This is a genomic window from Nonlabens tegetincola (assembly GCF_002954355.1).
Classification (GTDB): Bacteria; Bacteroidota; Bacteroidia; order Flavobacteriales; family Flavobacteriaceae; genus Nonlabens; species Nonlabens tegetincola.
The window spans coordinates 57,672-115,342 of sequence record NZ_MQVV01000016.1 but is presented as its reverse complement, the minus strand read 5'-3'; the positions used below and the strand labels follow the sequence as shown (position 1 = coordinate 115,342).

The following is a 57,671-nucleotide window of genomic DNA, read 5'->3' as shown; positions in this document are numbered from 1 at the left end:
TCACCTTTTGGCGTAAATACAAATATCTCCTTACTGTATAAGTTGAGTTTAAATTGTTCAACAAAATCAACTGCGTTCACCTCTGGGTTTTCAAGAGCGTCTTGTAAACGATTCAGCCATTCCTCGAGTCCGTCTTCTTGGTTACCTTGCTTGTATTTATAATGCGCTGCGTAACCTTTTTCAGCTACTTCATGCATGCGCTCTGATCTTATTTGAACTTCTACCCATTTGCCATCTGGGCCCATCACCGTGATGTGCAACGCTTCATAACCTGTAGATTTAGGAGAGCTTATCCAGTCTCTTAGCCTTACAGGATTGGGTCTAAAATGATCTGTTACTACTGAGTATACTTTCCAAGCCAGAAACTTTTCATTTGCACGATCACTTCTAAAAACAATTCGTATTGCAAATTTATCGTAGACCTCGTCAAAGGAAACACCTTGTTTAAGCATTTTTCTACGTATACTAAAGACTGATTTATGCCTACCGTATATGGTATATTCAAGGCCTTCTTTATTAAGACTGTCGTCAATAATATCACTAAATTCCTTTATATAACGATCTTGTTCTTCTTTACTTTCCTTAATTGAGTTTTGTATATCGCTATACACCTCAGGTTCAGTGTATTTAAGACCTAGGTCTTCAAGTTCCGTTTTAATGTTGTAAAGACCTAAACGATGAGCAATAGGAGCATAGATATACAGCGTTTCAGACGCTATTTTAACCTGTTTATAATCAGGCATGCTGTCCATTGTTTGCATGTTGTGCAAACGGTCTGCAATCTTAATAATGATTACACGTACATCCTCGTTAAGGGTAAGCAGCATTTTTCTAAAATTCTCTGCTTGTGTAGAAATATCACCATCCTTTTTAAGATGCGCGATTTTAGTAAGACCATCAACAATACGAGCGATCGTAGGATTAAAAAGACGCTCTATGTCATTGAGAGAGTATTCTGTATCTTCAACAACATCATGTAATAAGGCTGCTGCTATTGCTGTGGCGTCCAGACCTATTTCTTTGGCTACAATTTTTGCGACGGCAATAGGATGGAAGATGTAGGCTTCACCAGATTTACGACGTTGTGGTGCATGAGCTTCTACAGCAATATCAAAAGCCTTACGAATAAGTTTTTTGTCCTCATCGGTAAGAGTTTGATAACTGATCTTGAGCAAGTCTTTATATCCTTGCGCAATAAGTTTGTTTTCTTCGGCTATTTCCACTTCGGTCATAAAGTAAAAGTAGTGCAACATATCGACACATACAATAGCAGTAACTAGATATAGCTTATATTATAATAGGTAAATACCAATAAAGAAGAGATATAAATAAAGTGACCCATTAAATAGAAAATGAGGCACAAAAAAAACAGGTCAATTTGTTATTTGACCTGTTTTTCCAATTATTAGTTATTGTTTTAATTAATAAAGACCTGTATTCCCATTATTGAAGTAATTAAAATCGTGATTGTTATTTATTTTTAACAGTGATTCATAAATCATTTTTATCACGTTTTCAACATCATCACGGTGTACCATTTCTACAGTGGTGTGCATGTATCTCAATGGCAACGATATTAAAGCACTAGGAACTCCACCATTAGAATAAGCAAATGCATCAGTATCGGTTCCTGTACTGCGCGAGGTAGCTCTTTTTTGATAGGGAATATCTGCAGCATCTGCAGCATCCATAATCAAATTACGCAGGTTATTTTGTATCGCAGGAGCATAGGCTAATACCGGTCCTTTACCTATAGCAGCATCTCCATTTTTCTTCATGTCGATCATTGGAGTAGTGGTATCGTGAGTAACATCAGTGACGATGGCAACATTAGGTTTAATGGTTTGTGTAATCATTTCGGCACCGCGCAAACCTATTTCTTCTTGAACAGAATTTGTTACATACAATCCAAAGTCCAGTTCCTGATTATTCTCTTTAAGTAAACGAGCTACTTCGGCAATCATAAAACCACCCATACGATTATCAAGGGCACGACAAACAAATTTGTTACCGTTTAAGACAAAGAACTCATCTGGGTAAGTGATTACTGATCCCACGTCAACACCTAGTTCTAATACTTCGTCCTTTGTAGTACAACCGCAATCAATAAATATATTATCTGGTTTAGGGGCTTTTTCATTGGCTCTACTACGAGTATGAATAGCTGGCCATCCAAAAACGCCTTTTACGATACCCTTTTTGGTATGAATATTTACCACTTTAGAAGGAGCAATCTGGTGATCAGAACCACCATTGCGTATTACGTAAATAAGTCCATCATCGGTGATGTAATTAACGTACCAGCTTATCTCATCTGCATGACCTTCAATGACTACTTTATATTTTGCATCGGGATTTATAACTCCTACAGCCGTACCGTAATTGTCAGTTATAAATTCATCTACATAAGGTTTTAAATAATCCATCCAAACACGTTGACCATTCCACTCATAACCAGTAGGCGAGGCTGTGTTCAGATAATTTTCTAGAAATTCAAGGGATTTTTTATTAAGAAGACTTTTTTCTGCCATGGATTAAAATTTAAAAACGTGAATATACTGCGCACTTAGCACTTTTTATAGTGGCAGCTTTATTATTTTTGGAATGCCTTTTGAACAGAGGTAACTGCTATGAAAAAATTACTTTTTATTCTATTGGTTTGTTTTGTGTACGCTTTCGCGAAAGCGCAATTACCAGATACACTTAAGGTAAAAGTAGACAGTGTAAAAACCAGCTCGCCAGAATATTATTTTATAGACGGTGATTCAGTGAGTGCTGTGGAACTGGACCAAATTATGCTTATTCAAAAGTTGAAATTTGACCACAAATACGAGCGTATAAGGTATTTAATCTTAAAACGTAAAACTTTGAAAGTGTGGCCCTATGCAAAACTAGCAGCAGAAAGGTTACAGGAATTGGATAAAAGGCTAGCGACATTAGAAAATACTAGGGATAAAAAACGATATGCAAAAATGGTCGAAAAGTATATCGAGGAAGAATTCACTGCCGAATTAAAGAAATTGACACGGACTGAAGGGCAAATCCTTATTAAATTAATTCACAGACAGACAGGCGACACTGCATTTGAACTGATTAAGCGATTACGTAGTGGCTGGAGTGCATTCTGGTTCAATAACACGGCAAAGATTTTTGATATTTCATTAAAGGAAGAGTACAAACCCCATATGGTTGTAGATGATTTTTATATAGAAGACATTTTAATAAATGCCTTTAGACAGGAAACTCTTGAGGAACAAGAAAGTGCTATTCCTATCGATTACTTTGAAGGCAAGTCCACCTGGAAAGCTTATACCGAGGCTTTACCAGCTAATTACGACAGCATTCAACTCGCCGAAAGAGCTAAAAGGATAAAAAAATATCGCGAGAAAAAGGCAAGACAAAGAAAGCGTAAACGATCTTAGAATGAGTGTGTTTACCTATTAACAGGTTTATTATATTCTCCTTTTCTACTAGGTGTTCTTAAATTTCTCATAATTTTATAGTATCATTGAGCGATTAATTAATAAACAAATGAGAAAATTTACCTTTTTACTATGTTTCCTTATGACTGGTGTAGCTTTTTCACAGACTACGCTAGATGTTGTGCGGTTAAATCTCGCTAGAACTTCAATGCAAGATGTTGAAGGAGATTTTGAAGAAACAGATATTTCTAACGTTAATTTAGAAATTTTATATCCTACACCATTAAGTTCCAAAACGACCTTAGTTACTGGTCTAACTGTTGAGAATACTCAAATAGACAACTTATTTAGTCTACAAGGAGCAAATTTCCCTAACATTTTTAATTCATTAGAGGACGATCGACTATTGATGACTAGATTAAATTTAGGGGTGAAAATGAAACATAGTAGAAAGTGGACGGGTAATTATGTGTTGCTACCAAAATTTGCTTCAAATTTTGATGGTGATTTAGATAATGCTTTTCAATTTGGCGCTATAGCCTTTATGGAGATGAAGAAAAACTCCAGAAGAGTTTACCGTTTTGGAATGTATTCTAGTACCGAAGAATTTGGACAAATAATTACGCCATTGGTTGGTGTGTATTATAGAACTAAAAATAGAAAGTTTACTTTAGACGCTTTATTACCTATTAAAATGGAGGCTAACTATTATTTCAGTAAGAAATTTGCTCTAGGTGCTGATTTAAGGACAAGTGTTAAATCTTATTTCCTTAATGGTTATTCTCAAGATTTATATGCTCAAGAAGAATCAATTAGATTCGGTTTGTATGCTTCCTACGGATTGTTTAAAAACCAAGTTTTAGCTCGTATTAAAGCAGGTTTTGATACTACTGACTATGGTGTGTATAACACAGGAGATAAAGTAGGAGCACAGGTGCTAACTTTCCAGGTGAGTGGTGATGATCGTAATAGATTAAATGCCGAATTTGACAGTAGCTTTTTTGTAGGCTTGGATCTTATTTACAGAGTTGGTCTATAAGTATAATTAAAGATAGAAAATCAAAAACCCTTCTAACAGAAGGGTTTTTTTTGTCCTTTACATGAAATAATAAATTGCTAACATTGTTTTGTTTAATTATTAACATAAATTGTTAGACATTCGTATACCTTTAAAAATAAAAGTTTTAGAAATGGAGTACGTGATTATCGCCCTTAAAATAATTGTAGCAGTAAGTTTATTGAATGTTTGGTTAGTTCAAAGAAACAAGAAAACAAAATGGAGAGGTGGCGACGCCGATACGCTAGTTGAGGAATTCAAAGTTTATGGATTACCTGTGCAAGTATGTTATATTGTTGGTATCCTCAAGGTGTCATTATCTTTATTATTGATAGCTTCTATATGGGTAAGTGGAATTGAAAGCTATGCGGCTTTAGGGTTGGCTGCCTTATTGACTGGATCAGTAGTTATGCATTTAAAAATTGGTGATCCGCTTTATAAATCTTTTCCAGCAGCCTTCTTTCTGACCTTGTGTCTATTTATTTACTTGTATTAGATATAGGTGTAAAATTTAAAGGCTAAGAACGCATTTAACAAGGAGAAGAGTAGAGCAGGAGCTGATAATGGTAGGCTGTCCTTAATTCTAAGTCGGGTAAAGAAACCTAACGCCATTAAAACGGCTAGTCCTAACGCTCCTATAAAGGATAACCACCAAACTGACATCAAGTAACCGATAACCAGACTGGATCCACCTAATATTTGAAGTAATCCAGTAATTTTGCGATATTGAGGTATACGGAATCTAATGAACTCTGCTTTCATTTTTTTCGAATACAAACAGCTGAATCCATAAAATATAAAACTAAGCCCAGAGAATAATGTAACAACTAGTAAAGCCTTCATTTGTAGTATATATGAAGTACAAGCTAATTACTGAATTTTCAAATTATCCCAAAAAAGATATAAAAGATAAAAGCCACTTGCGAGAGCAAATGGCCTTTATACACTAGTCAAAACAACTTCTTTATAATTTACAAAACTTAACTTGGATAATTAATCCAGTACAAATGTAGTGCATAAAGCTTAACGAACTAATTACGAAAAGGTTAGAGATCTTTCATTGTTAACATATGTTAAAATATTTATTAAGGCTTATTTGTTAACATTTCCCACGTTATCAATATGTTATGCGCGCATAATACCGATATTAAGTTTTAAAGGGATCAATTAATATTTTAGACAAACTGTAAGATAATTCTGTTGTAAGAATCGACGAAATCATAGTTTGCTATGCATAATTATCATTTATTCAAGTAAAAATTAAAAAAGCGTACGCTCAAATTACGTATAAATAAGAATCATTCAATATATAATAGGTTTGTTGAGATTTTCATAATGCAGTATGATTATTTGTACTTTAATTATGTGATTCCTTAATTATGAATATATTCTTATCAATATAATCATATAACTCAGTAATTAATGATGCTTTTGGTATTAATAACTGCATTTAATGAATTTATCGTAATTCTATATTTATACATAATCATATTGAACTATAATAAATATTATGTCAAATAGAAATACAGCATTCTGAGAAGAATACTTTACTTGTTACTTCCATCTGCAAATAACCTTATTACTGCTATATGGTATTCTTATTACCATCATTGGTTGTGTTATAGCCATAGTTACTAGATCCTCTTTACCTGGTCCTTCTACTTCAAAATAATACATCATAGTATTTTTTTCTTTAGAAATAACCGGAGACTTAATTTGATAACCACCCGTATTTCTTGTACCAGCACATACTACGGCAATAAATTCTTTGTCAAAATCAATATTAGAAACGGATTCTAATTTGCCATTTCTAAAACTATCTACATATTGTGTCCATTGGTCTTCATCATCAAGTATTCGAATTTTTTGATCTGTACAGTCACTTATTTGTGATTGATACAGTATTTCATATCCGGTTTCTCGTCTTTCTTTTAACTCATTGCTAACACCGCAAGAGTTCAAATTAATCATTATTATGCTTGCTATAAATAGCCTTGTGATACAATTCTTCATATAGTGGAACTATTTTATGTATATCAAATTCTTGTGCCTTATTATACGCTGATGTTTTAAAATTACTCAAAGTGTCATCATCTTTCAATATTTTAATAGCATTTAATGCCATTTCTTCTACATTACCTACATCACTTGTATATCCTGTAATACCATTTTCATTAACCTCTGGCAATCCACCGGTATTTGAAGAAATTACCGGTGTTTTATTGGCCATTGCCTCTAGCGCCGCCAGTCCAAAACTTTCTTTTTCAGATGGTAGTAAGAATAAATCTGTAAAACAAAGAATACGGTCTATTTCGGTACTATTTCCTACCCATTTTATTTTTAATTGTAAACCTAGTTTTTTAGCATATTCCTCAGCTGCAGCTCTTTCTGGCCCATCACCGACCATTATTAAAATACTAGGTATTTCCTTACTTATTTTTTCAAAAATACTTACGACATCTTGTATGCGTTTTACAGGTCGCATGTTACTCAAATGAGTTATAATACGTTCTTGAGGAAAGGCCATCATGCTGCGGTCACAATCTTTAAATTCCTCAGAATACCTACTCATATCAATAAAATTAGGCACGACTTCGATTGAAGTTCTTATGTCAAATAATTCTAGCGTGTCTTGTTTTAAGCTATCTGATACTGATGTTACTATATTACTATTATTGATACTAAACGTAACAGAAGGCTTATAGACAGGATGATTTCCTACTAAGGTTATATCAGTACCATGTAACGTGGTGACCATTGGTAGTTCTATTCCTTGTTCCTTAAGCATTTGCTGAGCCATATAACCTGCATAGGCATGTGGTATGGCATAATGAACATGTAGTAATTCTATGCCATATTCTTGCACCACATTTACCAATTTACTACTTAATGCTAGATCATAGGGTTGATAATGAAATAAGGGATATTCTTCAACACTTACTTCATGAAAATAGATATTACGAGCCAGTAAATCTAAGCGAACAGGTTGATGGTACGTAATAAAGTGTACTTCGTGATCACGTTTTGCAAGTGCTGTTCCTAACATGGTCGCTACTACTCCACTTCCTCCAAAGGTTGGATAACAAACTATGGCTATTTTCATATTTATATTTTATTCAATAATGTGATCATAAATCACCTGCTGAATGTTAGTTCTAATATTTTCCTCAATTAAAAACTTATTATTCGCATCAGGATGAATACGATTTGCTAAAAAGACATACACAATTTCGTTTTCTGGATCGGCCCAAGTGTAAGCTCCAGTAAAGCCACTATGACCAAAACTTTGCATGCTCACACATCCACAAGTTGGGCCTACTTCATCTAATTGAGGCTTGTCAAAACCGACTCCTCTCCTAACCTCTTGATCACAGTAATAACAGAAATTAAATGTATTTATAGTCTCTTCTTTGAAATAGCTCTTACCGCCATAGTAGCCTCCTTGTAAATACATTTGCATCATTTTGGCAATGTCGTTTGAGGTAGAGAATACACCTGCATGTCCGCCAATACCACCTTGCATAGCAGCACCTTGATCGTGCACAAAACCATGAACCAGTTGATCTCTAAATACGGTGTCATTCTCAGTAGGTACAATTTCTGATTTATCAAATTTATTCCTTGGTAAATACGTTGTATTCTCCATACCCAAAGAGGCATAAAAATGGTTCTGAGTAAGTTCATTTAAATCTTGGTTATAATAGCCTTCGATGAAATCCTTTAGGATGTAGTAAGGAAAATCACTGTACTTATATTCCAACTTTTCGCGTAAGCTAGATAATCTGATGCTATTTGAAATGCTGTCTTTTAAAACAGATTTTCCATATAAATTATCTGCAACAATTAAAGAATAGCCACCTTTTTTAGTATTGCTATATAATTGTTTTAAAGGTTTTTGTGTAATACTATCTAAAGTGTTACTATAAAATGGAATCCATGGTTTTAATCTTGCATAATGACTCAGCATTTGCTTGATTGTAATATTCTCTTTATCGGTGTTTCTATATGCTGGTAGTAATTCACCTAAAGTATCATCTAAGCTTATAATGCCTTGTTCTTGAAGTTCCATCACCAAAGGTAAAGTCGCCACAATTTTGGTAACTGAAGCTATATCATATTTATCACTACTACTTACACGTCTTCTTTTATCGTAAGTATGGAATCCATAACTGGTATCAAACACAACCCTACCCTTGCGAGCTACCAAGACCTGCATTCCAGGTGCACCTTGTTGATTAATTGTATGATTAGCAATGCTATCAATTTTGGCGATCATAGCACTGCTTAAACCTGCACTTTCTGGCATAGTTGAATAGGATAACCTTCCAATACTAGGAAGATAAATTCCAGTACCTACTTTGAATTCTCCACTCGTAACCGGTAGCTTACCCTTAAAATCTCTTGCGCCAAAGATCATTTGAGCACTTACCTGTTGACTTACTTCACTATTTTGATAAGAAGCTATTATGGATTCAAAATTGGTTGTAGATTTTAATTTTCTAAACGTGTACGGATTTACAAAAGCGTCCAAGATTACATCGTGTTTTCTTGCAATCTCATACATCCAAGTTAACTCTTTATCAGAAATATTATATGATTTCCACGGTGAATCATTGGATTTATGAAATCCAATTATAACCGTGTTATAGCCAGAAAGCTTATTCATGAGTTCATCAAGACGAGCAGCTCTTACAAGATCTACTTTACTATACTTATTAAGTTGCTCTATAAAAGCGTCTCCATGATCATCTCCCATTTGAACATAAGCTATTTTCTTAGTCTCTAAGTTTTTTAAGGGTAGTAAATTACTTGTGTTTTTTAATAAGGTAACCGAGTTTGAAATGGTTTTCTCATACAATAAAACATCCTGATTCGTAATCAGGTCCTCTTGCAATCCAGACAACTCTATAGGTTTGTATTGATGCAAACCAACTAAATATTTAGCTTGCAATATTTTAACAACAGATTGTTTTAAACGATCTTCAGTAATCTCACCATTTTTTAAAGCTTCTTCGATTTTATCAATAGCTTTTGGAACATTTTCTGAAATTAACAGCACATCGTTGCCAGCTTTGAAAGCAGCTAGGTCTATGTCACCTGGAGAACTGAAATTGCTTGCTCCTTTCATATTTAGTGCATCCGTAAAAATGAGTCCTTGAAATCCTAAATCCCTTTGCAGTAAACCAGATACTACTTTTTCACTTAAACTAGTTGGATATCCTGCTCTAGTTTCCAAGCTAGGAACATTTAAATGAGCAACCATTACGCTAGCTAAATTGTTATCAATTAGCCTCTTATAAGGATACAGTTCTATTTCATTAATACGCTTTGCATCAAAACTTACGGTAGGCAAGGTTTTATGACTATCTTGATCAGTATCACCGTGACCTGGAAAATGTTTAGCACTTGCAAGTACACCTACACTCTGCATTCCATTCATAAACGCAAGTGCTTTTCTGGTAACATTATCCCTATCCTCACCAAAACTTCTGTTGCCGATGATAGGATTATCTGGATTGGTATTAATATCCACATCTGGAGCAAAATTGATATGAACACCCAAACGCTTGCAGTGTTCACCTATTCGTTTACCCACTTCGTAGGTTAATTCATCACCTGGATTGGCACCCAACGTCATGTTCCATGGATAAGCAAATGTATTCTCAAGCCTCATAGCAAGTCCCCATTCGGCATCCATACCTATCATAAGAGGTACTTTGGATAAGGCTTGTAACTCATTGGTTAACGGAGCTTGCAGTTGTGGCGTTCCTTTTGAAAAGATTATTCCGCCTATTTCATGATTCTTAATCAAATTACGCACTTTATCGATATGCGCTTTTTCTTTATTAGAAAACAAATCAACCATAAACAACTGACCTATTTTTTGCCTAGTTGTCATCTGATTGTAAATACTGTCAACCCATATTTGTTGAGCAATTACATCATCTGCATGCAATGGATTTACTGATTGTGATATTTCGGATTTTAATGATTTTGATTCCAGTGTTGGTGACTGCGCTTTCGCGAAAGCGATACCTAAAAATACAAGGCTAACTAGATAGTAGTTATAATGTTTTAAATTCATAGAAGTCTAAAGAATTACAGTAAATCAATAACTGTTCCTAATAAGGAAAGATAAGGAAAACTGTATCCTTGTGTGTGATGAATTTGCTAAAAGTTCTGTGGTTTTTAAACCGTTTTTTAACGATTACGGATTCATCAAATCAATATGTCTATCGTGAAATCCTAGAAAGTATAAAACTCCATCCAGGCCTATACTGTTTATAGCGCTTTGAGCATCTTCTTGAACTTTGGGTTTTGCATGAAAGGCAATTCCTAGACCAGCAAGATTAAGCATGGGTAAATCATTAGCACCATCGCCTACTGCAATGGTTTGTGCAATGTCAATTTCTTCTTTTTGAGCTATTTCTTTTAGATATTCAGCTTTTTTAGAACCGTCTACTATCTCACCTATGTAATTACCGGTGAGTTCACCATTTTTAATTTCTAATTGATTGGCATAGACATAATCCATGCCTAGCTCTTCTTTCAAATAGTTTCCAAAATAGGTAAAACCGCCTGAAAGGATGGCCGTTTTGTAACCATAACTACGCAAGGTCTCAATGAGTCTTCTGGCACCTTTTGTTATAGGTAATTGCTGCGCCACTTCATTTAGAGTACTCTCTTTTAAACCTTTTAAAAGCTTCATTCGTTTTTTAAAACTCTCTGAAAAATCAAGTTCTCCACGCATGGCACTTTCTGTTATAGCTCTTACTTCATCTCCTACTCCTGCGAGATCGGCAAGTTCATCAATAACCTCAGTCTGTATGAGTGTAGAATCCATATCAAAACAAACCAATCTTCGGTTGCGCCTGAACATGTTGTCCTCTTGAAAAGCTATATCAAGATCCATTTGTTCTGAGATTTTCATAAAACTCTCAGTCAGTTGTTCCTTATTCTCAATTTTACCTCTTATTGAAAGTTGTATCGATGCACGCTTGTACTCATCTTGATGAATTAATGAGGTACGACCGGTCAATCTTTTTATAGAATCGATATTCAATCCATTTATAGATATGACATCTGTCACAGCGCTTATTTGTTGTGCAGTAAGCTGTTCTCCTAACAGCGTAATGATATAACGATCTTTTCCTTGAAGATTTACCCAGTTTTCATAATCTTCATTGGATATTGGTGAAAACTTTACCTGAATATCTAATTCATAAGATTTAAAAAGTAGGTCTTTTAAAACGCCTGCAGATTTTTCTCCTGCGGGAATTTGAAAAAGAATACCCAATGAAAGGGTTTCATGAATATTGGCCTGACCAATGTCTAGAATTTTTGCACCATAATCCGACAAAGCACCGGTGAGAGCTGCTGTAAGTCCTGGTTTATCTTGTCCAGAAATATTAAGTAAAAAAATATCATGTGACATGGCAGTAGTTGGTAAATGGATTTTTGTTACTTGAAAAATCTGGCGTGCCAGCTCTCGCTAGCTGGAACTTCCCAGTGTTCACGGTATTCTCCTACATTTTGCACCAAATTATTAAATACGATAGTCTTAGCAGATACACTGCGATCCTTGGCCATTTTTTTAAAAGCAGCAAGATCTTTGTGAGCAAGATATTGTCCCGTTTTAAATGTAACGTTCATTTTATCCATAAGGTCAATACCGAACTCTTTTTCTATGGATTGAATAAAATGAACCGATGCGTCTATGGAACAACCGGTAGCACCTGCCTTTGACTCGTCTAATCCTAGTACAATAAAACGGTTGTAGGGATAATCTACACCAGCATTCAAATCTTTCCCGTGAGCGGTCCATTGATTAAGAAAAGCATTCATTTGTGGTTTAAGAGTTTCAAGCTCTTCATCAGTAAATGGTCTATCTGCCTGGTAAATCCAAACTCTGGCATCATCAGGTAATTGATTGAATTCTACTAGCATTTTATTTTCTTTTTCGGTAATTATAATAAGTAACGGCAAACATAATTGCCATCCCTAAAATTAAATCAATGATGAATTTAATAAAACTAAATGGGCGTTCTTCCATATAAATATAGAAGGCGCTCATTATCAGTGCATACACGCTTCCACCTATAAAAGCACTTATAAGTACTTTTCCATAAGGTAATTTGTTAGACATACTTATTTTTTAAATGCCTTGCACCATTTCAAGTACGTTCATATCGCGATATTCTTGAATACGACCGTCGTAGATAGTTGCCTCGTAAATAGTGAATTGGTATTTTTTACCATCGGTTGCTGCGTCGTATAACAGGTGATAGTTTTCTACAGTAGATAGCCATAGGATTTTAACAATATTCCCATTACTTTCTCTCACAGTAATTACAGGAATCATATCGCTTGAGATGCCTACAACAGTTCCTACAACAACACCTGATTCACTTGAGTCTTCCTCTTCATCCATAGACTCTATTGCCATGGTTGTAAAAAGCTCTGCAGCTTTAGGGCAATTTGCCATAAGTACTATGGCCATTTCCTCACCTATTGCTTCACCATTTTGTTCATTAATATCTAGTCCTTTAGATTTAAAAAGCCTGTAGTTTTTCATCACCACATTAACTACGGTTTTTTCAAAATAGGCTTCTGCTTCACCTGGACCTTGTTCACTAGCGTTAATGTCATCTTTAGTCAGTTGCTCACAAACCTTGTCGGCTAAGGTATTGATACCTTCTTCATTAAACTGCTGTGCTTGACTAGTAATTACTAGTAATAAAAACAAGATGGTAGATAATAGGTGTTTCATGTTATAGATCTTCTGCGTTTGCGATTAATTCTGCGACATCAAGCACTTCTACCTTACCTTCCTTTTCTGCTGCCTTAATACCATCAGTCATCATCGTGTTACAAAATGGACATCCTGCAGCGATAATTTCGGCACCGGTTTCTAGAGCTTCCTCAGTACGTTCAATGTTTATGTCTTTGTTACCAGGTTCCGGCTCCTTAAACATTTGAGCACCACCAGCACCACAACACAATCCATTACGTTTACTGCGCTTCATTTCTAGTAATGCTGCATCTAGTTTTTCTAATAATTCTCTAGGAGCTTCATATTCATCATTTGCTCTACCTAGATAACACGGATCATGATAGGTAATTTTTTTTCCTTTAAACTTACCACCTTCAATTTTTAAACGACTTTCTGCTATTAATGATTTTAAAAATTGGGTGTGATGTACTACTTCATAATTTCCACCTAGTTCTGGATATTCGTTTTTTAGCGTATTAAAACAGTGTGGACAAGCCGTTACTATTTTTTTGATTTCATAACCATTAAGAACTTCAATGTTCATCATGGCTTGCATTTGAAATAAAAACTCGTTTCCTGCTCGTTTAGCTGGATCACCGGTACAGCTTTCTTCGGCACCTAGAACGGCAAATTCTACGCCTGCTTTATTTAATAGTTTTACAAACGCTTTGGTTATTTTTTTTGCTCTATCGTCAAAACTACCACTACAACCTACCCAAAACAACACTTCTGGTTGCTTTCCTTGTGCTAAAAACTCTGCTGCTGTAGGGACTTTTAATGCTTCGCTCATTGTATATTTTGTTTGATGATTACGCTTTCGCGAAAGCGTAATTTAAATCACTTAATCTATTTCTTTTATTCGTTTGCCCAGTTTAATCGATCCATTTGATTGTAAGGCCATGGTGCACCGTTATTCTCAATATTACCCATCGTAATATTAAGCTCATTAGGCGCTGCACTATTTTCAAGAACTAAATACCTGCGCATTTCCATAATGATGCTAAGTGGATCAATTCCTATAGGACAAGCTTCTACACAGGCATTACAGGTAGTACAAGCCCAAAGTTCTTCGGTTGTGATGTGGTCATTCAGTAAGGTTTTACCGTCGTCCTTCCACTCACCTTCTTTATTAATCACCGCTCCTACTTCCTCTAAACGATCACGAGTTTTCATCATGATGGCTCTAGGGCTTAATTTTTTACCAGTAATATTTGCAGGACATTCACTCGTACAACGACCACACTCCGTACATGTGTAGGCATTTAATAATTGAACTTGATTGAGGTCAAAGATATCTTGTGCTCCTAAACTTTCTGGTTCTCCTTCCTCTGCTGATGGGTCTGGAGCAGCAAACGGATCTGCGTTAGGATCCATCATTAGTTTTACTTCCTTGGTTACGGCATCCATATTAGTAAACTTACCTTGTGGAGTAAGTTTTGCCAAGTAGACATTAGGAAATGCTAGTAATATATGTAGGTGCTTAGACCAGTATAAATAATTAAGGAATATCAGTATACCAACTATATGCAGCCACCATGCAGCTCTTTCAACGATAATAAGAGTACTATTGGCCATGCCTTCAAATAAAGGAACTATAAAACCACTTATTGGGAATGATCCGTATATTTCTCCTGCGTGTGCATATCCTTCAACTCCTCTTGTTTGTAGAATAAAGTCTGTCGCATTCATGGTAAGGAACAAACTCATAAGAACAACCTCAAAATATAAGATGTAATTTGCATCATTTTTAGGCCATCCTTTTAATTCTCCCATCATGAAGCGCTTAATGTTCATTACATTACGGCGTAACCAAAAAATGACAACCGATACTAGAACTAAAAAGGCAAGTATTTCAAACGTGAAAATTAAAAAGTCATAGAAGCCACCAAGGAATGGAGCAAAAATTCTATGTGATCCTGTCAAACCATCAACTATAATTTCAAGTACTTCAATGTTGATGATAACAAAACCTATATAGACAACCACATGTAGAAAACCAGATACCGGTCTACGTACCATTTTTGATTGTCCAAACGCTATACGCAGCATTTGCGCCATGCGTTCCTTTTTATTATCAGATCGATCAACTTCTCGACCTAATTTAATGTTGCGTATCATACGCTTGATGTTTCTAGCGAATAAACCTACTGCGGCCACTAGAATAAGGGCAAAAACAATGATGGAAAGTATCTTCATAGTGCTTTATCTGTCTCGATTTTCTGGTTCTTCATATTCTCCTGGTTTCTTTCCAAACACAGAAAAATGAACATAACGTTTAGGGTTTAATTTAATATCTTGTAATAATTCTTCGGCTTGTCTAGTTGCCTTTTCTAAATTCACATAAAGTTTGTCGTCGGTCATAAGTTTTCCTAAACTTCCTTCACCGTTTGAAACCTGATCAAGCAAATTATTGAATTTACCTACCGATGTTTCTAAACTTTTAATGGTACCAGCTAGTTCAATTTGTGCCAATGAATCTGACATAATTGCAAAATTACTACTTGTTTTGTCGAGATTTTTAATGGTCCTATCTATCGCCTCTTTATTATCTCCTAGAATTTGATTTGTATTACGACTTATCCCTTTAAACTCTCTAAGTACATCTTCAATTTCGGCAAGGCTGTTTGTGATTGATGTTCTTGTATCTTTATTTAAGGTCTTGTGTAAATCACTCATCACCGAATCTGACGTGGTAATCAAATGTTCAATCTTGTCCTTAAGAGGCAGGAACTCATCCATTACCTTTCCTTGTAGTCCTTCATCAATCTTAGATGATAAGGTGTCACCATCTTTGGCGATAGGTCCGTCCGACGAAAAATTGGGAACGATAGCAAGTGCTTTTCCTCCTATTAAACCAGTGCTATATACACTCGCTGTACTTTCTTTTGAAAAGTTAAATGAGCCGTCCACATGAAAACTTACTAACAATCTTCCACTTGAATCTAGGAACTGAATATCGTCAATATTTCCTACTCGTAGCCCATTTATAGTAACAGGAGCCGACTTTGTAAGGCCTTCTACATTGTCATAAACCGCATAGAAATTACGATCGTCTTGTAATAAATTACGACCTTTAAGATATTGATATCCAAATATAAACAATGCGATTGAGGCAACAGTAAGAATACCTACCTTAACTTCTTTAGAAACTTTCATCTTTACAGATTTTCACAAATGTAAAGATAATAAGCTCTATGTAGTATACAACTATATTAACAACGAGTTATCACAAGCGACTGCGCTCGCCATTTTCATACTTAACAATAAAGGCAGATTTATACCCTACCTTAACCGCTTTCTTCTGTAAATCTTGTGCTTTTTTAAGATCATTAAAACTACCTGTAAAATATCTGTAGATGGCTCCTTCTTGTTCTCTAGATATGGCTGGTAACTTTTTAAAATTGTATGACTTTGCCTCTATTTTGTTTTTACTAGCTGCTATTTGAACCTTATAAATAGTATTGTTAGATTCAACTGTTTCACTTAAATCCGTAATGTCTTCTATTACAAAATCATTGAGACTGCGATTTGCTTTGTATTTAATGACTGCATCATAAATGGCGTGCGCCACCTTTTTTTGACCTGTCGAACTACTTAAAAATTTACGTTCCTCAGCATTGGTAATAAAACCTGTTTCTATAAGAACACTAGGCATGTAGGATAATCTTAATACTGCAAATCCAGCTTGTTTTACACCGCGGTTTTTTCGTTTTAAATCTGCTTCAAAATTTGATTGAACCTTGGACGCCATCTCAATACTATTGTCCAAGTATTCTTCTTGCACAATTAGATTGCTGGCAAAACTTGCAGGATCATTAGGGTCAAAACCGGCATATTTTTCTTCATAATCTTCCTCCAGTAGAATTACTGCGTTTTCTCGTTTTACAACCTCTAGATTATCGGCGTTACGATGTAATCCCAATACCCAGGTTTCATTCCCTTTGGCACTGCGAGACGCTGCTGCGTTACAGTGAACTGATATAAAAAGATCTGCCTTGGCCTTATTAGCAATATCTGCTCGTTGGTATAATTCTAAAAACTTATCAGTTGTACGTGTATAAACGATTTCAATATCCGTATGATCCTCTAATTCTTTACCCAAATATTTTACCACCTTTAGGGCAATATCCTTTTCACGTACGCTAGAGACTAATTTACCTGGATCCTTACCACCATGACCAGCATCTAATACTACGGTAAACTTTTTTGCTGGCTTTGTGATGGTGGAATCCACAGGTTCATTACCTGCGTGCAGCTGTAAAGAACCTAGAAATAGCAATAGAGCAATATATATCTTCATAAAATCGAATTCGTTTTCCTTATTAACGTACTTGTTATTTGCTTTATACAATTGTTATACCATTTTATAACGGTAAGCTGGCTCATAGGTACGCTTTCGCGAAAGCGTAATAACCAAACTTTATTGTACTTCTACCAACTTACTGTAATTCAATAGGATCTATCCTGCGGTATACATCCCTGTAATTAATTCATCTACCTACAAAATTTATACGTAGTTTTGGCGTTTCAAAAACAAGACTATTCTGTAACGAAATTACTAATAAGAAGATTGTACCATCCATTGAGGACACTTTTATTTTTCACCGTCTTTTTAACAGCTTTAAATTACAGCTGGAGCCAGGAATTACCTAGCTCCAACACGCCTATTCCAGTAAAGGAAGAACCAAAACCTGAAGAAGAAAAGGAACTTAAGGTTAATGCAGAAGACCTTATTAAACCACAAGACAGTACTAAAAAAGATAGTACCACAACTGAAAAGAAACCATTTTTAGAATATAAATTAGTTTCAAAAGCTAGTAGAAAGCGTATCGATAGACGTAACAATATTATTACACTCTATGATAATGCCATTATTGAATATGGTGATACCAAGCTTGAAGCTGGTAAAATAGTGATTGATAATAATACAGGTGATGTGTTTGCGTATGGAATTGTAAATGACAGCACTCAAGCCTATGAACAAAAACCTGTCTTTACTCAAGGAACTAATGTCGTAGAACCAGATAGCATCATTTTTAATAAGGATTCTAAAAAAGCACTTACCTATAATTCAAGGACTACACAAGGCGAGTTTAATGTATTTGCCGAGACTACTAAAAAAGTGAACGATTCTGTTTTTTACATGAAGCGTGCTCGTTTTACTACTTCGTCAAATCCTGATAATCCAGAATACTACTTTCTTGCTCAAAAGATCAAATTTGTTCCTAAAAAGAAAATTGTAACAGGACTTGTCAATATGTGGATTGCCGATGTTCCTACTCCTATAGGTTTACCGTTTGCTTATTTCCCAATGACCGAGGAACGTAAAAGTGGAGTAATCGTTCCCAGCTTTGGTAACAATGTAAATCAGGGTTACTTTTTACAAAACGGTGGTTATTATTTTGCTATTAATGATTATGTGGATCTTACCGTATTAGGTGATTATTTTACTAATGGTAGTTATGGTTTTCGAGTAGAGAGCTCTTATGCCAAAAGATACAGCTTCAATGGTAATTTTAGATTTTCATACGAAAATCAGGTACAAAGTGAGCGCGGATTTTCAGACTTTAGAAAATCGACTATCTATAACATTAACTGGCAACACAGTCAGGATCCAAAGGCAAATCCAGACTCTAGATTTAGTGCTAGTGTAAACCTAGGTAGTTCTAGATTTTATAGCAATAGCTTTAACCAAATTAATCAAGCGGCTACCTTAAACAACAATTTTAGTAGTTCGATTAATTATTCTAAAACCTTTCAAGGAGAACCTCAGGTTAATTTTAATATAGGTGTAACTCATTCACAGTTAGTACAAACTGGTGAGGTTACCATGAACCTACCTAATTTTCAAGGAAGCGTTTCTCGAGTTTTCCCATTTGCTCCTAAATTCGGTGCAAAGAAAGGGATTATCGAGAACATCAATCTACAGTATAATGTACGTGCTGAAAACCGAATCACTACTACTGACGAGGATTTTCTATCTGATAGAATGTTTGAAGGTGCGCAAAGCGGTATTCGACACACAATTCCAGTTGCTACTAACTTTAAGGTAGGTCCTTTTAGTGTTTCGGCAAATGCCAATTACGAAGAAACTTGGGTATTTCAAACCACTAAAACTACTGCGGTGATTAATGATCAAGGCCTAGCCACTACTGAAATTGATACGCTATCTGGTTTTGATTCGTATCGTACATACAGGTATGGTGCTAGTGTAGGTACTACTATATATGGTTTGTGGGAAAACAGTAATAAAAAGGGAAAGTATCAGGCTATACGTCACACGATAAGACCTAATATTTCGTATTCGGCAAATCCTAGTTTTGATCAATATTACGATCGTGTTCTTACTGAAAGCGGTCAAGATATTTTTCCTGAGGAACGTTTTGCGAGCCGATTTGACCGTACCCTATTTGGCGCACCAGGACGCAACTTCTCTAGTTCAATAGGGATAGGTGTTCAAAACAATCTAGAGGCTAAGGTACGAGAACGAGACACCACAAAAACAGAACCTAGAAAGGTGCAACTTATTAAAAGTTTGAATTTTCAAACAGCCTATAACCTCGCTGGTGACAGTTTGCAGTGGAGTCCCATTAATATGAGTGCAGTAATTCCTATTACTAAAAAGATTGACTTAAACTTAAATGCTAATCTAGATCCTTATGCTCTAGACGCTAACAACCGTCGTGTAGATGAGTTTAATATCAATAACGGTGGTAGCTTGTTTAGATTAACCAACGCTGGAGCTCGATTAAACTTTACCTTGAGTGACAAGGACTTTACTCGCAGTGAGGACGATGAAGAAGATGATCTTGGTGATGAAAAAGTAGAAAATAGATCTTTATCTCAAGGTGGTCGAGAGGACGACCTCTTTGGAAAACCACTGGATTATGCCGAAAACTATAAAACAAAAAGCAAGATCCAGAAGAAGTGAATGTTGACGAAAAACGTTATCGTTTTAAAATTCCGTGGCGTCTTAATATTGCTTATACGATGACGTATAATAATGCGGCAAGACAAAATGAAATCAACCGTCAATCTTTAATGGTGAGTGGTGATGTGGAATTGTCACCGCGTTGGTCTGTAGGAGGAAACACAGGTTATGATTTTGCTAACAATGGTATTTCATTCACGACACTACGATTCAATAGAGATCTAGAAAGTTTCAGAATGAGTTTTAACTGGACACCTATTGGTCCTAATCAATCTTGGTTCTTCTTTATTGGTATCAAGGCAAGCGCCCTTAGTGATATTAAATGGGATCAACGTCGTCAACCAGATCCTCAATTTTAAGTAAGCCTTTTAAAAATCAATAGGTTCTTTCATTTGCTCTCGTAAATACTGATTGCATTTTGAAAAATGTCGGTTTCCAAACCAATAACCTCTGTTGGCACTCAATGGACTAGGATGACCACTTTCTAGAATAAGGTGTTTCTTTTTATCGATCCATTTGGCTTTCTTTTTAGCATAGCCACCCCAAAGCATAAACACCACTCCTTCTCTTTCATCAGCTATTTTTTTAATTATAGCATCTGTGAATCGTTCCCAGCCTATTTTTTGATGACTACCAGCTTGTCCAGCTCTTACTGTGAGTACGGCATTTAAGAGTAGAACACCTTGATCTGCCCATCGTTCTAGATTACCCGATTTGGGATAAGGTCTTTGTAAATCGGTAGTTATTTCTTTAAAAATATTAATCAAGCTAGGCGGATGTGCAATACCATCAGCTACAGAAAAGCATAAACCATTAGCTTGCCCTGGTCCGTGATAAGGATCCTGACCTATAATAACGACTTTAACCTCTTCAAACGGAGTGCGATCTAGCGCTGCAAATATTTTGCTTCCTGGTGGATAGCATGTGTGTTCCTCGTATTCTTTTCTAACGTAATCAGTAAGTTCCTCAAAGTACGGCGCATCAATTTCCTCGCGCAGCATTTCCTTCCAACTAGGATCTAATTTAATAGACATAAAAAACGGCTTTAGGCTAAAATAAATCGCTTTATCGGTTCTTAAAAAGCTCGCCTTCATTTCTTATGAACAATTCCAAAAGAACGACTCAGAAAACTGTCAATAGTTTTTATCAAAGCACGTGTAAATTAACGTGGTCGTCACCTAACAAAATCCTATTTTTGCAAAAACAAAATTAACATGCTAATAATAGGCGTAGCAGGAGGAACAGGTAGCGGTAAAACCACTGTTGTACAACAAATGGTCCATGAATTCCCAGAGAATGAGGTTACTGTCATCTCACAAGACAGTTATTACAAGGACACTAGTCATTTGAGTTATGAAGAACGAGTAAAAATCAATTTTGATCATCCAGAAAGTATTGATTTTGATTTATTGGAAAAGCACATCAAACAACTGCGTAAAGGAATTACGATTGACCAGCCTATTTATTCCTTTGTAGATCACAATCGTACGGGCGAGACTGTTCCTACAGCTCCTAGCCAAGTTATAATTGTAGAAGGTATTCTTATTCTTACAATGCCTAAAATACGTAAGCTATTTGATATCAAGGTTTATATAGACTGTGACAGTGACGAGCGATTAATTCGCAGGTTAAAACGAGATATTGTAGATCGAGGCCGCGATATGAACGAGGTGCTAGAACGTTATCAAAACACCTTAAAACCTATGCACCAACAATTTATTGAACCTACAAAGGCCTATGCCGATGTGATCATACCTACCAATCGTTTTAATAAAGTAGGTGTTAAAATTTTACGCACTATTATTGATCAAAAAATAGCCTAATTGCTTATTTTAGTGAGGTATGAATTGGAAATCCATCAAAAAGAATAAATACTACCAGTTTTTTAGCAACAAGTATGTGCTTATAAGCTTGTTTTTTATTGTGTGGATTTTATTTCTAGATGCCAATGCCTGGTTTACCTCTCATTACGAAATCGATAAGCAAATTGCCGAGAAAGAGCAAAATGCTGCCTTTTTTAGAAAAGGTATCAAACGCGACAGTGCACGCATCAGTCAATTAAGTACGCAAAAAGGTCTAGAAAAATTTGCTAGAGAACGCTACTTAATGAAAAAACAAAACGAAGAAGTTTTTATCATAGAACATCCAGACTCTGTTAAACAAAAAGAGAATGAGTAAATTATTTGAAGAATTTTCACCGGTTACCGCCAAGGAATGGAAACAAAAAATACATGTAGATCTTAAAGGTGCCGACTATAACGAGACCTTAATCACGCATACTGCCGAAGGTATTGATATCAAACCTTTTTATCACAGTGATGACGCCACTCCTATTCAAGTACCTACTCGTGCTACGCAAACAGGCAGTTGGTACATTTCCCAATCTATTTATGCAGGTGATGCCGCTGTAGCCAATGAAAAGGCTAAGGACGCATTGTCTCGAGGTGCCGAAGGCGTACTTTTTATTATACCTAACAACTCAATCGATATAGAAGTGTTGTTTAAGGATTTACCCAGTGTAGGTATTCAAGTGCATCCACAGTTTTTGGACCTTGCGTTTTTAGAAAAATTGCAACAAGCACAACCTAAATGCTATGTTCATTTGGATATCATCAATCAATTAGCGAGTGACGGTAATTGGTTTGAAAACTTAAAACCCGATCATGAAAAATGGTTGGCCTTTCTTCTACAACATCCAGGTTATTTTTCAAATATTACGGTAAACACTATTTTGTATCAGCAAGCAGGTGCTTCTGCCGTGCAGGAACTGGCTTACTATATGGCTCATTTAAATGAGTATTTGAATCACCTAGAACAGTATGATATGATATCCGCTTTCGCGAAAGCGGAAAAAAGAATCAACATCGATACCGCGATAGGCAGCGATTACTTCATGAACATTGCCAAATACCGCGCTTATCGATTAGTAACCAAGTCGTTAGGTAAAGCCTATGGACTGGAGTTAGAAGCGTACATCACCGCATCGCCTAGCCTGCGTAACAAATCCTTATTAGACTATAACGTAAACATGCTGCGCACCACAACCGAGTGTATGAGTGCTGTATTAGGTGGCTGCGATACGATCTATAACCTACCGTACGACGCTTTTTTCAATAAAGAAAATGAATTTGGAACACGTATAGCGCGCAATCAGTTGCTAGTACTTAAAGACGAAGCTTACTTTGATAAAATTCACAATGCTGCCGATGGCGCTTATTTTATAGAAGACCTTACCAAACAACTAGCCGAGAAAGCCAATAACTTGTTTAAGGAAGTAGAAAAAGCCGGCGGATTTGTACAAGCTTTGTTTGACGGTACGGTGCAGCGCAAACTCAAAGAAAGTGATGCCAAAGAACGCGAGGCAATAGAAACAGGGCAAAGAGTTCTTGTAGGCGTAAATAAATACCCTAATCAGGATCAAGGAATGCAAGAGGAATACGAGCTGTATCCTTATGTAAAAACCAAACCTAGAAAAACACTCATCGCTCCTATCGTCCCTAAACGACTGGCAGAAGATTTTGAGAAACAAGCCTAATTGAAAACTGGAGTAAAAGCCTACTTACAGCACACACAAATGAAAAGAAAAGACCTTTCACTATTAGAAATAGATTTTAACGGCGACTCAAAAAAAGTGGCAAGCGCTGCGAGTTTTGACACTGCCGAAGGTATCGCCATAAAAACCAATTATTCACCCGATGATATTGATGATGTTGAACATCGTGATTTTGTAGCAGGAATAGCGCCCAACTTGCGTGGTCCCTACTCTACCATGTATGTAAGAAGACCATGGACAGTACGTCAATACGCTGGGTTTTCTAGTGCGACAGAATCTAATGCCTTTTATAGACGTAACCTCGCTGCTGGACAAAAAGGGTTGTCTGTAGCCTTTGACCTGGCAACACACCGTGGTTATGATAGTGATCACGATCGTGTAGTAGGTGATGTAGGTAAGGCTGGTGTTGCTATTGATAGTGTTGAGGATATGAAAGTCCTTTTTGATGGTATACCTTTAGATAAAATGTCGGTTTCCATGACCATGAATGGTGCTGTGCTACCGATTATGGCCTTTTATATTGTGGCCGCTATGGAACAAGGCGTGGATCAAAATGACCTAGCCGGAACCATTCAAAATGATATTTTAAAGGAGTTTATGGTGCGTAATACGTACATCTATCCTCCTACTCCTAGTATGAAAATTATCTCAGATATTTTTGAATACACTAGTAAAAACATGCCTAAATTTAATTCGATATCCATATCGGGTTATCATATGTATGAAGCTGGTGCTACTAGTGACCTAGAGCTAGCCTATACCCTATCAGATGGATTAGAATATGTGCGCAAGGGACTAGCCGCTGGACTGGATATAGATTCCTTTGCTCCTAGATTGTCCTTTTTCTGGGCGATTGGAATGAATCACTTTATGGAAATCGCCAAAATGCGTGCAGCGCGCATGCTTTGGGCCAAAATGATCAAACAATTTGAACCTAAAAATGCCAAATCACTTGCACTGCGCACGCACTGTCAGACTAGTGGTTGGTCACTTACTGAGCAAGATCCATTTAACAATGTAGCTCGTACTACGATTGAAGCTGCAGCAGCAGCCTTTGGTGGAACACAAAGTTTGCACACCAATGCACTGGATGAAGCCATTGCCTTGCCTACCGATTTTAGCGCACGAATAGCTCGTAATACCCAGTTGTTTTTACAAGAAGAAACAGGCATTACTAAAACGGTAGATCCTTGGGCTGGATCCTACTACGTAGAAAAACTCACGCACGAGATCGCTCACAAGGCGTGGCAACTTATTGAAGAAGTTGAAGAACTAGGCGGAATGACCAAAGCTATTGAGGCTGGTATTCCTAAAATGAGAATTGAAGAAGCCGCTGCTAGAAAACAAGCCCGTATAGATTCGGGAATTGATACTATTGTAGGAGTAAATAAATACCCTAGTCCCGACGAGGACTTGATCGATACACTTGAGGTTGATAATACCGCGGTACGTAATGAACAAATAGAACGACTGTCGCAAATACGTGCTAGTCGTGACGAGGCTGCAGTACAAAACGCTTTACAAGCACTTACACAAGCTGCTAAAACGGGTGAACACAATTTATTGGAGCTTGCAGTACAAGCTGCAAAACACCGCGCTACCTTGGGTGAGATTTCTGATGCGCTGGAAAAAGAATTTGGCCGTTATCGAGCACAGATCAAGAGTGTACAAGGCGTTTATAAAAAAGAGATTATGAATGATCACGCTTTCGCGAAAGCGCAACAACTAGCAGACCAATTTGCACAAGAAGAAGGCCGTAGACCACGAATTATGATTGCCAAAATGGGTCAAGACGGTCACGATCGTGGCGCCAAAGTAGTCGCTACAGGATATGCTGATGTAGGTTTTGACGTGGATATAGGACCACTGTTTCAAACTCCAGCTGAAGCTGCTAAACAAGCTGTAGAAAACGATGTTCATGTACTAGGTGTGTCATCCCTTGCTGCTGGTCACAAAACGCTTGTACCGCAAGTGATGGAAGAACTTAAAAAGTACGGTCGTGATGACATCATGATTATTGTAGGTGGTGTGATCCCTAGAAAGGACTATCAGTTCTTGTTTGATGCTGGCGTGGCGGCAGTTTTTGGACCTGGAACCAAAATAAGCGATGCTGCAATTGATATCCTTAACCTACTGTTGGGTAATCACCCAGAATAAAAAGGAATTTGTATAGGTGTTTTTTAACATCTATGAATGATGAAAGAGCTGTTTATTAAAAACGGCTCTTTTTTTAAAACTGTATTGGTTATTGTTAAGAGAATGATTGATTTCAACTAACTGCTTATAAGTGTTTTGCAAGAATGTAATTAGATAAAAGGAAGATTCTGAGAACAAGAGGCTAGCAAGGCTGATTGTTGAAATCCTGGTCAAAAAATACCCGTTTTGGGGTATTTTTATTTAACCAAAGTGTTATAAATTTGAGTTACCTAACAATGACCAACCTTCATGCCCTACACCACAAACTTGTTTTTGAACCTGTATATGTACCTGCAATTGTATAACGGTTGCACCTTTTAAATGTATTTGTCTAAACAGTATCCAAAACCGTAGGAACTGAAGTAATTAAATTAAAATGAAAAGAAAAGTTATTGCCTTTGGCTTATTTGCGCTAATGTTAATTTCCTTGAATTCCTGTGATAGCGATACTTGCGACTCAGGTTATACCGAAATAGAAAACAATGGCGAGACTATATGCATACCTGACTATTTAGTAGGTATTGAAACTAAAGAAGGAATGGGTACTACCTTTTACCATAGCAAAGAAGGAGTGATAGAATACAAAAATGGTATTTGGACTAATTATCTGGGAAAAGACATCATTGAAGTTATCGAGAAAACAAAATAACTGAGATAACAAGGACTACATTAAAGCTAAGACACACTATAGAATTCAAAGTGTATTCTATTATTCTTTCTTTATTGTGAGAACATCAATATCATTAAAATAAATTATCTTGATAAAATGCAATCAATGAACAGAATACAAGAAATAAATGATATTTTATTAAACAAAATAGAATATCAGGCTGAATTAAAAGCGACCCACAATCAACTTGAAGAACTTGATTCAATCATTTCAGGATCTAGATTTACTAGATGGTTTGGAACTAGTTATTTATTTATTAAAAGAACCTTATTCTTATTACTAGGCATAGGAATATTAATAATTGGATTATTACTAGTAGTAAATCCTGAAGTCCTATTACAAGATGAGCAGTTTAAAAAGGAATTGATAGATTCCGTCAAAAGTGAGTATGCTGAAATGGCTGGTTTCACAATGAAAAATTCAGTTTATCTAATGGCTCAAGAAAACTCTCAATTTACATTTGAGCAGTTTATTCAAAATCTTAATAAATCATTTGAAATAACCATAGAGAAGGAATTGATTTATACAATTATCGGTTTTGGTGTCATATTTATAATCATAGCATTAGTTTTCTTCTACATCAGTAGATTAACAAACAAAATGCGCAAGCGTAATTCCAAAATTTCAAAGGCTGAATCATTAACGCAAGAAATTATAAAGCATTATAAAAAAACAATTGAAAGGAATGAACAAGAACTAATTCAACTTAAGAATTATCAACAACATTTAACAAATCCAAATCCACAACAATCAACATCGGTATAGACAATGATGCTATTCACATTTACTCTTTATACTCAAAGTTGTTTACTGGACCTCATCCTATCAAGTCAATTACTTTTTCACAAAACAAATCAATAAAAGAATCAATAATAACTTTTCAAAGACTATGAAAATATTACTTACTTTAATCTTACTCCTATTTTTTGGGATTTATAACGTCTTAGCTCAAAGTATTTATGAGAAAAACCTCGGTAATTGTAACACTCAAAGATTTGCATTGGAAAGTGTGGATAAAACTGCTGAAATAGAAAATCAGGAATTAATAAAATCGGTCGCCAAATTAATCACCCCTGAACAAAGAAAAAAAATCCGAGGTATATTAAAACTTCAAATTATTGTATACAAAGAAGGAAACTCTTGTTTATTAAGCTATGAAAACGAGACTAATATAAACTCTTTAGAATTAGATTTTGATAAGTTTAAAGATTTCATAGATTCAAATTTAGAATGGAAAAACGGTAAACAAAATGTCGCTGCTTTAATAGAGATCAAGTTCAAAAGAAAAAAATTGAAATTTCTCGATTTGGAATGAACGGAACTCTAGGTTGGCATGAATTAAAATAGTCATTTCTTCTGTAATTGGTTATTATCAGCAGGCTTTTTTGCTTTGTATTACGCTTTCGCAATAGCGATATAGAACATCACTTCGCTCCTACTTTTCCATTGAGATGTCGCGTTAGGCAGATACAATTGCCAGATGCTAGGTGTTGTACTTTGCTTATCTTTAGATTTAATTACTATTATGGATATTGAGAAAAATAAAGAAAACGCTATCGCTTTTTATAAAATGGCTTATCTAGGCAATCCGAGTAAAGCTGTGGAACTTTATGTAGGCGATACTTACATACAGCACAATCCACATGTGGTTGACGGTATCCAAGGTTTTATTGAATATTTTGAAAGAATGCAACAAGAGTATCCTAATAAAACTATTGAATTTGCACGTTGTATAGGTCAGCATGATCTGGTTGCTTTACATACGCATCAAGTATGGCCTGGTAATGATGAGTACGTGACTATGGATTTTTTTAGATTTGATAAGGATGGTAAGATTTGTGAACACTGGGATGCTATCCAACAAATACCGGATCAATTGGCCCATTCAAATACGATGTATTAATTAGGTGAACTATGAAATTGAATCTTGTATTTTGTTCTATATGCTTAGTAATAGCTTCTCTAAAAACATCCGTTTTTAATTTTCCTAATGACTTGAAACGTAATAATTTAAAGGGTTCTATTAAAAGTTATACTGAATATTCTTTAAATCATGCTACAAGTACTTCTTTTGAAGATACTTACCACTTTAATGAAGAAGGTTTTGTTACTCACATTGATCATTATAATCACAGATATGTAGAGCAAGATTCTCTAGCACTAGGTGAAATAACCTACTTTGAAAAGGTTAGTAACACGGAGCGAAACTCTAAAACTATCGCCGTGGATGACCGACAAGTTTCTAAAATCAAAAAAGAAGTACTAGTCAATGATAGTACATTACACATTTACACTAAATCTATTACAACTAAGTATGAGCTAAAGACAATTCATACTTGGGATAAAGATTACAAAATCCTTTCCTCTACAACTACTGGAAAAAAATGGAACGATATGAATAATAGCTTGTACTCCAAAGTAGTTTTTTCTTATCGAGACAATCAACTTGTAGAAATGAAGGTAAGTAATGACAGTACACGTCTACCCTTTAAAAAATCCAAAGTAACCGAATCTGGAACTGATGAATTCGGCAATTTTTTAAAGCGAGAATATTTTGATTCAGAGGATGGTTTGCAACACACGGTAACAAGATCCTATGAATATTATTAGAATCGTATTTTCTTTTATGATTCTTCTCATTATTAGATTACTTTAATCTACAACCTGTTCGGAATCTATCGTATTTTTAATAAATGAAATGGATAATTTTAATCATTGCAGGATTATTTGAAGTGGCCTTTGCATTTTGTTTAGGTAAAGCCAAAGAATCATCTGGAACCTTAATGTATATGTGGTACGCTGGATTTCTCGTATCATTATGTGTAAGCATGGGATTGCTTATTAAAGCAACTCAAAGTTTGCCCATAGGTACTGCCTACGCCGTTTGGACTGGTATAGGTGCTGTGGGAACTGTGCTAGTGGGAATATTTGTTTTTAAAGAACCTGTTACCTTTTTACGACTGCTATTTTTGATCACCTTAATTGCATCAATTGTAGGATTGAAAGTAGTTTCTCATTAAAAAACAGCACATGGCTATGACAGAAAAAGAGAAAATGCTCTCGGGATCCTGAATTATTAGAACGATATTTTAAGGCTTGTGAATTACTTAGTAAAATCAATACATTAAATCCTCGTTTGATCGAAGAAAAGGCTGAATTACTCAGCGAGCTACTAGGAAACAAATATCCTGGTGTTTGGATTGAATCTCCATTTTACTGTGATTATGGCGAAAACATTTCTATCGGTAAAAATACCTTTTTGAATACCAATTGTATGTTTCTAGATGATAATCGTATTTAAATAGGTGATAATTTTTAATAGCACCTTATGTTCAAATTTATACAGCTACACATCCTCTTAAAGCATCTGATCGTATAAAATCAAACGGTTCAAATAGTACTTACATCACCACTACTCAACCTGTCGTAATTGGTAATAATGTATGGATAGGTGGTAATAGCGTTATTTTTCCTGGTGTTACTATAGGTGATAAGGTTACCATAGGCGCCGGTAGTGTAGTCAATAAGGATATTCCCAGTAATGTACTAGCTATGGGAAATCCTTGTAAGATTATTAAAAAATTGGAGTAATTAAGCTTTTAAACGATCCTTAACGTATTCAATTTTGGTTTTTCCATGAGGTTTTGGTGAACCGTCTTCACCTAAATTCACTAGAACAATATTTTCAATTGTAATAATAGTTTCCCTAGTCATTTTATTACGTACCTCACATTTAAGATCTATAGAAGTACGTCCAAATTTGTTAACCTCGAGACCTATCTCAATGATGTCACCAGGTTGAGCACTTGCCGTAAAATTAATTTCACTCATAAACTTAGTGACTACCTTTTGATTTTCCAGCTGAATGATTGCATAGAGAGCAGCCTCTTCATCAATCCATTCTAGTAATCTACCACCAAATAAGGTTCCGTTAGGGTTTAAATCTTCTGGTTTAATCCATTTACGAGTGTGAAAATTCATATGCTTTAATTTGTAGTAAAGTTACATAAAACCACTAGCACGGGTTTTGAATACATGCGGTTGTTGACAAAAGTTTATGCTTAAACGTTTGAGTAGTCACACAGCCAGTTACAATCTCTTATTTTTGCATACATTCTACTTTTATGAAGCACATTACTAGTCCACACAACGCGTTGATACGTCAGGCAGAACAGCTGCAGCGTAAAAGCAAAGCACGTAAAAAGGAACAGCTGTTTCTTATAGAAGGCGCTCGTGAAATCACACTTGCCATTAAAGGTGATTATCAACTACAAACTCTATTGGTGTGTCCTGAAATATTTAACCAGCAAGAACAAGTTTCCAAGGAATTTGTACAGGCTCAACTTGGCGTGAGTAAGGATGTAGAACTAATAAGCGTAAGTATTGAGGTTTATGAAAAGCTAGCTTATCGCAGCGGTACTGAAGGTTGTATCGCTTTCGCGAAAGCGAAAACATTACAGCTTACTGATCTTAACTTACCAAACAATGCCCTTGTCCTTGTTGCTCAATCTATTGAAAAACCAGGAAACTTAGGCGCTTTACTGCGCACAGCAGATGCCGCTGCGGTTGATGCTGTTCTACTAGCAGATCCTAAATGTGACCTGTATAATCCCAACGTTATACGATCTAGTGTAGGTTGTGCGCTCACTGTACCAATTGCAAGTACTAGCACTAGTGAGATTTGTGAATTTTTAAGAATGAAAGAGATTGATCTATACGCTGCTACTTTACAAACTAGTATTCCATATCATACAGCCAGTTTTAAGAATTCCAGCGCTATTGCTGTAGGAACTGAAGCTACTGGACTTACAGACGAAATGAGAGATGCAGCCAAGGCAAACATTATCATTCCTATGAGTGGTGAGATTGATAGTATGAACGTATCAGTAAGTGCTGCCATTTTATTATTTGAAGCAAAACGTCAAAGAGATTTTTAATCATGACTCCAACAGTTTTATTTTATTGCATAATCGGTATTCTAGTATTTGACTTTTTACTGAATGAGGTTTTGTCCTTTCTTAATTATACTTGGTATTCAAAACCTATACCAGCAGTCCTGTCCGATGTTTATAAACAAGAGGAATACGAGAAGTCACAAGCTTATAAAAAGGAGCGCTTCAAATTTGGTACGTTAAATAGTTTCATTTCTATTGTTGGTATTTTGGTATTTATATTTCTAGATGGATTTGCCCTAGTAGATCAATGGTGTCGTAGTATTACCAATAATGAAACCGTGGTTAGTTTGTTATTTTTTGGCGTGTTGTTTATGGCTAGTGATTTACTTACTACTCCTCTATCCTATTACAGTACTTTTGTTATTGAAGAAAAATATGGCTTTAATAAAACCACAAAAAAACTATTTTTTCTGGACAAGATAAAAGGCTGGTTTATGACACTAATTTTAGGTGGTGGATTACTTACGGTTCTTATTCTTATTTACAACTGGGCAGATTCAAATTTTTGGTGGTACGCGTGGATCGTCATTTTTATCGTGAGTATATTACTTAATATGTTTTACGCCCGATTGATCGTTCCTATATTCAATAAACAGGCACCTTTGGAACAAGGTAGTTTAAGAGATAAAATATCTGAATATGCCAACCAAGTAGGTTTTGAACTTACTAAAATATTTGTGATTGATGGTAGCAAAAGAAGTACCAAGGCCAATGCTTATTTCAGTGGTTTTGGAAGTGAAAAACGGGTGACCTTATACGATACGTTAATTGATCAATTAACCGAAGAAGAAATAGTGGCTGTTCTTGCACACGAGGTTGGTCACTATAAGAAAAAACATATTTTATACAACCTACTAGCTGGTACGCTTACCACAGGATTTACTCTATACTTATTTTCTCTTGTGGTGGACAGCGATTTGATGGCACGAGCATTGGGTGTTTCAAATTCTTCATTTCACATAGGACTAGTAGCCTTTTTCTTGCTGTATTCACCTATATCTATGATTACAAGCATTTTTATGAACATCCTTTCACGCAAATTTGAATATCAAGCCGACGCTTATGCAGTGCGTACTTATAAAGCAGCGCCTTTAATCACAGGATTAAAGACGCTAACTAAAACTAGTTTAAGTAATTTAACACCGCACCCGGCTGTAGTGTATTTTCAATATTCACATCCTAGCCTGCTGCAGCGTATTACTGCCATGCAAAAGATTAATTAAGTGATGCCATATCAATAACAAAACGATATTTGACATCATTTTTTTGAACGCGTTCAAAAGCAGTATTTATTTCATTGATATCAATCATTTCTACATCGCTAGTAATATTGTGTTCTGCACAGAAATCAAGCATTTCTTGAGTCTCTGCAATTCCTCCTATTAAGCTACCTACAATACGTTTACGTCTTAAAATAAGGTTACCACCGTGGAAAGGTTCTAGCGGTTCTATGGCACCTACTAAACATACTGTTCCGTCTGGTTTAAGCAGTTGTAAGTATGGATTTAAATCGTGACCTACGGGAATAGTGTTTAGAATGAAATCAAAGGTCCCAAAATGTTTTTTCATGTCCTCATTGTCCTTTGATATAATAACACCATCGGCACCTAATCGTTTTGCATCTTGTGCTTTTTCTGGTGAAGTGGTAATCATATAGGTCTCGGCGCCTAGAGCATGAGCAAACTTAATTCCCATGTGTCCTAATCCACCTAATCCTACAACACCTACTTTATCTCCTTTCTTTACATTCCAATGACGCAAAGGAGAGTAAGTAGTAATTCCAGCACAAAGTAGTGGTGCCACTGCTTTAGTATCCAATTTCTCTGAAACACTCAATACAAATTCCTCTCTTACGACAATGTGAGTAGAGTAACCGCCAAAGGTGTGTCCACCCAAGTGTTTATCCTTACTATTGTAGGTACTGGTGCTACCGTTTTCACAAAAATGTTCCATATCATCATTACATTGAGAACATTCTTGACAACTATCCACCATACAGCCTACTCCTACTAGATCACCTGCTTTGTATTTACTTACTTCAGCTCCTACTTCTTCTACTCTTCCTATGATCTCATGGCCAGGTACGATAGGATATTTTGCGTTACCCCAGTCGTTATTTTTGGCGTGAATATCGCTGTGGCATACACCACAATAAATGATTTTAATTTTAACGTCATTACTAAGTAATTCACGTCGTTCTATAGTTAAAGGTTCTAAATCTTTATCTGATGCGTGAGCACCATATGCTTGTACTTTCATAAAAATGTTTAAAGGATTTACGCTTTCGCGAAAGCGCAAAAATAAAATCAATAATTAGGATATAGGCTCCATTTTAGGATAATCTAGATAACCTTCTTTCCCTGGAGTATAAAAAGTATCCTGATCAACCTCATTCAAATCGGCATCCTGTTTAAATCGTTCCACCAAATCGGGATTTGCAACAAATGGACGTCCAAAGGCAATCATATCGGCTTTTTCATTAGTAAGATCCTTAATGGCGGTTGACTTGTCGTATCCGCCACAAAGAATATTTATTCCCTCAAATTTAGATTGCAGGCTTGTACGTATATCTTCAGGTAGAGGATTTGCTCCCATTGCCTGATGATCCAGTAAATGAAGGTAAAGTAGATTCAAAGAATTGAATTGTGATACCAGGTATTCAAAGTCTTGTTTTTGAGATTCCCAAGGACCTACATCATTCATGACCCCATTAGGACTTAAACGCACTCCTACACGATCTGCTCCTATAGCAGCTACGGTTCTTTTGGCAATTTCAAGAATTACCTTACTTCGGTTTTCAACACTACCGCCGTACTCGTCCTCTCGTTTATTAGAGGCTGGATTAAAAAACTGTTCTAGTAAGTACCCATTTGCTCCATGAATTTCTACACCGTCAAAATCGGCAGCGATAGCATTTTGAGCAGCTTGAACAAACTCTTCAATTACTTGTTCTATATCGCTTGAGGTCATTTCATTAGGTACTGGTATTTCTAGCTCGCCCTTGCCATCTACCCACATTTTTGTGTTTTCTGGAGCGATAGCACTAGGCGCTACAATTTTTGCATCATTGGGCATGTTATCTGGATGAGACACACGTCCTGTGTGCATGATTTGCAAAAATATTTTTCCTCCATTAGCATGCACTGCCTTAGTCACGGCACGCCACGCATCAATTTGTTGATCGTTATAAATTCCAGGTATCCTTGCATAGCCTACTCCATTAGGAGATGGAGATGTTCCTTCAGTAATCAATAAACCTGCAGATGCTCTTTCGCCGTAATAGGCAGCCATTATAGGTGTAGGAATGTGATCATCGGTAGCACGACTACGAGTCATTGGTGCCATCACTATTCTATTTTTAAAGTCTTGTGCGCTGGTTATTTTGCTATAAAGTATATCACTACTACTCATATTCTTGTTTTAGGTTAAAGATAGTTGGCGTGTATTCTAGGTTCACCCAACTAGACGTTAAACTGATGCTAGTTCTATGTTAAAAAAAAAGCCAGCAATATTGCTGGCTTTAAGCTACATCTTGATTTGATTACTTTAAAGTAATCATTCTTTTAGGCTGTGGTAAGGCTTCTTCTTTTTTAGGTAAACTTATAGTAAGAATACCGTTTTCATAATTAGCCTCAATGCGATCTTGATTTACTGTTTCTGGTAAATTAAAACTGCGCTTAAAAGATTTTTTAGAAAACTCTTTACGAGTGAATTGTTCTGTTTTTTCTTCTTTTGAAGTTTCAACTTCTGATTGAATAGTCAAAACATCCTGATCGATTTCAATGTTTACATCTTCCTTTTTAAATCCAGGAATACTCATTTCTAGTGAGAAAGCATTATCTGCTTCAATTACATTAACAGCAGGAATGAATGGCTTTTCATTAATAATACTACCACCATTAAAATCTTGATTAAACATTTCATCTATTAAAGATGGTAACCAGTTGTTAGTTCTTTTTGTAAGTGTCATATTTCAATTTTTATTTATTCAACTTATTTGACCTGTAATAGGCAAATTGAATACCAATTGAAAAATAAGACAAAAAGACAGTTTTAGCCTGTTTTAAAATGCCATTGTGGCATTAGTTATAGTCTCTTGAGTGTATTTCTATGAGTTCACTTGCAGGAATGTCACCATTTGGATAGCGTTCCATCATTCTAAGTAAGGTGTCAATCGTCGACTTTCTAAACCCATAAGTAAGACCTAGTTCATATAAAAATTGTAATTCTTTATCATCGACGTGACCATCAATATACATCATGATCATAAGACGATGAAAATGTACAATGCGTTGTGTAAAATCTTTAGGAGGTTTTTCAATTTGAGCAGATGGATTTTTAATCATGTCTACAACATCAACTTCTTCAAATCCTAGCCTTTTTCCTACATTAAGGACAAAAGAGATTTCTTTACTATCTAATTTTCCATCTCGATGAGCCATCAAGATAAGTTGGTTAAGTAAGTCTTTTTTAAGTGTTGTAGAATCGCCCATAATTTCTTTGTGTGGTAGCAAGGTATTAATTATTTGTGAAATATAATATGCATTAGCATAGCATTAACCTAGCTTAACCTAAAACCGACCTACATTTATAATCACATGAAAAAATTATTTACCAAGGTTAATTCGTTTTATAATATTTTGACCGGTAGTATAGCCTTCTATCCTACCTTTTATTCTATTCTGGCTATTTTTCTGGCTTTCTTTATGAAATATATTGAAACGGTAGACGCTTCTAAACAATTGATAGAATGGTTTCCTGGATTAGAAATAACTGATGTTGATACAGCTCGTAATTTACTTACTACCTTAATAGCTGGTGGAATAAGTATGCTAGTTTTCACCTTTAACATGGTGATGCTTCTACTCAGTCAGGCTGCGGCAAATTATTCTCCGCGTGTATTACCTAGTTTGATCTCAAATAGAAAGCATCAATTGATACTAGGAGCTTTTTTAGGAAGTATATTATACAACATTATTACTTTAATTGGGATTGATGAACCTACACAAAATCAGACTATTCCTATTTTAAGTGTTTTACTAGGCTTAACAGCAGCTATTATTTCGCTTGCGGCATTCGTATTTTTTATTCATAACATTTCTTCTAATATTCAGATAAATAATATTTTGAAAAATGTGTTTTCCAAAGCATTAAAACGTTTGAATAAAGTAATCGATTCTAATTACAAGGATGGTTCATTTTCTAACACGGATAATTGGATCACATTTAAAGCAAAAAACAGCGGTACGCTACAAAATATTAGTATTTCGGGTCTCAAAAAGATAGCTAATGAGCAAGATATCAAGATTAAGCTTTTACAGATAAAAGGTACTTACCTACTCGCTAATAGTCCCTTGTTTAAAATTAATAAAGATATAGACGAAAAAGTTACAGACGAGATTCAGGAGTATTTTTTATTTAGAGAACCTGAATTGGTAAGTGACAATTATGTTTTAGGTTTTAAGCAAATTACAGAAATTGCGGTAAAAGCTATGTCACCTGGAATTAATGATCCAGGAACTGCTATTAATGCCATCAATTATCTTACACAGCTTTTTTGTGTAAGAATGAATAAACCAGATCTAGAACTATTAATTGAAGACGACAAGGAGTTAATTGAATTAAAAACGGTTTCTTTTGAAGAGCTTATTTATACTACTTGTGCAGCACTGCGTACTTATTCTAGAAATGATGTAATAGTTTCCTTGAAAATGATGTCCATGTATGATCAATTGCTTCAAAATCCAGCTTCTAAAGAAGATTATTATAATAGTATTCATAAGCAAGCAGAACTTCTCATGCATGACTGTAAAGAACATATAGAGAATACAGGCGATCTTGAAAAGCTCCAGAATTTATATGAGAAAATTGTCACCTAGAGTCTTTCCCAAGTTTGAGTCCTATATAAGAATAAAATGTAACCACGCACATTTAGTTTGTTCTCATCCTCTTCATCTAGCCAAAGTTTTGCTTTATAGGTTTTTCCATTTTCTGGATCTAGGATAGTACCATCTTCATATTCATCATCCTCCTTTTCAAAATTCTTTAATATCTCTAATCCAATGATAGGTGCATCTTTTAACTCACCATCACAATTCTCACACAATGGTTTAGCAGGAGCATCTGGATCAAGAATCTTTACTACTTTGCCATAATACTTATTACCTTTTTTATAGATTTCTACATGGGATTTGACGATTCCTGTTTTATCGTCTATCGTTTTCCAAGTTCCAGTAATATCTTTTTCTTGAGCACTTACTTGCAAGACATTGAAAAAGCTCGTTAGTGATAACAACAGTACAAATGCGTATTTCATAGTTTTAATTTTTTAAATAAAAAAAGCTGTCTCAAATAGAGACAGCTGGAATATACAATAAGGTTGATGGATTACAATCCTAATAAACCTTCTTTTAACTCTTCATCTGCTGGATAATCACCTAACCAAATTCCAAATAATCCTTTTTTAAAGTCTAATCCTGGAATGGTACCTAGCTCTTTACCGTTTTTTGACACTTTAGTTCCTTCACCTGGAATGTAAAACAATACAAACTCATCACCTTTTACGATTTCTTCATTAAAGAGAGCGATAAATTTTTCAATTTTACCTGAAAGGGCTTTGTATTCCTTACTAGAACAACTGTTCTCAAAACCTTCTTCTATAGAACTTATCATGTTATCTTGAGTTACTAATTTACTCACGATATCTAATGTGATTGCCATTGATTGATCAGAACTTGTAAGTGTCTCACCGTCATCGCTTTTTTCAGTTACATAAAGTCCACCTACATAAAGGTCGATAAACACTTTTTCTCTTAAACCAGCACCGTTTAAGGTAAGTTCCTTACCGTACTTAGAAAGAGAACCTTCTACTTCAACTCCTTCTACAGTTTGTTGTGCTTGAGCAGTAAAGGTCATGAAAGCCGCAGCTAAAATAAAAATGTATTTTTTCATTGTATGTTGTTTAATGTGTTACAATATACTAAGTGTTATTCAAATTCCGTGCCTTTAACGATCTTAGAGATGCATTTAATTCAAAACCAACAAGTAAAAGATTGGAATTCAGCCAGATATAAACCATTAAAATAATTATAGCTCCTATCGAACCATAAATTTCGTTGTAGGTAGCAAAGTTTTCTAGATAGATACCATACAAATAAGAGGCCGCGAGAATCAAAACTGTAGTTACCGTCGCGCCTATTGAAAAGAACCTAGTTTGTCTACCAGTTTTAGTACCAGCATAGTATAAAGTTGCTATAAAAACATATAGCATGAATATTAAGGTAGCATATCTAATAAGTTGTAACCACACGCTACTGCTACTTTCTGATACGTATTCCCTAGCTTGTAGTTCACTTAAAAAATATTCCACTGCAATGGTTAAAACAACACCTACAAATAAAAACAACACAAGCATGATAGAAACCAGTAAGGAGACTGCATATTGCCTGAAGAAACCTCGATTCAAAACCGAATGATAACTGCGCTCAAATCCATCAAAAATGGCATTTACTCCGTTTGTCATAAAAATTAGGGAAGAGAAAAAAGCTATCGTCAATAAGCCTGTATTTTCCTTTAAAGCGATTTCGGTAAAAATTCCATCAAAAGCACCAGCTGCTTGATAAGGCAATAAATCATTCAAAAATCTAATTACGTCTTCTTGAAAATTATTAATAGGTACAAAGGGTATCAGGTTAAGGATAAATAGTACAAAAGGAAAAATGGCCATAAAAAAACTATAACTAATAGAACTAGCACGTGCGCTAAAAGCTCCATTAGTTATTCCTTCGGCATAGGTTTCCCATAAATCCCACGCAGTCATTCCTTCAAAACCAGGAAGATGTATAGAATCTGCCTTATCAATCAGTTTCTTTAAAAAGGGAAAGCGTTGAACTATTTTAACCTTTTTACTCATGCATTGCTTTCAGGCTCAAATCCATATTATAGACGCTGTGAGTAAGTGAACCACTAGAGATAAAATCGACTCCACAATCTGCATAGTTTTTTGCAGTATCAAGGGTTATTCCACCACTACTCTCAGTTAAACATTTGTCGCCTATAAGGGCTACAGCCTTTTTAGTGTTTTCGTAATTAAAATTATCAATTAAAATACGATATACACCATCAACACTTAAGATTTTTTCAATTTCTTCTAGACTTCTGGCTTCAACAATAATCTTAAGATCCTTCTTGGTATCTTTTAGGTATTGTTTAGTTTTTTCAATAGCTTCTACTACTCCACCAGCAAAATCAATATGATTATCCTTTAACATGATCATATCGTAGAGACCAAATCTATGATTAACGCCACCACCTATATCAACTGCCCATTTTTCAAGAGCTCTTATTCCAGGAGTGGTTTTTCTAGTATCCAGGATTTTGGTATTTGTTCCCTTAAGAACATCTACAAATTTTCTGGTTTTTGTAGCGATGGCACTCATTCTTTGCATGGCGTTAAGCACTAGTCTTTCGGCCTTTAGAATAGACTGTGATGAACCCGATACATAGAATGCTTCATCACCATACTTAACAGTATCACCGTCGTTCATTAAAAATTCTACTTGTAAATTGGGATCTACTTGTTGAAATACCGCTTTCGCGAAAGCGAGACCAGCAATTACACCATTGTCTTTTACTAGTAAACGAGCCTTGCCAGTTGCAGTACTGGGAATACAGGATAGACTTGAGTGATCACCATCACCTACATCCTCACGCAAAGCATTGGTAATAATTCGTGTGAGTTCGTCTTGAAATTCCTGACTATTATAATTCATAATATGGTTTAAAGTTCAAAAATACGGTTTTAGAAACATTGTGACGAATATGAAGCTACCTCCTTACTTTTGCACTATGAAAATTACGCTCCTTGCCGTTGGTAAAACCGATGATAATCGTATTGCAGATTTGATAGACGTGTATCAAAAACGCCTACAACACTATGTAAATTTTGAAATGGAAGTTATACCAGATCTCAAAAACACAAAAAATATGAGTATCGAACACCAAAAAAATGAAGAAGGAAAGTTGATATTGAATAAGATTGACAAGAGCGATTTTGTCACCTTATTAGATGAAAAAGGAAAAAGCTATACCAGTAGTCAGTTTGCTCAATTAATAAATAAACGTAGTGTTTCTGGATTAAAACGTTTGGTCTTTGTCATAGGTGGACCCTATGGTTTTTCTCAAGAAGTGTATGAACGAGGTCAATCTAAACTATCCTTGAGCGCCATGACCTTTTCACATCAAATGGTACGATTATTTGCTGTAGAACAAATCTATCGAGCCTTTACCATTCTACGTAATGAGCCCTACCATCACGAGTAATGATAATTTTATCAAAAATCCCGACTTAAGTATGGCGAGCAGCGTATTTTTGTCTAAGGATTTATGAGTAAGATATCACAGAAAACACTAGAAGATTTAGAATTTCCGTCAGTTTTAAAACAGCTGGCAGCAAATTGTGTGACCGATGACGGTAAGGAACAAGCCTTACTTCAAAAACCACATGTAAATAAAAATGCAGTGCTTACTGCTTTAAACCACACTAATGAGTATGTGGCGTCCTACTCTAGTGAATATCAAATTCCAAATCATGGATTTGATCCTATTGAACGAGAATTACAACTTTTAGGTATAGAAAACAGTACGCTAGAGAAAGAAGGTGTACGCAAACTAGCCTCGTTACCCAAAACGATTAATGAGCATCATAAGTTTTTTAGAAAAACGGTAGAGCATTTCCCGTCTTTAAGTGAACGATTAGAAGGCATACCCTATAACGAAATGATTCCTGCTCGTGTGGATGATGTTATTGATAAATATGGTGAAATTAAAGATGATGCGTCACCAGATTTAAGGAACATTAGACGTTCTATGAATGCCGTGCGTGGACAATTGAATGGAAGTTTTGGACAAGCGCTAGCCCATTATGGTCAGCTAGGATATCTAGATGACATTAAGGAAACCGTTATGGAAAACCGCAGGGTTCTAGCAGTTAGAGCTATGTACCGTCGTAAGGTAAAGGGTAAAGTAATGGGTAGTTCTAAAACGGGTAGCATTGCCTATATAGAACCAGAACGCGTATTAAATCTAAGTAGACAACTTGCAGAGCTCGAGATAGAAGAAAAGGACGAAATTAAACGTATTCTTAAAGAACTTACCGACTTCTTAAGGCCTTTTATCCCAGATTTTGAAACCTATAGAGATTATTTAATTCATACTGATATTATAAGTGGTAAGGCAAGATATGCCCAAAAAATACAAGGCATTTTACCCATGATGGTCAATCATCGTGAGTTAGAACTGGTTGATGCCTACCACCCTTTGTTGTTGGTTGCAAATCAGGCTCGTGGAGAAAAGACCTATCCACAAACTATAAAATTAGATAAGGATAATCGTATCATAGTAATTTCTGGACCTAATGCTGGTGGTAAATCCATCACATTAAAAACAGTAGGATTATTACAAGTAATGATTCAAACAGGAATGTTGATACCCGTTCATGAAAAAAGCAGAGTTTGCCTATTCAAGAAAATACTTTCTGATATAGGAGATAATCAAAGTATAGACAACCACTTGAGTACTTACAGCTATCGACTTAAGAACATGCGTGGTTTTTTAAAAACAGCCGATGAAAACACCTTATTCCTCATAGATGAATTTGGTACAGGATCAGATCCAGAGTTAGGAGGAGCACTAGCTGAAAGTATGTTAGAAGAATTACACAGCCGTTCTTCCTATGGAATCATTACGACACACTATACTAATCTAAAAATGCTGGCAAATGAGGTTCCAGAAATGAACAATGCCAATATGTTATTTGACTCTCGATCCTTGCAACCTGTTTATCAACTGCAAATGGGTGAAGCAGGTAGCTCGTTCACATTTGAGGTGGCGCAAAAGAATGGTATTCCTTATAGCTTAATTAATAAAGCTAAAAAGAAAGTCGAACGAGGTAAAATACGCTTTGATAAGTCCATTGCAGCCCTGCAAAAAGAACGTTCTCATTTAAGACGTAATAATGAGAATTTAAGGGACAAAGAGATCGAAGCTACCAAAAAGGCTAACAAACTAGAAGTTACTCAAGAAAGAGTACAGCAAAAACTTCAAGACTTTCAAGAATTGTATGATAATTACCAGCGTTTCATTCAATTAGGTAAAAAATTTGATCAACTTGCTGCAACTTTTAATAAAGATAAAAAGAAAAAGAAACTGCAGGAAGAACTTATGAAACTGGTGATTACAGAAAATGTAAAACATCGCCCTGCTCAAAAGAAAAAACCAGCAAACAAAACTCAAAAATCTAGAGATAAACAGATTGAAAATGAAGTTATTCAAAAGGTTCAAAAAATAAGAAGTCAAAAAGTAAAAGAACGTGTAAATAATGTGACACCACCACAACCTAAGGTGGAACTTAAACTTAATGACAAAGTAAGGCTACTCGATTCAAAATCTGTTGGTACGATTGATAGTATTGAAAAAGGTAAAGCTATCGTGAATTATGGATTGTTCACTACTCAAGTAGACCTAGAAAAATTAGAGAAGGTAAAATAATGCAAGACAAGAAAATCATTTTATTTGATGGTGTTTGCAACCTGTGTAATGGTGCTGTTGTCTTTATTATAAAGCGCGATAAAAAAGATGTTTTTAGATTTGCGGCCTTGCAAAGTGAGATAGGAGAAAAGTTATTGAGAAAACATCAAATAGATCCAGAAAAAACCGATTCTATCATTTTGGTTGATGATAATAACGCTTTCGCGAAAGCGGGAGCAGCACTACGCATTGCTCAACAATTATCTGGACTGTGGCCAGCACTCGCTATTCTAAGAATCGTTCCTAGATTTATATCCAACGCAGTTTATGACTGGATTGCCTCAAATAGATATCAATGGTTCGGTAAAAAAGAAAGTTGCATGATTCCAACACCAGAACTTAAAGCTAAGTTTTTATAGCAAAAACCAAAAGAGTTTAAAAACAGTTACTATATTTAACAAATATTTAGTTCCTGTGAACAAATCTTTTAAAAATCCCCTACTCTTCTTGCTGTATAGCGCTGTGTGCTGTACCCTTTTTTATTATATCTACACAACCACAAAATTTGTTGATAATAAAGAAGATACTTCTACCAAAAATCTACAACTTGAGCAAGAAAAAAGTTTTACAGAAACTTCAAATACAGAAATACTACAAACCGATAGTTTAATAGATAATTCCATTAAAGTTTCCGATAGTATTTCAAAAACAAAGAAAGAAGACGTTTCTATTGATAATACAGTATCAGGAGTTAGAGATGAAGCAATTAAAGAGGAAAGAAATTTATATTACGATACTGTATTTAAAATTATTAATCCAGATGATTCTGTAGCATTTGATTGTGGTTCACAAGTCAAAATGTATTACAATCAAGCTAAGATAAAGTTACCATTTAATTGTAGTCGCTACGGTGTAACCGTAAAAGAACTACTAGAAAAGTACCCGACTAATATTGTCACCATTCACAGTTATCAAGATGAAAATGAGGTGACAAACGCTGCTGAAAATCGAGGTAATTACATTGCCAGACTATTAAGAAGTACAGGAATATCTCGTGATAGGATACTTGTTCGTCCTCATGTTGCTTCTATTCCATTTGAAAACGGCATGGCAGCTAGTGGTATTAAATTGATTATAAGTTCAAAATAGGATACAATGGAAATTTTTCAGAATGAGTTCATAGTGGTATTAGTTTTATTCCTAATGCTACTAGGCGCATACCTTATTGGACGTAGTGCCTCTTCCATCAAAGAGCCACCTAAAAAAACTTCCAGTAAAAAGTTTGATCAATCTAATATGCTAGATACGGAAGAGTTAACGGATTACATACAACCAGGACAAATAAGAGCTAGACAAACTAGGGATAGAACTGGAGAATTGATTGATCCTAGACTGAGTACTGACGATACTAATAGTTTTCAAGATTTCCCACTCGGGAAAGGAAACGCTCAAAATGCTGATGACTTAAAGAAAATCACAGGAATAGGTCCAGCCATAGAGAATAAATTAAACAGCATCGGCATTTTCCAGTTTGAACAACTTGCCTCAATGACTGATGATCAAGAGAAGGAAATAACTGAATTAATAGCTTTTTTTCCTGGTAGGATTAAAAGAGATAACTGGAAACAACAAGCAAAAGAATTATTAAAGTAAAAAGCTCTAATAATCTAGTTATTAGAGCTTTTTTGTAAACTATATATCTTAATAATTGCTTATCTACGACGTCGCTGGTTGTTACGATTATTCTTTTTACCGTTATTTCGTCTGTGATTGTTATTACGACTTCTATTAGAATTGGTATTACGGTAAATAAGAGATTTAGACTCTAGTAAATCTTCATCTTTTGCAGCCAGGTTTATGGCTCCGTCACTCATTTCATAAAGGTGACCAAATATTACTGAATCATCTACACTGTCTTTATTCCAATTAAGAAAAGACTTTTTCATATGATTGGCAATAATGAAGGTCAAGGCTTCACGTTTTTCTCCTTTTTCCCAACTTACGGCAACATCAATCATATTCTGAATGTTATTCCCATAGAAACGATATTTAGGTCGTTTTTGTGGATATGACATTCTTTCTGGGCGTGCCTCTAGCTCTTCCTTATCTGGTATAGGGTATGGTGATTCAACATCTAGATTAAAGTCTGCAATGATGAATAATTGATCCCATAGTTTATGTTGAAAATCTGGTACGTCTCTTAAGTGTGGATTTAAATTACCCATTACACCAATTATGGCATGTGCCATTTTATTACGCTCTTCTTTTGAGGGTAATGATTTACAGTGTTCAACTAGTTTTTGAATATGTCTTCCATATTCTGGAATATTAAGCTTATTACGCTCAGTGTTGTATTCTAATGAAGATATCAAAATAGTCTTGATTTAAATTCTGTGAAGTAAGGTGCAATGTAAGCAATAACTTTGAATTACAAACTTATCACGCCTTCCACTTTTCCTACTTCCTTATATTTTGCAATGACAGCATCTGGACTAGGCATATTTACCACTATAGACAAGCTTGTGTAAGTGCCTTTTGAAGAGGCTTTTGTGTTAATCACCGCGCCAGTACCATCAAAAATGTTCTCTATTTGATCAATTTTACTTTGATCTGATGGAACTATAAATTTATACATGTATTTACTAGGCCAGCTAGACGTATCTGCTAACTGCTCTTTCAATTTTTTGTAAAATTCGTCTGAGTTTTTGTGTGTTGCCATAAAGTTGTGCAAATATAATTCAAGAGATCGGCTATACGTAGCGTTAGATTTAGTTATTTTGTAACCTATGAATGAAATTAAGCGAATTCTATTAATTGGTGGTCCAGGAACTGGTAAAACTACCTTAATTCAAGCTATAGAGGAATCTGGACATGTTATTCATCCTGAAATTTCTAGACAAGTTACAGCTCAAGCGAGAGAACGTGGCATAGATCAACTATTTCTTGTAGAACCGTTTGCATTTAGCGATGCTTTGTTAGAAGGACGTATCCAACAATTCCAACAAGCGCAAAAGGGAATTAACTTCTATGATCGAGGTATTCCTGATGTTCCTGCCTATCATGTATATAAAGACGAAGAAATTCCACAACGATACGAACAGGCTTGTGAAGATTATCGATATGATAAGGTGTTTTTTTTACCGCCTTGGAAAGATATTTATCAAACCGATGAGGAGCGCTATGAAACCTATGAACAGGCTGTAACCATAGCTCAAATTTTGACAACGTATTACAATAATTTGAATTATGAACTTATAGAAGTACCTCATTTACCGGTTGACCAGAGATTAAAATACCTTTTGGAACGTATTTAAATGATAGATTACGCTCGCGAGATATTAAAAAACACTTTTGGCTATGATTGCTTTAAAGGTAATCAGGAAGAAGTTATATCGAATATCTTAAAAGGTAATGACACCATAGCACTCTTACCTACTGGTGGTGGTAAATCAGTTTGTTATCAGGTTCCTGGGTTAACAATGAATGGTATTACCATTGTAATATCTCCACTTGTTGCTTTAATTAAAGATCAAGTACAATCTTTACGATCTAGACAAATTAAAGTAATAGAAATTACAAGTGGTATAAGCCATCAAGAATTGGATGAACGGCTGGATAATTGTATATATGGTAATTATAAGTTTTTATATCTCAGTCCAGAGCGTTTACAACAAGACCTTGTTCAACAAAGACTTCAAAAAATGCCCATAAACCTAATAGCAGTTGACGAGGCACATTGCATCAGTGAATGGGGACATGATTTTAGACCAGCCTATAGAGGTACTAAAATTTTACGTGAATTGGGAATAGCAGCACCTATGGTGGCACTTACAGCAACTGCTACTACTCAGGTGCAACAGGATATTGCCATTAATCTGGAATTAAAGGATCCTGTAGTTATAAAAAGTAGTTTTAAACGCCATAATATTAAGTATCAATTTGTACAAACTGAGAACAAGCTTAGTGTATTAATAGAATATTTAAAGGAGCTTACTGGCAGCTGTATAATCTACATGCGCAGTAGAAAAAATACAGTTGTCCTTGCTAATCAACTTAAAGCACGCGGTATTACGGCAACTCACTATCACGGTGGACTTACACCCAAACAACGAGAACAGCACACCCAATCATGGATGAATAACAGTTCTCAAGTTATGGTTGCCACAAACGCGTTTGGAATGGGTATAGATAAACCAGATGTAAGACAAGTGTATCACCTGCAATTTCCCGATAGTATTGAAAGTTATTATCAAGAAACAGGACGTGCTGGACGTGACGGTAAACCTTCAAATGCCATTTTCATATTTAATCGTAATGATGTTAATCATGCTCATCATCAATTTGTGGCTTCTCAACCCGATAAACATTACTTAAAAAAGATTTACAAACATTTACATAACTATTTAAATATTGCTTTTGGAGAAGGTTATCAAACCACTCATTACTTATCGTTTTCTCAATTTTGTAAAACCTATGACTTGTTAGGATTACCTGCCCATACAGCACTTAATACTCTAGATAGATTTGGAATTATAAAGTTGTCTCCTGTATTTAAAAGAAAGTGTTTAGTACGCTTTCGCGAAAGCGCAGAAAAAACAAGACAGTTTGCCCAAACTAACGATTCCTATTACGCAATCATCCAAGCTATTTTGCGCACCTATGGTGGAAGCAGTAATCAAAATATAAGTGTTCAAATACCGCTCATTGCTCACAGAAGTAATACTACTGAATCTCAAGTTATACAAACTCTATCAAAAATGCATGAGCAACAGCTAGCCGATGTTACTTTGATAAACACTGATAATTCTATCACTTTTTTAGAACCTAGGGATGATGATCGAGCGATTAATAGAATTTCAAGAGAACTAGAGATACAGATTTCCCACAAAACAGAAAAGCTACAGGCTCTTGTTAAAATAGTATTTAATACAGAGATTTGTATAAACAAAATGCTACTCTCCTATTTCGGAGAAAAGAATACTGAAAATTGTGGATCTTGTAGTAACTGCGTTATTATAAATGAGAGTAACTTGTTGCCTTTTTTTAATCACCCAACTACCCTATCACAAGTTTCCATTTCAAGTGGTATTACAATGGAAAATTTGATTTCATCAGTAAAATCCTTGATGGAGAACAATAAACTTAAAAAAGTACAGAACAATTTATTTCAAATAAATGAGTAAGAAATTAAATATCGTTTTTTACGGTACTCCAGAATTTGCAACTGGTGTACTTAAAAAATTACACGAATCCAATCATAATATCAAAGCAGTAGTTACTGCACCAGACAAACCTGCTGGACGTGGTAGAAAACTACAACAAAGTGATGTAAAAAAGTTTGCGGTAAATAATAATATACCTGTTTTGCAGCCTACAAATTTAAAATCACCCGATTTTATTGAACAATTACAAGAAATCAATCCAGATTTACAAGTGATTGTGGCGTTTAGAATGTTGCCAAAGGTGGTTTGGTCCTTACCTGTAATGGGTACGTTTAACCTGCACGCGAGTTTACTTCCTGAATATAGAGGTGCCGCACCTATAAATTGGGCTATTATTAATCAGGAGCAAAAAACGGGAGTGACTACATTTTTTATAGATGATAAAATTGATACAGGAGCTATAATCGATCAAGTCGAAACGCAAATTGAAAAGAATGAAAATGTAGGTAGTCTTTATGGTCGTTTAATGAATTTGGGAGCAGATTTATCTCTTAAAACGGTAAATGATATAGCAAATAATAAAATTAGTACTAGAGTTCAATCAAATTCTAGTTCGTTAAAAGCAGCTCCCAAATTAAATAATGAGAACACCTTAATTGATTTTACCAAATCTGCTGCTGAAGTTACGGCTTTAATAAGAGGATTATATCCATATCCTGTAGCCAAGGCATTGTTTTATAATAATGACGACGAGCTACGATGTAAAATTCATACTGCGGTAATTTCTGAAGAAAAATCAGATCATGTGCCACCAGGAACTTTGTTACTAAAGGACAAAAAACTCTTTATTGCTACAAATGATTATTTTATCGAGGTAAATCGATTACAATTACCGGGTAAAAAAGCGATGGAAGTGAAAGACTTATTAAATGGATATCAGTTTCATCCTAATGCTAGATTCTATAAGGGTTAAGACGAAATAGGCCTTTTTGCTATAACTTATTAACAATTCCTCATACTTATAAACAAAATAATGAGAAAATCAAGCTATTACTTGTGTGAACGCGAATTACCTCTAAATTTGTTATACGTTTTAGTTTAACCAACATTTTAATTTAATTACTATTATGAACAAAACAGATCTTATCGAAGGAATGGCAGAAAGCGCTGGAATCTCAAAAGCGGCTGCAAAAAAAGCTTTAGAATCATTTTTAGGAAGTGTAGAAAAAAGCCTTAAAAAAGGAGACCGTGTATCTCTTGTAGGTTTTGGTTCTTTTTCAGTTTCTAAAAGAGCAGCTCGTGAAGGAAGAAATCCTCAAACTGGTAAAACAATCAAAATCGCTGCAAAAAATGTAGTGAAGTTTAAAGCTGGTAGCGACTTACAAAAAGCAGTAAACTAAGAATTCTTTAGTTTAACTTATAGAAGACCTCACTTATAGTGAGGTTTTTTTTTGCTTTTAACCCGATAAAATTCACCTAAAAACATGTTTTTATGGTTATGTAAGAATTTTTGACTAAGTTAGAGTACAAATAAAAACCAAAAAATGAAAATAGTAGCACCAGACCGCGGACATCTATTGGTTTCAGAACCTAGTGTAATAGGTGATTACTCGTTTTCTAGATCTGTAGTCCTAATTACTGATTACAATGAAGCAGGAGTTGTAGGTTTTATCTTAAATAAACCACTAGACTGTACTCTTGACCAACTATTACCTGAAGTAAGTGTCAATTTTGAGGTATTTCAAGGTGGACCAGTTGATACTGATAACCTATATTTCTTGCATAATGTTCCAGAATTAATTCCTGATTCACATCTTATTAAGGATGATATTTACTGGGGCGGAGACTTTAATGTGGTTATTGATTTAATTAATAAAAATCTAATTGAACCTAGCAATATTAAATTCTTCTTGGGATATTCTGGATGGGAATTAGAACAACTAGATAATGAACTTAATGCTAATTCGTGGGTCGTAGTTGAAAACACAGATAAAAAGAAACTACTAACAAAGAACATGCTAGCGTTTTGGAAAGAAAAAATGAAAACATTAGGTGGTAATTATCAATTATGGCTTAATGCTCCTGAAAATCCTAATTACAATTAGAAAAGTTTTTCTTTCAATAAGCTCAATAATTCAGTAGCAGCATCTCTAGAATATTTTTTCTTACGATATTTTGAAATACTTTGAATTCCTTTAATGACGTTAGTAGTAAAAATTTCATCTGCTCTCTGTAATTCAAAGGGTGTTATTGTCTCTTCTACAATTTCATAGTTGATCATTTTTTCAATTGATCAATAACCTGCTCTCTCATTATACCATTCAAACATCCATCAGATAAAGGAGGTGTTTTTATAATATTATCTTTTCTTAAAAATACATTGCCACTAATTGTTTCAATAATCATTTTATTATGATTCATTAAAAACATGTCATCGTAGGAGTTTTCTTTGGCAAAAATACCGGCAAGAATATTCACCTTTTTATCAATAGTCTTTTGATTGCTCAATAAATCAGCATATATATAGAAGTCCTTAAAAAGCTCTACTTCGCAAGTTTCATTATTCTCAAAGGAACTATCCAAAGGTTCCATTACCATAGAGAAATTGACCTCTCTCGAATTTGGGGTATACTTTCCTCCTTCTTTTCGCCACACACTAATCCTAACTCTTAAATGATCTGTGTTTTCAAAATTATTATTTGATATAAGATCAGTGAAAGATTTTTCAAAATATTCTGGTGTAAATGATTCTGGAATAAGCATTCTCATGATTCTCATTCCAGACATAAGCCTGAAATAGTGATTTTCAAAGAACAATGCCTTGCCTTTGAACAGTCTTAGTGTTTCAAATACTCCATCACCATAAAAAGTACCGCGATTATTAAACGGTATTAAGCTTTTATCTTTTGAAACCAACTCTCCGTTGAGAACAATCATAAAAAAATCCCTTTAGAATAAAGGGATCAAAGATATAATGTATTTGAGTAAGTTATCTAGAACCTAAGACTTTTTTAAGACCTGCAATTTGATTTTCCCAAAACATTTTTTGTTCCTCAACTTCATCGTCGTCGTCACCAAAATCCGTGATTATCAAAGACACGTCCTTAGTAATTTCATCAACTTGGATTCTAAGTTCAAAATATTTTTTAGTATCCTCATCATAATCCCATTGGAATCTAGCTCTTTCACCAGAGACTCTTTTTATGATTTTTGCCTTCTCTTCTTGACCATCCCATATAAATTTAAAGAATTCACCACGGCTGTTCACATTGTCTGCAAACCATTCTGACATACCGGAAGGTGTTGCAATGTAATTATATAATAATGAAGGAGATACTTGTATTACGAATTCTAAGTCAAACTTGATTGGTTCATCCATGGATTAAGGTTTTGCTGGCAATATAAAGTATATTTATAAAAGTTAAAATTTTTAAGAAGAAAATTAAATCTAAAAAAGCTTTGGAATAGAATAATAAATAACAGTATATTTGCAGCCGCTAAACCAGAATCACGGCGTGGTAGCTCAGCTGGTTAGAGCGCAGCACTCATAATGCTGAGGTCGGCGGTTCGAGCCCGCCCCACGCTACTTTAAAAACCGTTTCCTTAGGAAACGGTTTTTTTGATTAGTAATCTTCAGAGTTTGATTTTTTAATAATCATACCCTAACCCTAGAAATTCTCACGCATTTATTTTTCCTAAGGATTTATTATTATTTATAGAAAACATAAATATCGAATTATTATCAATTGTTAATAATCTCCAATTATTTCAAAATAATAATTGTAACCAAGGTTAATTAGATCGATAAAATGCATATTTAATCTGTATTTTACCGATTTATCGTTTAAAAACATTTTTTTATCGTTAAACGGATATAGTTTTAGTCCGGATATTAAAAAATGTTAGTATGAAAAACATTACCCCTACGATTAAAATGAATTGGTTAACCCTAATAATCATATTCATAGGTTTTTATTCAATTGGTCAAACCAGTCAAGTAGATGTAGAAATTAACTGGCCACAATGGTCTGGTGAAAACTATGTCATCATATATGACAATGCAGGTAACGAAATAATTAGAATTTGTAATCCAACTAATTGTTATAATGGTAGTTCTGTTGCTTATTCTACAACAATAGATCTAGGATGTTTACCTAACGGCACTTATCGAGCTAGGTTGTGGGATAGATATAATGATGGATGGAATGGTTCAGGGTATATCCGAATTACTAGCGGAGGATCTGTTGTTTTTGATCAAAACTTACCTGGTGGAGCATCAGGAAGCAGTTATAATTTTACTGTTAGTGGCGGTGGAGGAACCTGTGGTAGTACCACACAAGAAATTAATATTCAAGGGTTAGGTAATGATATTGTAAATAACGACACTACGCCTAGTTTAACAGATGGTACAGACTTCGGAACAGTTGTAGATAATGGAACAATAACAAGAACCTTTACTGTTCAAAACTTAGGAGTGGTTGACCTAAATCTAGGAGCCAATTCAGTTTCTTTATCTGGGGTAAATGCTGCAGATTTTAGCATTGATAATCAACCAAATGCAATAATACCAGGAAATTCAAGCTCAACTTTTGATGTTTCTTTTTCTAGAGCAACTTATGGTATAAGTAATGCCACACTTACGATCACTAATGATGATGCTGATGAAAATCCTTATGTGTTTAATATTACAGGTGAATCTGTAGCAGCAGAAAATACATTGTATTATGAGAATTTTGACAATGGACCTGCTGGATGGAGCAGTAATACAGCTGGTACTGTTTGGACACTAGGAAATGAAGGTGACACTGGTGAAAAAGGTGAAGGTGATTACTGGTACACAGATAATTTTAATAATTATCCTAGTAATGCAAATGCCCGTATCACTAGTCCTATTATCTCTACTATAGGATGGGTAGACATGAATTTTAAAATTGATTTTAGAACAAATACCAATGACAATGATGATGGTATGCGTGTCGAATATAGTGCAAACGGTGGAACTACATGGAATGTGTTAGGAAGTGTAGGCTCAGGAGAAAACTGGTATAATGAAACCGATGTAGATGGTTTTGCTAATGGAGCCGATGCTTGGGCGCTTGACAACTCTGTACTTGATCCTTCTCTAAGTAGATTTGAAGAGGCTACTCACAGTTTACCAGCCGTTTTAAATAACAATCCAACTGTTAGATTTAGAATAGTTTTTAGATCAGATGGAGACAATACAAGAGATGATGGAGTATTATTCGATAATATCATAATTACAGGTACTCCTTTAACACCTATGGTTGCTCCAGATGGTCCAGCCGATGTTGATGATAATTTATCGCTATGGTTACGTTCTCAAGATATTCCAGCGACTGATGGCGATTTACTTACTGTTTGGGAAGATCAAGCTCTAGATAATGATGCATTTGAAAACCCTTCCGATGCCCCTAATTTTGCCAATAATCCAGTTGAAAACATCAATTTTAATCCTACAGTTAGTTTTGATCGTTCTGGAAAACAACATATGAGAGGTAAAGGAGGTTTCAATTCTGACGAATACTGGATTGTTGTTAGAAGTAGTTTAGATATGTCAGGTAGTATATCCAATGAAACTATGCTTTTAGGAGCTAAGGCTGCTCCTATTAACCCTGCAAAGGATCCAAGTGGTCTAGGTTGGGGACCTACAAGTGCTAGATATAACAATGAGATATTAGCACACAATGTTAGTACTGTATCTGAAACTGATGCTAATGAATACAGTTATGGTCGTGCGTATTCTAATCCAACTAGAACTTTTGATGATGTACATATTATCAATGTAAAAAACAACCCTTCTGATAGTGGTACTGAAATATATATTAATGGAAGAAAAGTTGATAACGTTACTGGAACAACCACAGTAAGTGGGCAAACATTAAATTTTAAAGAATTTGAAAACAAGCCTTTTTATTTAGCAGCAGGAAGATATGAAATGAATGGATTGCCATTTGATACACATTTAGATGGACAAATCACTGAAGTTTTTAGTTATAGAAATAGACTTAGTTCGGCTGTACAACAACGTATTTATTCCTACTTAGCTATTAAAAACGGTGTTTCTCTTAAAAACCCATCAAGTACTAGTGATGATCATCAAGCAGATTGGGATTATTTAAATAGTGATGATGCTGTTATTTGGGATTATGCAAGTAATTCTGGTTACAATTGGGATGTGGCTGGTATCGGAAGAGATGATAAATCTGAACTTACTCAAAAACAATCTCAAAGTGAAAACTCCACAAGCATTGTTGCTATAGGATTAAATAATGTAGAAGATATAGGAACAGATAACAGTCAAAACTTCAATAATGATCAAGACTTTCTAATTTGGGGTCATAATGGTCAAGACACTAATTTGAGAAGTGGAGATATAAGTCATGATTTAGGTATTACAGATGCGGTAAATACGAGAGTTCAGAGAATGAATCGAGTGTGGAAAATCAATGAAGTGGCAACTGATATTCCAGTAACTGGAATTAGAGTTGCTACAAGTGACCTTTCCGGTTTACCAGCTCTAACAACTGATATGGAATACGTTTTATTAGTTGCAGATGATCCTAACTTTACAACTAATTTCGAAACAAGATTTTTCTGGGAAGATGGTGCCTACCAAAGAACGCAATATGATTTTGATGGCACTAAGTATTTTTCAATAGGTGTTTCCTATGTTGAATTTGAAGATAGATCAGTTGTATTTGATGGTGTTGATGATCACATAATTATTGATAATGGTACTGGATTAGGTAGTACATTTTCTGCTAGTGCATGGGTTTTAAGTGCTGGTAGTAACGATTTAGGTAATCATAGAACTATTGTTGCTAAACGTGAAGGTACTAGTGGATTCCAACTTTCTTTGAGACCGGATAATCGTATACGAGTTGTTTGGTACAATCCATCCCAACAAAGAATAGTTTCTAATACAGCAATTAATGACAATGCATGGCAACATATCGCTGTAACCTATGACGGTTCTGACGTAAGTATTTATATAGATGGTATTCTTGATAATACAGCTGCGGTAACTACTCCAGTTGCGGATAGTAATGTTCTAGCAATAGGAGCTCGCGTACATGAAGATGGTTCTACCTATGATCACTGGGCAGGTGAAGTTGATGAAATTAGAATGTGGGATATTGCGCTTTCTCAAAATCAGATCAGGTACATCATGAATCAAGAGTTGGAAAACAACACTGACCTTGTGGCTGGTACTGTAATTCCTTTTACCGTTACAAAGAATGAAATAAACACGGTGGATTGGTCAGAACTTAAAGCGTACTACAGCATGAATAGCTTTATAGGTACAGCATTAAATGATCAATCAACAAATAGAGGTTATGGTAGAATGGCCAATGAAAACTATTACGACCTTAGGGTTCAAACTGCACCTCTACCATATAAATCAAATACAAATGGAGAATGGGAAAATAATTCTACATGGGAAAATGGTTCCTTATTATTTACTCCAGGAAGTACTCGAGTTGTAAATGGTATAGTACACAAGGTTGACTGGAATATTGTTGAAACCACACATGATGTTGAAATTCTAAATACAGATGCTACACTTTTAGGTTTGTTTGTACTTAATAATCAATTAGATGTTGAGAATGATCATGGACTTACTGTTACCCATCATTTAGAAATAGATGGTACTATAGATTTGAAAGGAGAATCACAACTTATACAGACTGTTGACAGTGATTTAGAACCTACCAGTACTGGAAATCTAGAGCGTGACCAACAAGGTACTAATGTTCAATTTGACTACAATTATTGGTCATCTCCAGTAAGTTCAATAAATAATACTACCATAAACCATGGTTACACGATTGCAGGAGAGCTTAAAGATGGAACTATCGTAGAAAATCCTAGAGATTTAAACTTTACTGCTAGATCTGTTCGCGATGGTGCTCCTGGTGATGCAACAACTGCTGCTACCATATCAGGTCGTTGGTTATACAAGTATAATAATCTAGCCCAAAATACATATAGTGCTTGGCAATATGTAGGTCCTAATGGTAGCATGCAAGCAGGTGAAGGTTTTACAATGAAAGGAACAGGTGCATCAACTAGTGATCAAAATTATGTTTTTGTTGGAAAGCCTAATAATGGTGATATTACATTACCTATCAATGCAGGTAATGATTACCTAGTAGGTAATCCATATCCTAGTGCCCTAGATGCTCATGAATTTATTGAGGACAATCCTAATTTAGACGGTACATTATACTTTTGGGAACATTGGGGTGGTAACAGTCACGTACTACAACAATATCAAGGTGGTTATGCCATGTATAATTATTCAGGTGGAGTGCCAAATGCAACACTGGGTACATCAAATCCTTTAGTAAATTCAGGAGGAACTCCTACCAAAAGACCAGAACGTTTCGTACCTGTAGCACAAGGATTCTTTGTAAGAGGTGTTTCTAACGGGACAATACGCTTTGAAAATGATCAAAGACAATTTGTAAAAGAAAATTCTGGGAACAGTATTTTTGTAGCTGCTCCTGGTAGTGGTGCTGTTGCACAAGGAAATAATGAGTACAACACAGATAGCGATACTCGAATGAAGTTCAGAATTGGTTTTGATGGTGCAGGTGGAATTCACAGACAAATACTTCTTGCTATCGATCCTGCTAGTACTTCTGGTTTTGACAGAGCTTTTGATGGTATACAACAAGACACTCAATTTGAAGATATGTCATTTGATCTTAATGGAGACAAATTAAGTATACAAGGAATTCCATCAATTGACAACGGTGTTGAACTACCTTTAAATATTAAATTATCAAGTACTGACAGTTTTGTTATAGGTTTAGATGCGATAGAAAATGTTCCTACTAGTCAAGTTATTTATGTGAAGGACGCTGTATTAGGAACCTATACTAACCTTATGAATGGAGATTATACAAGTCCAGTTCTTAATGCAGGTAATCAAAATGGAAGATTTTCCATAGTGTTCAATGATCCTTCTACCCTATCTAACGATACGGCAGCAGTTTCAAACGATATGGTTGTTTATCAACCACAAGAAAACCAAACTATAAACATTCAAACAAGTAATGGTTTATTGGTAGAACAACTTTCTTTAGTAAATATGCTTGGTCAGGTAGTTGTATCGGTACAGAATGATGAAAACAATGAGTTAACTACTCTAAACACGAATTCATATGCAGCAGGTACTTATATACTAAATATGAATACCAATAGAGGTAATCATACTGAAAAAGTAATTATCAAATAATTGTACAACCATCAATAAAGAAAAAAGCGGCTTAATTACTAAGCCGCTTTTTCGTTTTATATGTTTTGTAAGACTAACTTAATCTAGCAATGATCTCATCAATAGTTAGTGATTCTTGACTACCTTCCATCATATTTTTAAGGGTAAGTTTACCAGTAGCG

61 protein-coding genes and 1 tRNA gene (2 of these 62 cut by a window edge) are annotated in these 57,671 nt (G+C 35.2%); 32 read left to right on the top strand and 30 right to left on the bottom strand.

All coding sequences use genetic code 11. The annotated features are described in order from the left end of the window. A protein-coding gene (locus BST93_RS09875) for a RelA/SpoT family protein (protein WP_105019041.1) crosses the window boundary here: on the bottom strand, positions 1–1,232 show its 5' portion. Its footprint begins 970 nt before the window's first position; the window shows 1,232 of its 2,202 coding nt (coding positions 1–1,232); it begins with the start codon at positions 1,230–1,232; its stop codon lies off the left edge, out of view. A gap of 189 nt (positions 1,233–1,421) precedes the next feature. Beyond that, entirely contained in the window at positions 1,422–2,531 is a 1,110-nt protein-coding gene (locus BST93_RS09870; protein ID WP_042280239.1) for a M42 family metallopeptidase, read from the bottom strand. Positions 2,532–2,630: 99 nt separating this feature from the next. On the opposite strand from BST93_RS09870, the gene BST93_RS09865 reads away from it, so the two are divergent. The 3 genes from BST93_RS09865 to BST93_RS09855 all read left to right on the top strand — a co-directional run bounded on the left by BST93_RS09865 (position 2,631) and on the right by BST93_RS09855 (position 4,975). Further along, complete coding sequence (locus tag BST93_RS09865) at positions 2,631–3,422, top strand: DUF4294 domain-containing protein (RefSeq protein WP_105019040.1); 792 nt, start codon at positions 2,631–2,633, stop codon at positions 3,420–3,422. A 109-nt stretch (positions 3,423–3,531) separates the two neighbouring features. Beyond that, positions 3,532–4,461 carry a DUF6268 family outer membrane beta-barrel protein gene (locus tag BST93_RS09860; RefSeq protein ID WP_105019039.1) on the top strand — a complete coding sequence of 310 codons (930 nt, stop codon included), beginning with the start codon at positions 3,532–3,534 and terminating at the stop codon, positions 4,459–4,461. A gap of 151 nt (positions 4,462–4,612) precedes the next feature. Then, positions 4,613–4,975 carry a DoxX family protein gene (locus BST93_RS09855; RefSeq protein ID WP_105019276.1) on the top strand — a complete coding sequence of 121 codons (363 nt, stop codon included), beginning with the start codon at positions 4,613–4,615 and terminating at the stop codon, positions 4,973–4,975. On the opposite strand, the gene BST93_RS09850 is transcribed toward BST93_RS09855, so the two are convergent. From BST93_RS09850 to BST93_RS09795, 12 genes are all read right to left on the bottom strand, one after another. After that, positions 4,972–5,322, bottom strand: coding sequence for a DoxX family protein (locus tag BST93_RS09850; RefSeq protein WP_105019038.1), 351 nt, complete (start codon positions 5,320–5,322; stop codon positions 4,972–4,974). The two genes, BST93_RS09855 and BST93_RS09850, sit on opposite strands and share 4 nt — an antisense overlap. Positions 5,323–6,033: 711 nt before the next feature. Next, on the bottom strand, positions 6,034–6,441 hold the full coding sequence (locus tag BST93_RS09845; RefSeq protein WP_181072602.1) for a protease complex subunit PrcB family protein: 408 nt from the start codon (positions 6,439–6,441) through the stop codon (positions 6,034–6,036). A gap of 1 nt (position 6,442) precedes the next feature. Beyond that, complete coding sequence (gene bshA / locus BST93_RS09840) at positions 6,443–7,582, bottom strand: N-acetyl-alpha-D-glucosaminyl L-malate synthase BshA (protein WP_105019036.1); 1,140 nt, start codon at positions 7,580–7,582, stop codon at positions 6,443–6,445. Positions 7,583–7,591: 9 nt separating this feature from the next. After that, positions 7,592–10,564: a serine hydrolase domain-containing protein gene (locus BST93_RS09835; protein ID WP_105019035.1), complete on the bottom strand. Its 2,973-nt coding sequence runs from the start codon at positions 10,562–10,564 to the stop codon at positions 7,592–7,594. 123 nt (positions 10,565–10,687) lie between these two features. Further along, positions 10,688–11,914, bottom strand: coding sequence for a phosphoserine phosphatase SerB (gene serB, locus BST93_RS09830; RefSeq protein WP_105019034.1), 1,227 nt, complete (start codon positions 11,912–11,914; stop codon positions 10,688–10,690). 26 nt (positions 11,915–11,940) lie between these two features. Beyond that, complete coding sequence (locus tag BST93_RS09825; RefSeq protein WP_105019033.1) at positions 11,941–12,426, bottom strand: ABC transporter ATPase; 486 nt, start codon at positions 12,424–12,426, stop codon at positions 11,941–11,943. A gap of 1 nt (position 12,427) precedes the next feature. Beyond that, positions 12,428–12,625, bottom strand: a complete 198-nt coding sequence (locus tag BST93_RS09820) for a hypothetical protein (RefSeq protein ID WP_060522463.1) — start codon at positions 12,623–12,625, stop codon at positions 12,428–12,430. A 9-nt stretch (positions 12,626–12,634) separates the two neighbouring features. Beyond that, complete coding sequence (locus BST93_RS09815; RefSeq protein WP_105019032.1) at positions 12,635–13,249, bottom strand: hypothetical protein; 615 nt, start codon at positions 13,247–13,249, stop codon at positions 12,635–12,637. A gap of 1 nt (position 13,250) precedes the next feature. After that, a complete protein-coding gene (locus BST93_RS09810) occupies positions 13,251–14,042 on the bottom strand; it encodes a (Fe-S)-binding protein (protein WP_042280229.1) in 792 nt (263 codons plus the stop codon). Positions 14,043–14,107: 65 nt separating this feature from the next. Then, positions 14,108–15,448, bottom strand: a complete 1,341-nt coding sequence (locus tag BST93_RS09805) for a 4Fe-4S dicluster domain-containing protein (RefSeq protein WP_105019031.1) — start codon at positions 15,446–15,448, stop codon at positions 14,108–14,110. A 6-nt stretch (positions 15,449–15,454) separates the two neighbouring features. Further along, complete coding sequence (locus tag BST93_RS09800) at positions 15,455–16,408, bottom strand: MlaD family protein (protein WP_105019030.1); 954 nt, start codon at positions 16,406–16,408, stop codon at positions 15,455–15,457. Between the two features lie 70 nt (positions 16,409–16,478). After that, complete coding sequence (locus BST93_RS09795; RefSeq protein WP_105019275.1) at positions 16,479–17,552, bottom strand: N-acetylmuramoyl-L-alanine amidase; 1,074 nt, start codon at positions 17,550–17,552, stop codon at positions 16,479–16,481. A gap of 219 nt (positions 17,553–17,771) precedes the next feature. Between BST93_RS09795 and BST93_RS09790 the strand changes: the two genes are divergently transcribed. Then, positions 17,772–20,183, top strand: coding sequence for a putative LPS assembly protein LptD (locus BST93_RS09790; RefSeq protein WP_308736869.1), 2,412 nt, complete (start codon positions 17,772–17,774; stop codon positions 20,181–20,183). Next, entirely contained in the window at positions 20,180–20,542 is a 363-nt protein-coding gene (locus tag BST93_RS14685; protein ID WP_308736868.1) for a hypothetical protein, read from the top strand. Before BST93_RS09790 ends, BST93_RS14685 begins: the two co-directional genes overlap by 4 nt. A 9-nt stretch (positions 20,543–20,551) precedes the next feature. Here the strand turns inward: BST93_RS14685 and ung are convergent, their stop codons facing one another. Continuing rightward, entirely contained in the window at positions 20,552–21,217 is a 666-nt protein-coding gene (gene ung / locus BST93_RS09785; RefSeq protein WP_105019029.1) for a uracil-DNA glycosylase, read from the bottom strand. Positions 21,218–21,397: 180 nt separating this feature from the next. On the opposite strand from ung, the gene udk reads away from it, so the two are divergent. The 12 genes from udk (at position 21,398) to BST93_RS14675 (ending at position 30,193) form a co-directional block, all read left to right on the top strand. Continuing rightward, positions 21,398–22,006, top strand: a complete 609-nt coding sequence (gene udk, locus BST93_RS09780) for a uridine kinase (protein ID WP_042280226.1) — start codon at positions 21,398–21,400, stop codon at positions 22,004–22,006. Between the two features lie 19 nt (positions 22,007–22,025). Beyond that, complete coding sequence (locus tag BST93_RS09775; RefSeq protein ID WP_042280225.1) at positions 22,026–22,361, top strand: FtsB family cell division protein; 336 nt, start codon at positions 22,026–22,028, stop codon at positions 22,359–22,361. After that, positions 22,354–23,718, top strand: coding sequence for a methylmalonyl-CoA mutase subunit beta (locus BST93_RS09770; RefSeq protein WP_105019028.1), 1,365 nt, complete (start codon positions 22,354–22,356; stop codon positions 23,716–23,718). The genes BST93_RS09775 and BST93_RS09770 overlap by 8 nt, the downstream gene beginning before the upstream one ends. Before the next feature lie 39 nt (positions 23,719–23,757). Continuing rightward, on the top strand, positions 23,758–25,893 hold the full coding sequence (scpA, locus tag BST93_RS09765; protein WP_105019274.1) for a methylmalonyl-CoA mutase: 2,136 nt from the start codon (positions 23,758–23,760) through the stop codon (positions 25,891–25,893). Positions 25,894–26,308: 415 nt separating this feature from the next. Beyond that, a complete protein-coding gene (locus BST93_RS09760) occupies positions 26,309–26,581 on the top strand; it encodes a hypothetical protein (protein WP_146105010.1) in 273 nt (90 codons plus the stop codon). A 126-nt stretch (positions 26,582–26,707) separates the two neighbouring features. Beyond that, positions 26,708–27,367, top strand: coding sequence for a hypothetical protein (locus BST93_RS09755; protein WP_146105009.1), 660 nt, complete (start codon positions 26,708–26,710; stop codon positions 27,365–27,367). A 124-nt stretch (positions 27,368–27,491) separates the two neighbouring features. Further along, entirely contained in the window at positions 27,492–27,917 is a 426-nt protein-coding gene (locus BST93_RS09750) for a hypothetical protein (protein ID WP_105019025.1), read from the top strand. Between the two features lie 210 nt (positions 27,918–28,127). Beyond that, the gene (locus tag BST93_RS09745; protein WP_105019024.1) at positions 28,128–28,505 is read left to right on the top strand and encodes a nuclear transport factor 2 family protein; all 378 of its coding nucleotides are present in this window, start codon (positions 28,128–28,130) and stop codon (positions 28,503–28,505) included. An 11-nt stretch (positions 28,506–28,516) separates the two neighbouring features. Further along, positions 28,517–29,212: a hypothetical protein gene (locus tag BST93_RS09740; protein ID WP_146105008.1), complete on the top strand. Its 696-nt coding sequence runs from the start codon at positions 28,517–28,519 to the stop codon at positions 29,210–29,212. 83 nt (positions 29,213–29,295) lie between these two features. Then, positions 29,296–29,622 (top strand): DMT family transporter, encoded by a 327-nt coding sequence (locus tag BST93_RS09735; RefSeq protein ID WP_105019022.1) that lies wholly within the window; start codon positions 29,296–29,298, stop codon positions 29,620–29,622. A 116-nt stretch (positions 29,623–29,738) separates the two neighbouring features. Then, positions 29,739–29,903: an LbetaH domain-containing protein gene (locus BST93_RS14680; RefSeq protein ID WP_146105007.1), complete on the top strand. Its 165-nt coding sequence runs from the start codon at positions 29,739–29,741 to the stop codon at positions 29,901–29,903. A 17-nt stretch (positions 29,904–29,920) separates the two neighbouring features. Continuing rightward, a complete protein-coding gene (locus tag BST93_RS14675; protein WP_105019273.1) occupies positions 29,921–30,193 on the top strand; it encodes a DapH/DapD/GlmU-related protein in 273 nt (90 codons plus the stop codon). Here the strand turns inward: BST93_RS14675 and BST93_RS09725 are convergent, their stop codons facing one another. Next, on the bottom strand, positions 30,194–30,583 hold the full coding sequence (locus BST93_RS09725) for an acyl-CoA thioesterase (protein ID WP_042280216.1): 390 nt from the start codon (positions 30,581–30,583) through the stop codon (positions 30,194–30,196). Between the two features lie 143 nt (positions 30,584–30,726). Between BST93_RS09725 and BST93_RS09720 the strand changes: the two genes are divergently transcribed. Both BST93_RS09720 and BST93_RS09715 read left to right on the top strand, forming a co-directional pair. Next, positions 30,727–31,539, top strand: coding sequence for a TrmH family RNA methyltransferase (locus BST93_RS09720; RefSeq protein WP_105019021.1), 813 nt, complete (start codon positions 30,727–30,729; stop codon positions 31,537–31,539). Positions 31,540–31,541: 2 nt separating this feature from the next. Continuing rightward, positions 31,542–32,780, top strand: coding sequence for a M48 family metallopeptidase (locus tag BST93_RS09715; protein WP_105019020.1), 1,239 nt, complete (start codon positions 31,542–31,544; stop codon positions 32,778–32,780). Here the strand turns inward: BST93_RS09715 and BST93_RS09710 are convergent. From BST93_RS09710 to BST93_RS09695, 4 genes are all read right to left on the bottom strand, one after another. Next, positions 32,773–33,816, bottom strand: a complete 1,044-nt coding sequence (locus BST93_RS09710; protein WP_105019019.1) for an NAD(P)-dependent alcohol dehydrogenase — start codon at positions 33,814–33,816, stop codon at positions 32,773–32,775. The genes BST93_RS09715 and BST93_RS09710 overlap by 8 nt on opposite strands. 54 nt (positions 33,817–33,870) lie before the next feature. After that, positions 33,871–34,968 carry an alkene reductase gene (locus BST93_RS09705; RefSeq protein ID WP_105019018.1) on the bottom strand — a complete coding sequence of 366 codons (1,098 nt, stop codon included), beginning with the start codon at positions 34,966–34,968 and terminating at the stop codon, positions 33,871–33,873. A gap of 130 nt (positions 34,969–35,098) precedes the next feature. Beyond that, positions 35,099–35,527 carry an Hsp20/alpha crystallin family protein gene (locus BST93_RS09700; protein WP_105019017.1) on the bottom strand — a complete coding sequence of 143 codons (429 nt, stop codon included), beginning with the start codon at positions 35,525–35,527 and terminating at the stop codon, positions 35,099–35,101. 112 nt (positions 35,528–35,639) lie between these two features. After that, positions 35,640–36,071 (bottom strand): tellurite resistance TerB family protein, encoded by a 432-nt coding sequence (locus tag BST93_RS09695; protein WP_181072600.1) that lies wholly within the window; start codon positions 36,069–36,071, stop codon positions 35,640–35,642. An 84-nt stretch (positions 36,072–36,155) separates the two neighbouring features. Here BST93_RS09695 and BST93_RS09690 point away from each other — a divergent pair, with 84 nt between their 5' ends. Next, positions 36,156–37,436, top strand: a complete 1,281-nt coding sequence (locus BST93_RS09690) for a DUF2254 domain-containing protein (RefSeq protein WP_105019016.1) — start codon at positions 36,156–36,158, stop codon at positions 37,434–37,436. On the opposite strand, the gene BST93_RS09685 is transcribed toward BST93_RS09690, so the two are convergent. The 4 genes from BST93_RS09685 to nadC all read right to left on the bottom strand — a co-directional run bounded on the left by BST93_RS09685 (position 37,433) and on the right by nadC (position 40,328). Next, complete coding sequence (locus BST93_RS09685; RefSeq protein ID WP_105019015.1) at positions 37,433–37,873, bottom strand: DUF2147 domain-containing protein; 441 nt, start codon at positions 37,871–37,873, stop codon at positions 37,433–37,435. The genes BST93_RS09690 and BST93_RS09685 overlap by 4 nt on opposite strands. Positions 37,874–37,944: 71 nt before the next feature. Then, on the bottom strand, positions 37,945–38,508 hold the full coding sequence (locus tag BST93_RS09680; RefSeq protein WP_105019014.1) for a chalcone isomerase family protein: 564 nt from the start codon (positions 38,506–38,508) through the stop codon (positions 37,945–37,947). Positions 38,509–38,536: 28 nt separating this feature from the next. After that, the gene (locus BST93_RS09675) at positions 38,537–39,469 is read right to left on the bottom strand and encodes a YihY/virulence factor BrkB family protein (RefSeq protein ID WP_042280198.1); all 933 of its coding nucleotides are present in this window, start codon (positions 39,467–39,469) and stop codon (positions 38,537–38,539) included. Continuing rightward, a complete protein-coding gene (nadC, locus tag BST93_RS09670; protein ID WP_105019013.1) occupies positions 39,462–40,328 on the bottom strand; it encodes a carboxylating nicotinate-nucleotide diphosphorylase in 867 nt (288 codons plus the stop codon). Before nadC ends, BST93_RS09675 begins: the two co-directional genes overlap by 8 nt. A gap of 76 nt (positions 40,329–40,404) precedes the next feature. Between nadC and rlmH the strand changes: the two genes are divergently transcribed. The 5 genes from rlmH to BST93_RS09645 all read left to right on the top strand — a co-directional run bounded on the left by rlmH (position 40,405) and on the right by BST93_RS09645 (position 44,736). Next, the gene (gene rlmH / locus BST93_RS09665) at positions 40,405–40,878 is read left to right on the top strand and encodes a 23S rRNA (pseudouridine(1915)-N(3))-methyltransferase RlmH (RefSeq protein WP_105019012.1); all 474 of its coding nucleotides are present in this window, start codon (positions 40,405–40,407) and stop codon (positions 40,876–40,878) included. A gap of 63 nt (positions 40,879–40,941) precedes the next feature. Beyond that, positions 40,942–43,104, top strand: coding sequence for an endonuclease MutS2 (locus BST93_RS09660; protein WP_105019011.1), 2,163 nt, complete (start codon positions 40,942–40,944; stop codon positions 43,102–43,104). Next, entirely contained in the window at positions 43,104–43,502 is a 399-nt protein-coding gene (locus BST93_RS09655; RefSeq protein ID WP_105019010.1) for a thiol-disulfide oxidoreductase DCC family protein, read from the top strand. Before BST93_RS09660 ends, BST93_RS09655 begins: the two co-directional genes overlap by 1 nt. 55 nt (positions 43,503–43,557) lie before the next feature. After that, positions 43,558–44,232 carry a hypothetical protein gene (locus tag BST93_RS09650; protein WP_146105006.1) on the top strand — a complete coding sequence of 225 codons (675 nt, stop codon included), beginning with the start codon at positions 43,558–43,560 and terminating at the stop codon, positions 44,230–44,232. A 6-nt stretch (positions 44,233–44,238) separates the two neighbouring features. Next, the gene (locus tag BST93_RS09645; RefSeq protein WP_146105005.1) at positions 44,239–44,736 is read left to right on the top strand and encodes a helix-hairpin-helix domain-containing protein; all 498 of its coding nucleotides are present in this window, start codon (positions 44,239–44,241) and stop codon (positions 44,734–44,736) included. Positions 44,737–44,795: 59 nt separating this feature from the next. On the opposite strand, the gene BST93_RS09640 is transcribed toward BST93_RS09645, so the two are convergent. Further along, positions 44,796–45,455 carry a DUF4290 domain-containing protein gene (locus BST93_RS09640; protein ID WP_105019007.1) on the bottom strand — a complete coding sequence of 220 codons (660 nt, stop codon included), beginning with the start codon at positions 45,453–45,455 and terminating at the stop codon, positions 44,796–44,798. Between the two features lie 56 nt (positions 45,456–45,511). After that, on the bottom strand, positions 45,512–45,802 hold the full coding sequence (locus tag BST93_RS09635; protein WP_042280186.1) for a DUF493 family protein: 291 nt from the start codon (positions 45,800–45,802) through the stop codon (positions 45,512–45,514). Positions 45,803–45,869: 67 nt separating this feature from the next. On the opposite strand from BST93_RS09635, the gene BST93_RS09630 reads away from it, so the two are divergent. The 5 genes from BST93_RS09630 to BST93_RS09610 all read left to right on the top strand — a co-directional run bounded on the left by BST93_RS09630 (position 45,870) and on the right by BST93_RS09610 (position 50,350). Then, positions 45,870–46,397, top strand: coding sequence for an AAA family ATPase (locus BST93_RS09630; RefSeq protein WP_105019006.1), 528 nt, complete (start codon positions 45,870–45,872; stop codon positions 46,395–46,397). Next, entirely contained in the window at positions 46,398–48,266 is a 1,869-nt protein-coding gene (locus BST93_RS09625) for a RecQ family ATP-dependent DNA helicase (protein ID WP_105019005.1), read from the top strand. Next, a complete protein-coding gene (gene fmt, locus BST93_RS09620; protein ID WP_105019004.1) occupies positions 48,259–49,218 on the top strand; it encodes a methionyl-tRNA formyltransferase in 960 nt (319 codons plus the stop codon). Before BST93_RS09625 ends, fmt begins: the two co-directional genes overlap by 8 nt. Positions 49,219–49,372: 154 nt before the next feature. Further along, positions 49,373–49,645, top strand: coding sequence for an HU family DNA-binding protein (locus BST93_RS09615; protein WP_042280177.1), 273 nt, complete (start codon positions 49,373–49,375; stop codon positions 49,643–49,645). 144 nt (positions 49,646–49,789) lie between these two features. Further along, positions 49,790–50,350, top strand: coding sequence for a YqgE/AlgH family protein (locus tag BST93_RS09610; protein WP_042280175.1), 561 nt, complete (start codon positions 49,790–49,792; stop codon positions 50,348–50,350). On the opposite strand, the gene BST93_RS14525 is transcribed toward BST93_RS09610, so the two are convergent. The 3 genes from BST93_RS14525 to BST93_RS09600 are packed head-to-tail and all read right to left on the bottom strand — an operon-like array spanning position 50,347 to position 51,624. Further along, the gene (locus BST93_RS14525; RefSeq protein ID WP_258150519.1) at positions 50,347–50,526 is read right to left on the bottom strand and encodes an aminotransferase class IV; all 180 of its coding nucleotides are present in this window, start codon (positions 50,524–50,526) and stop codon (positions 50,347–50,349) included. The genes BST93_RS09610 and BST93_RS14525 overlap by 4 nt on opposite strands. After that, positions 50,523–51,182 carry an aminotransferase class IV gene (locus BST93_RS09605; RefSeq protein ID WP_258150518.1) on the bottom strand — a complete coding sequence of 220 codons (660 nt, stop codon included), beginning with the start codon at positions 51,180–51,182 and terminating at the stop codon, positions 50,523–50,525. The genes BST93_RS14525 and BST93_RS09605 overlap by 4 nt, the downstream gene beginning before the upstream one ends. A gap of 52 nt (positions 51,183–51,234) precedes the next feature. Next, positions 51,235–51,624 carry an START-like domain-containing protein gene (locus BST93_RS09600; protein ID WP_042280172.1) on the bottom strand — a complete coding sequence of 130 codons (390 nt, stop codon included), beginning with the start codon at positions 51,622–51,624 and terminating at the stop codon, positions 51,235–51,237. Between the two features lie 133 nt (positions 51,625–51,757). Between BST93_RS09600 and BST93_RS09595 the strand changes: the two genes are divergently transcribed. Beyond that, positions 51,758–51,831 (top strand) — tRNA-Met (locus tag BST93_RS09595). 321 nt (positions 51,832–52,152) lie between these two features. Next, positions 52,153–57,510 carry a DUF8693 domain-containing protein gene (locus BST93_RS09590; RefSeq protein WP_105019003.1) on the top strand — a complete coding sequence of 1,786 codons (5,358 nt, stop codon included), beginning with the start codon at positions 52,153–52,155 and terminating at the stop codon, positions 57,508–57,510. Between the two features lie 73 nt (positions 57,511–57,583). On the opposite strand, the gene hisS is transcribed toward BST93_RS09590, so the two are convergent. Next, a protein-coding gene (gene hisS / locus BST93_RS09585; RefSeq protein ID WP_105019002.1) for a histidine--tRNA ligase crosses the window boundary here: on the bottom strand, positions 57,584–57,671 show its end. Its footprint extends 1,283 nt past the window's final position; the window shows 88 of its 1,371 coding nt (coding positions 1,284–1,371); its start codon lies beyond the right edge, outside the window; its stop codon occupies positions 57,584–57,586.

Coding starts and splice junctions, on each gene's coding strand:
- BST93_RS09870 (WP_042280239.1), bottom strand. CDS start 2,531: ATGGCAGAAAAAAGTCTTCTTAATAAAAAATCCCTTGAATTTCTAGAA.
- BST93_RS09865 (WP_105019040.1), top strand. CDS start 2,631: ATGAAAAAATTACTTTTTATTCTATTGGTTTGTTTTGTGTACGCTTTC.
- BST93_RS09860 (WP_105019039.1), top strand. CDS start 3,532: ATGAGAAAATTTACCTTTTTACTATGTTTCCTTATGACTGGTGTAGCT.
- BST93_RS09855 (WP_105019276.1), top strand. CDS start 4,613: ATGGAGTACGTGATTATCGCCCTTAAAATAATTGTAGCAGTAAGTTTA.
- BST93_RS09850 (WP_105019038.1), bottom strand. CDS start 5,322: ATGAAGGCTTTACTAGTTGTTACATTATTCTCTGGGCTTAGTTTTATA.
- bshA (WP_105019036.1), bottom strand. CDS start 7,582: ATGAAAATAGCCATAGTTTGTTATCCAACCTTTGGAGGAAGTGGAGTA.
- BST93_RS09835 (WP_105019035.1), bottom strand. CDS start 10,564: ATGAATTTAAAACATTATAACTACTATCTAGTTAGCCTTGTATTTTTA.
- serB (WP_105019034.1), bottom strand. CDS start 11,914: ATGTCACATGATATTTTTTTACTTAATATTTCTGGACAAGATAAACCA.
- BST93_RS09825 (WP_105019033.1), bottom strand. CDS start 12,426: ATGCTAGTAGAATTCAATCAATTACCTGATGATGCCAGAGTTTGGATT.
- BST93_RS09820 (WP_060522463.1), bottom strand. CDS start 12,625: ATGTCTAACAAATTACCTTATGGAAAAGTACTTATAAGTGCTTTTATA.
- BST93_RS09815 (WP_105019032.1), bottom strand. CDS start 13,249: ATGAAACACCTATTATCTACCATCTTGTTTTTATTACTAGTAATTACT.
- BST93_RS09810 (WP_042280229.1), bottom strand. CDS start 14,042: ATGAGCGAAGCATTAAAAGTCCCTACAGCAGCAGAGTTTTTAGCACAA.
- BST93_RS09805 (WP_105019031.1), bottom strand. CDS start 15,448: ATGAAGATACTTTCCATCATTGTTTTTGCCCTTATTCTAGTGGCCGCA.
- BST93_RS09800 (WP_105019030.1), bottom strand. CDS start 16,408: ATGAAAGTTTCTAAAGAAGTTAAGGTAGGTATTCTTACTGTTGCCTCA.
- BST93_RS09795 (WP_105019275.1), bottom strand. CDS start 17,552: ATGAAGATATATATTGCTCTATTGCTATTTCTAGGTTCTTTACAGCTG.
- ung (WP_105019029.1), bottom strand. CDS start 21,217: ATGTCTATTAAATTAGATCCTAGTTGGAAGGAAATGCTGCGCGAGGAA.
- udk (WP_042280226.1), top strand. CDS start 21,398: ATGCTAATAATAGGCGTAGCAGGAGGAACAGGTAGCGGTAAAACCACT.
- BST93_RS09775 (WP_042280225.1), top strand. CDS start 22,026: ATGAATTGGAAATCCATCAAAAAGAATAAATACTACCAGTTTTTTAGC.
- BST93_RS09770 (WP_105019028.1), top strand. CDS start 22,354: ATGAGTAAATTATTTGAAGAATTTTCACCGGTTACCGCCAAGGAATGG.
- scpA (WP_105019274.1), top strand. CDS start 23,758: ATGAAAAGAAAAGACCTTTCACTATTAGAAATAGATTTTAACGGCGAC.
- BST93_RS09760 (WP_146105010.1), top strand. CDS start 26,309: ATGAAAAGAAAAGTTATTGCCTTTGGCTTATTTGCGCTAATGTTAATT.
- BST93_RS09755 (WP_146105009.1), top strand. CDS start 26,708: ATGAACAGAATACAAGAAATAAATGATATTTTATTAAACAAAATAGAA.
- BST93_RS09750 (WP_105019025.1), top strand. CDS start 27,492: ATGAAAATATTACTTACTTTAATCTTACTCCTATTTTTTGGGATTTAT.
- BST93_RS09745 (WP_105019024.1), top strand. CDS start 28,128: ATGGATATTGAGAAAAATAAAGAAAACGCTATCGCTTTTTATAAAATG.
- BST93_RS09740 (WP_146105008.1), top strand. CDS start 28,517: ATGAAATTGAATCTTGTATTTTGTTCTATATGCTTAGTAATAGCTTCT.
- BST93_RS09735 (WP_105019022.1), top strand. CDS start 29,296: ATGAAATGGATAATTTTAATCATTGCAGGATTATTTGAAGTGGCCTTT.
- BST93_RS09725 (WP_042280216.1), bottom strand. CDS start 30,583: ATGAATTTTCACACTCGTAAATGGATTAAACCAGAAGATTTAAACCCT.
- BST93_RS09720 (WP_105019021.1), top strand. CDS start 30,727: ATGAAGCACATTACTAGTCCACACAACGCGTTGATACGTCAGGCAGAA.
- BST93_RS09715 (WP_105019020.1), top strand. CDS start 31,542: ATGACTCCAACAGTTTTATTTTATTGCATAATCGGTATTCTAGTATTT.
- BST93_RS09710 (WP_105019019.1), bottom strand. CDS start 33,816: ATGAAAGTACAAGCATATGGTGCTCACGCATCAGATAAAGATTTAGAA.
- BST93_RS09705 (WP_105019018.1), bottom strand. CDS start 34,968: ATGAGTAGTAGTGATATACTTTATAGCAAAATAACCAGCGCACAAGAC.
- BST93_RS09700 (WP_105019017.1), bottom strand. CDS start 35,527: ATGACACTTACAAAAAGAACTAACAACTGGTTACCATCTTTAATAGAT.
- BST93_RS09690 (WP_105019016.1), top strand. CDS start 36,156: ATGAAAAAATTATTTACCAAGGTTAATTCGTTTTATAATATTTTGACC.
- BST93_RS09685 (WP_105019015.1), bottom strand. CDS start 37,873: ATGAAATACGCATTTGTACTGTTGTTATCACTAACGAGCTTTTTCAAT.
- BST93_RS09680 (WP_105019014.1), bottom strand. CDS start 38,508: ATGAAAAAATACATTTTTATTTTAGCTGCGGCTTTCATGACCTTTACT.
- BST93_RS09675 (WP_042280198.1), bottom strand. CDS start 39,469: ATGAGTAAAAAGGTTAAAATAGTTCAACGCTTTCCCTTTTTAAAGAAA.
- nadC (WP_105019013.1), bottom strand. CDS start 40,328: ATGAATTATAATAGTCAGGAATTTCAAGACGAACTCACACGAATTATT.
- rlmH (WP_105019012.1), top strand. CDS start 40,405: ATGAAAATTACGCTCCTTGCCGTTGGTAAAACCGATGATAATCGTATT.
- BST93_RS09660 (WP_105019011.1), top strand. CDS start 40,942: ATGAGTAAGATATCACAGAAAACACTAGAAGATTTAGAATTTCCGTCA.
- BST93_RS09655 (WP_105019010.1), top strand. CDS start 43,104: ATGCAAGACAAGAAAATCATTTTATTTGATGGTGTTTGCAACCTGTGT.
- BST93_RS09645 (WP_146105005.1), top strand. CDS start 44,239: ATGGAAATTTTTCAGAATGAGTTCATAGTGGTATTAGTTTTATTCCTA.
- BST93_RS09635 (WP_042280186.1), bottom strand. CDS start 45,802: ATGGCAACACACAAAAACTCAGACGAATTTTACAAAAAATTGAAAGAG.
- BST93_RS09630 (WP_105019006.1), top strand. CDS start 45,870: ATGAATGAAATTAAGCGAATTCTATTAATTGGTGGTCCAGGAACTGGT.
- BST93_RS09625 (WP_105019005.1), top strand. CDS start 46,398: ATGATAGATTACGCTCGCGAGATATTAAAAAACACTTTTGGCTATGAT.
- fmt (WP_105019004.1), top strand. CDS start 48,259: ATGAGTAAGAAATTAAATATCGTTTTTTACGGTACTCCAGAATTTGCA.
- BST93_RS09615 (WP_042280177.1), top strand. CDS start 49,373: ATGAACAAAACAGATCTTATCGAAGGAATGGCAGAAAGCGCTGGAATC.
- BST93_RS09610 (WP_042280175.1), top strand. CDS start 49,790: ATGAAAATAGTAGCACCAGACCGCGGACATCTATTGGTTTCAGAACCT.
- BST93_RS14525 (WP_258150519.1), bottom strand. CDS start 50,526: ATGATCAACTATGAAATTGTAGAAGAGACAATAACACCCTTTGAATTA.
- BST93_RS09605 (WP_258150518.1), bottom strand. CDS start 51,182: ATGATTGTTCTCAACGGAGAGTTGGTTTCAAAAGATAAAAGCTTAATA.
- BST93_RS09600 (WP_042280172.1), bottom strand. CDS start 51,624: ATGGATGAACCAATCAAGTTTGACTTAGAATTCGTAATACAAGTATCT.
- BST93_RS09590 (WP_105019003.1), top strand. CDS start 52,153: ATGAAAAACATTACCCCTACGATTAAAATGAATTGGTTAACCCTAATA.